Raw genomic sequence first — 42,156 nt, forward strand, 5'->3', positions numbered from 1 at the left:
TTCGCCCGACAGATCCGGGTCGATCAGTTCGACGTCTTCTACCGTTGCGATCAGCGACTGGCCTTCGACCCAGGCGTCGTCTTCGGCCACCGTGTGCGCCGCCACTCCTTCCGGCGCGTCGCCGGGGTCCAGGTCGGGCTGCCGCGCGCGCTCGGGCGCCTTGGGCAGGAATTGCAGCAGCAGGCCGCCGGCACGCCAGCGATGCCGTGGTCCTTCTCCGCCGCGCCATTCCTCGCCGACCGCGAGCCGCACCCTGGTCGGAATCTGCTCGGAGCGCAGAAAATATTCGTGGGCGGCGTCTTCGAGGCTGCCGCCTTCGAGCGCCACCAGCCCCTGATAGCGGCTCATATCCGCACCTTGATCGATGGTCATGGCGAGATGGCCATGTCCCAGCAGCGCGCCGGAATTCAGACCCGGCGCAAGCCGCGCGGCATCGAAACGCGCATAGGCGCGCAACCGGTCCGGAGCCTGGAAATCCACGATCAAAAACGACACCGGACCATCGGTCTGGGTCTGCAGGATGAAGCGGCCGTCGAACTTCAGCGACGAGCCGAGCAAGGTGGTGAGCACGATCGCCTCGCCGAGCAGTTTGCCAACCGGCGCCGGATAATCGTGCTTGTTGAGAATGTCGTCGAGCGCCGGGCCAAGCCGCGTCAACCGTCCGCGCAGGTCGAGCGAGGCGACCTCGAACGGCAGCACGGCGTCGTCGACCGGAACCGGGGATGGGGCGCGGATCGGGGGTTCGGCGACGGGTTTCTGATCGGGAGATGATGGGGTCATGGCGCTTTATTTGGGGTCGATGGACGTGAATCGAAACCCCCTGGAGTGGCGTGAAATATCCTGATGTCATCGCCGCGAAGGCAGGTGGGACCCATAATCACCGACGGCGATGTGGGGCGGCAGTGTCAACGCTTGAGGACAGCAATGCTCGAACCGATGGTTGGAGGCTATGGGTCCCCGCCTTCGCGAGACGACGGCGTAGTCCTACCCCACCTTGTCGAAGCACCACGCCAAGATGCCCTTCTGCGCGTGCAGGCGATTTTCCGCTTCGTCGAACACGACCGATTGCGGACCGTCGATCACCTCATCGGTAACCTCTTCGCCGCGATGAACCGGCAGGCAGTGCATGAACAGCGCGTCGGGTTTTGCCAACGCCATCAGCTTGGCGTTGACCTGATACGGCTTCAGCAAATTGTGCCGGTGCTCGCCATCCTTGTCGCCCATCGACACCCATGTGTCGGTGACGACGCAATCGGCGCCGCGCACCGCGGTTTCCGGATCGTTGCCGAGCACGATCGGCGCGTTGGTGGCCTTGATCCAGTCCTTCATCGCCTTATTCGGCGCAAGCTGCGGCGGCGTCGCCACGTTTAATTGAAAGTGAAACCGCTCCGCCGCATGCGCCCACGACGCCAGCACGTTATTGTCGTCACCGGTCCACGCCACGGTACGGCCCTCGACCGGCCCGCGATGTTCCTCGAACGTCATCAGATCCGCCATTACCTGGCAGGGATGCGAGCGCCGTGTCAGCCCATTGATCACCGGCACGGTGGCATGAGCCGCCAGTTCCAGCAGCGAGTCGTGATTGAGAATACGGATCATGATGGCGTCGACATAGCGCGACAGCACCCGCGCCGTGTCGGCGATGGTTTCACCGCGGCCGAGCTGCATCTCCGCTCCGGTCAGCACGATCGATTCGCCACCGAGCTGGCGCATGCCGACGTCGAATGAAACGCGGGTGCGGGTCGACGGCTTCTCGAAAATCATGGCCAGCGTCTTGCCGTCGAGCGGCTTGTCGCGCTTGTGCTGCGCCTTCATCGCGGCTCCGGCGTCGAGCATGGTGCGCAATTCTTTCGCCGGCAACGCGCTGAGATCGAGGAAATGCCGCGGCGGCGTGCTCATTGCCCCGCCGCCCGTTTCAGCTGCGGATCGGACAGCGCCACGCAGGCGCGCTCGAGCCGGGCGACGGACTCGTCGATCTCGGATTCGGTGACGATCAGCGGCGGCAGGAACCGCACCACGTTTTCGCCGGCGCCGACGCTGAGCAGCTTTTGATCGCGCAAGCCATTGACGAGATCGCCCGACGGCACCACGGCCTTCAAGCCGATCAGCAGCCCCTCGCCGCGCACCTCGGCCAGCACCTGGGGATAGCGGTCCACCACCGAGGCCAGCTTCTGCTTCAGCAGCAGCGACATTTTCTGCGCGTGCTCGAAGAAGCCGGGCTTCAGCATCACGTCCAGCACCGCATTGGCCGCCGCCACCGCCAGCGGATTGCCGCCGAAGGTGGAGCCGTGCGAGCCCGGCGCCATGCCGGCCGCGGCTTCCGCCGTGGCAAGGCAGGCGCCGATCGGAAAACCGCCGCCGAGCGCCTTCGCCAGCGACATCACGTCGGGCGCGACGCCGAGCCGCTTGTAGGCGAACAATTCGCCGGTGCGGCCCATGCCGGTCTGCACCTCGTCGAATATCAGCAGCAGACCGTTGGCGTCGCAGAGTTCGCGCAAGGCCCGGAAGAACGCATGCGGCGGGGCGCGGACGCCGCCCTCGCCCTGCAGAGGCTCGATCAGGATGCCGGCGGTGTTGGGGCCGATAGCCCTCTTGACGGCGTCGAGATCGCCAAGCGGCACCTGGTCAAAGCCTTCCAGCGGCGGGCCATAGCCTTCAAGATATTTGGCAGCTCCGGTGGCAGCCAGGGTGCCCAAGGTCCGGCCGTGGAACGCGCCTTCAAAGGTGATGATGCGGGTGCGCTCCGGGCTGCCTTTGGAAAAATGGTAGTGGCGCGTCATCTTGAGCGCGCATTCCATCGCCTCGGCGCCGGAATTACAGAAGAACACGAAGTCGGCAAAGCTTTGTTCGCACAGCCGTGCCGCCAGCCGCTCGCCATCCGGACTCTTGAACAGGTTCGACATGTGCCAGAGTCTGGTTGCCTGCTCCTGCAGCGCCGCGACCAGATGCGGATGCGCATGGCCCAGCGCGTTCACCGCCACGCCGCTGGTGAAATCGAGATAACGCTCGCCGTCGGTCCCGATCAGCCACACCCCTTCGCCGCGCTCGAAAGCAAGGTCCGCCCTGGCGAAGACGGGAAGCAGGTGTGATGGCGCGCTCTTGGTCATGGCGTCACTGACGGTTTGAGCAGGGCGGTTCCGACAGCACCATGGCGCGATCGGCTCGGCACCGGCGAAGCGAAAACAAAACGTGCCGCCTTTTCGGGGCGGCACGCGGTCATCATTCTATGCGCGCGCCGACAACTGTCAACCGCCCTTGGAACCGACGGACCCGGAGCGCACCGCGGAAAATGACTCGCAAGTTATAAGGTGGCGGAAGGTGTGGACGAGTGACGCGGACTCTTGCGCGTGAGTCACTGCCTATTGTAGCCTCCGGGCTGTCGGGTACGACATCTCGTGCGGCGTTCTGCTCTCAACGGTTCTCATGTTCGGCGTAAACGCCCGGGCGCGCAAAACAGCGCCCGGCGAGGGCTAAGGGATTCTGCCTGCAGAGATTTTGGGAACTGGACTCGTAGCGTTGCCGCCGCAAATGGCCGGCGCAACCGAAGGGATAGAGTGCGATGACGGTATTGACCTGGACCGACGATCGCGTCGAACAACTGAAGAAACTCTGGGAAGCCGGCCTGTCGGCGAGTCAGATCGCCGCGGAACTCGGAAATGTCACCCGCAACGCGGTGATCGGCAAAGTGCACCGGCTGGGGTTGTCCGGCCGCGCCAAAAGCCCGTCGTCGGCGGCGCCGCGCCAGCGCAAGGCACGCCCGGCCCAGCACATGATGCGGGTGTCGCGTCCGCAGTCGCGCGGCAACACCGCGCTGGCCCACGCCTTCGAAGTCGAGATGGAGCCGGATCCGGTCGCCTATGACAATGTAGTGCCGATGAGCCAGCGGCTGTCGCTGCAGGAACTCAGTGAGGCCACCTGCCACTGGCCGATCGGCGATCCCAGTAGCCCGGAATTCTTCTTCTGCGGCGGCAAGGCGCTGCCGAGCCTACCTTACTGCGCACAACATTCCCGCATCGCCTACCAGCCGGCGGGCGACCGCCGCCGGCAGCAGACCAAGCCGACAAGGTAGAATTTGTCGTCCCCGCGAAGGCGGGTAGACAACTCACTCGGCCTTTACGAACCGGTCGTCCAGCGCATATCCGGCGCCGCGCACGGTTCGGATCGGGTCCTGCTCGCCATCTGGATTGAGCAGTTTGCGCAGGCGGCCGATATGCACGTCCACGGTGCGCTCGTCGATATAGATGTCACGGCCCCAGACGCTGTCGAGCAACTGCTCGCGGCTGAACACGCGCCCGGGATGCTCCAGGAAAAACTCCAGCAGGCGGTACTCGGTAGGCCCGAGATCAATCGGACGGCCGGAGCGCGTGACGCGGCGTTTGTCTCGGTCGAGATTGATGTCGCCATAGGTGAGTACGGTAGCCAGGCGTTCCGGGTTCGCGCGTCGCAGCAGGCCCTTCACCCGCGCCAAAAGTTCCGGCACCGAAAACGGTTTGACGATGTAGTCGTCGGCACCGGTGGCAAGGCCCCTGACCCGCTCGCTTTCCTCACCGCGCGCGGTCAGCATGATGATCGGCAGCGCCCTGGTTTCCGGCCGCGCCCGCAGACGGCGGCACAGTTCGATTCCGGAAAGGCCCGGCAGCATCCAATCCAGCACGATGAGATCGGGAAGGTGCTCCTTCAGCCTGGTGTCGGCGTCGTCGCCGCGCCCGACCGTTTCGACGTCATAGCCCTCGGCGTCGAGGTTATAACGCAACAGCGTGGTCAGCGCTTCCTCGTCTTCCACCACCAGTATGCGCGCGCTCATGTGCTGTTCCCTTATCGATCTGGTCTCCCGTCATTGCTGGGCTTGCCCCCGGCAATCCATCCGCATCGAAGAATTCGTGCAAAGATGGACGGATGCGCGGGTCAAGCCCGCGGATGACGTGCGGTGGTGCGTAACACCTCAACTTCCGGGTATCGCATTGGCAAAGGTCGTCATATCGCCCTTCGGGCGCTTGTCGAGGATCTGCTGGCCCTCGATCATGTAGAAAACGGTTTCGGCGATGTTGGTGGCGTGGTCGCCGATCCGCTCGATATTCTTGGCGCAGAACATCAGATGAATGCAGAAAGAGATGTTGCGCGGGTCTTCCATCATATAGGTCAGCAACTCGCGGAACAGCGACGTGCAGATGGCGTCGACTTCCTCGTCGCCTTTCCAGACCGCCATCGCCGACGGCAGGTCGTGCGCGGCGTAGGCGTCCAGCACCGCCTTGACCTGGCTCTGCACGAGGTCGGTCATGTGCTCGAGGCCGCGGATCAATTTCAGCGGATGGAAGTCACTGTCGAGCGCGGTGACGCGCTTGCCCATGTTCTTGGCCAGATCGCCGATCCGCTCCAGATCGGTTGCAACCCGCATGGCGCTGACGATTTCGCGCAAATCTACCGCCATCGGCTGGCGCCGCGCGATGGTCAGCACCGCACGCTCCTCGATCACGCGCTGCAGTCCGTCGACCTCGGCGTCGGCGGCGACGACGCGTTTGCCGAGCGCCGCGTCGCGGCGCACCAGCGCGTCGACGGATTCAACGATCATGCGCTCGACCAAGCCGCCCATTTCGGCGACCAGCCGGGTCAGTTCCTGCAGATCGCTGTCGAACGCCTTGGCGGTATGTTCTGAGGCCATCTCGAATTCTCCCTAGCCGAACCGGCCGGTGATGTAATCCTGGGTACGGCGATCGGCCGGCGACGTGAAAATCCTGTTGGTCTCGTCGAACTCGATCAGTTCGCCGAGATACATGAACGCCGTCTTGTCGGAAACGCGCGCGGCCTGCTGCATATTATGGGTGACGATGGCGATGGTATAATCCTCCGCCAGTTCCTGGATCAGTTCCTCGATCTTGGCGGTCGAAATCGGATCCAGCGCCGAGCACGGCTCGTCGAACAGGATCACCTCGGGCCGAACCGCGACCGTGCGGGCGATGCATAATCGCTGCTGTTGTCCGCCGGACAGGCTGAGGCCGGAGGCGTTGAGCTTGTCCTTGACCTCGTTCCATAGCGCGCCGCCGCGCAGCGCTTTTTCGACGCGGCCGTCCATCTCGGACTTCGGGATTTTTTCATAAAGCCGGACCCCGAACGCGATGTTTTCGTAGATCGTCATCGGAAACGGCGTCGGTTTCTGGAACACCATGCCGACCCGCGCACGCAGCAGATTGAGATCGAGCCGAGGGTCGAGCACGTCGGTGGAATCCAGCATGACCTGGCCGCTGGCGCGCTGACCGGGATAAAGATCGTACATCCGGTTGAAGACGCGCAGCAGCGTCGACTTGCCGCAGCCGGACGGGCCGATGAAGGCGGTGACGCGGTTGGCGCCGAGCGAGAGATTGATGTTCTTCAGCGCGTGGTGTGCGCCGTAGTAAAAATTCAGGTCGCGCACGGTGATCTTGTTGCGTGCTTCGACCTGGCGGGCCGCCGCCGGATGCGACGCATTGGCAACGCTGACGGGTACGGAGAGATTGTTCATTTCATCGTCCTCTCGGCGCCGAGAATGCGCGCGCCGATGTTCAGGGCAAGCACGGCAACGGTGATGATCAGGGCCCCGCTCCAGGCCAGCTGCTTCCAGTAGGCATAAGGGCTTTGCACGAAGTTGTTGATGGTTACCGGCAGGTTGGCCATGGTCTTGGTCAGATCCAGGCCGAAGAACTGATTGGAGAGCGCGGTGAACAGCAGCGGCGCGGTCTCGCCGGCCACGCGCGCCGTCGCCAGCAGCACACCGGTGATGAGGCCTGCGCGGGCGGCACGATAGGCGATGCGCCTGATCACAAGCGAGCGCGGCAGGCCGAGCGCGGAGGCCGCCTCGCGCAGCGGATGGGGCACCAGCAGCAGCATGTCCTCGGTGGTTCGCACCACGACGGGGATCACGATCACGGCGAGCGCCAGCGAACCGGCTAAGGCCGAGAAGCCGCCCATCGGCACCACCACGGCGCCGTAGACGAACAGACCGATGATGATCGAGGGCGCGCTCAGCAGAATGTCGTTGATGAAGCGGATCACCGAGGTAAGCCGGTCGTTCCTGCCGTATTCGGCCAGATAGGTGCCGGCGAACAGCCCAAGCGGCGCGCCGATGCCGACCCCGATCGCGGTCATGATGATCGAACCCGTGATGGCGTTGAGCAGCCCGCCTTCGGTGGAGCCCGGCGGCGGGGTGTTCTGGGTGAAAAGTTGCAGGCTGATGCCGGCCAGGCCGTTGTAGAACAGCGTGAACAGGATCAGCGCCAGCCAGCTGACGCCGAACAATGCGGCGGCTACGCACAGCAGTCTTACGATGACGTCGAACCGCCTGCGGGATGCGTAAATCGAATTCATGCTGTTACCTGGACCGGCATGATGTTTCCGGAAAGCCGGTGTCCGCTGCTCCGGATCATGCTAATTCCCAGCCTTCTTTTCCAGCCGCATCAGCATCAGCCGGGCGGCGGCGAGAACGAAGAAGGTCAGCACGAACAGCAACAGTCCGAGCAGGATCAGGCCGGACTGATGCAGCCCGTCGCTTTCGGCGAACTCGGATGCGATCGCCGCCGAGATCGTGGTGCCCGGCGCGAAGATCGACGATGAGATGCGGAACGAATTGCCGATAATGAATGTCACCGCCATGGTTTCGCCGAGCGCGCGCCCGAGCGCCAGCATGATGCCGCCGATGACGCCGACGCGGGTGTAGGGAATGACCACGTTGCGGACCACTTCCCAGGTGGTGCAGCCGATGCCGTAAGCGGCCTCCTTCAACACCGGCGGCACCGTCTTGAACACGTCGACCGAAATCGCGGTAATGAAGGGCAGCACCATGATTGCGAGGATCAATGCCGCGTTGAACAGGCTGAGATAGGACGGAGGCCCAGCGAAGATCGTGCCCAATACCGGCACGCCGTCGAACAGCCGGATCATGAACGGCTGAAACGTATTGGCGAGATAAGGCCCGAGCACGAAGAAGCCCCACATGCCGTAGATGATAGACGGGATTCCGGCGAGCAACTCCACCGCGAGGCCGATCGGGCGGCGTAGCCATATCGGGCAGATTTCGGTGAGGAAGACCGCGATGCCGAGCCCGACCGGAATCGCGATCATCATGGCGATGACCGAGGTCACCAGCGTGCCGTACAGCGGACCGAGCGCGCCCAGCATCGGCGGATCGGCCGACGGCGCCCAGCGCTGCGTCCACAGGAACGCGATGCCGTATTCCTTCATCGCCGGCCAAGCGCCCACCACCAGCGAGAGAATGATGCCGCTGAGAATCAGCAGGACGGACACCGCGCAGGCGCGGGTGGTCCAATAGAACGCCGTGTCGCCGAATTTGAACGCGCTCAGCGCCTTGGCGCGATCATAGGGCCCGGCAGCTTCGATTGAAGAACCCTGAACCGCCATATCCGCCACGCTGGTGCCCCCTTTATCACATTCACACGCGAACCGCGCCTCGGACGCAGCGCAGCGCGCAGCCCTAGCGAAGCGGTGGCGCTGCGGAGCCCGGGCCGTAGCGGGCGCCGGCGTCCAGTATGGTCCCGGCTCTGCGGAGCGGCATGGAAGAATGCCGCACCGCGTCCGGGACACGCGGGGTCAGCTCCTGATATCGGCCGACCAGGTTTTTTCGATCAGCTTGACGACCGAATCCGGCATTGGGATGTAGTCGAGCTCCTCCGCCATCTTGTCGCCCTTCTCGAACGCCCATTTGAAGAACTTGACGGCTTCCTGGGATGCGGCTTTGTCGGCGGCGTCCTTGTGCATCAGGATGAAAGTCGCCGCCGTGATCGGCCAGGACGCTTCGCCGGGCTGGTCGGTCAGGATCACGTAGTAGCCGGGAGCGTTCGACCAGTCGGCGTTGGAAGCCGCGGCCTGGAAAGCCGCCACGGTCGGCTGCACGGTCTTGCCGGCCTTGTTGATCATCGCAGCAAAGGTCAGCCGGTTCTGCTTGGCATAGGCGTATTCGACGTAGCCGATCGCGTTTTTGGTCTGGCCGATATTGCCGGCGACGCCTTCATTGCCCTTGGCGCCGACGCCCGCCGGCCATTCCACCGCGGTGCCGGAGCCGACCTTGGCTTTCCATTCGGCGTTCGACTTCGACAGGTAATCGGTGAAATTGAACGTGGTGCCCGAACCGTCGGAGCGCCGCACCACCGTGATGGCGTCGGCCGGCAGCATCAGGTTTGGATTGAGTTTTGCGATCGCGGCGTCGTTCCATTTGGCGATCTTGCCGAGATAGATGTCGCCGAGCACTTGGCCCGACAGCACGAGTTCGCCGGGCTTGATGCCTTCGAGGTTCACCACCGGCACGATCGCGCCCATCACCATCGGCCACTGTACCAGGCCGTCCTTTTCGAGCACTTCGGCTTTCAGTGGCGCGTCGGTGGCACCGAACGTCACCGTCTTGGCCAGGATCTGCTTGATGCCGGCTCCGGAGCCGATCGACTGATAGTTCAGGCTGTTGCCGGTCTCTTTCTTGTAGGCGTCGGCCCATTTCGAATAGACCGGGAATGGGAAGGTCGCGCCTGCGCCGGTGATATCGGCGGCCAATGCCGAAGCCGAGGCGGCGACCAGGCCGGCAGCGGCGATGATGTTGAGGAAATTCATGGATGCGTCTCCATCTCGTGAGCGAAGCGCCGGATGCGCCCGATTGCGCTCACGCCGCCCCGTGTAGGGACGGTCGATGCCGCTTTTACGAAGCTTTGATGACAGTTGGATGACGGCAGCAAGCCTATGGCAATGCTTGGTTTTATCCGCTGCGCGCCGGGATCCGGGGAAAGCAGGCGGTGAAGGTGGCGCCGTTTTTCGGGACGCTTTCGATCAAAAGACGGCCGCGATGACGGTTAACGATATGTTTGACCAGCGATAAACCGAGGCCCGTGCCGCCTTGCGCGCGGCTGTCGCCGACATCGACCCGATAGAAGCGTTCGGTCAGCCGCGGCAGGTGTTCGGGCGCTATTCCGGGGCCGAAATCGCGTACCGCGACTCGAATTTCGCCGGCGCCGTCCGGTGCATTCGCCGCTGCCGCCGACACCACGACCTTGCCGCCGGAAGCGCCGTATTTCAGCGCGTTCTCGATCAGGTTCTCGAACAGCCGCAGCAGTTCCTCGCGATCGCCGGCGATCAGTACTGGCGTTGCCGGCAAATCGATCTCGATTCCGACCTGGCGTTCACTTGCCAATGGCTCCAGCCCGTCGGCGACCTGGCGGATGATGGGCACGATATCGACCAATGTATCGGGGCGGACATGCGCGGAGAGTTCGACTCGCGACAGCGACAGCAGGTCGTCGATCAGCCGCGCCATCCGCGTCGCCTGCGCATGCATGATGCCGAGAAAGCGCTCGCGCGCCTTGGCGTCGTCCTTGGCCGGGCCCTGCAGCGTATCGATGAAACCGGACAATGCCGCCAGCGGCGTGCGCAGTTCATGGCTGGCATTGGCGACGAAATCGGCCCGCATTTCCTCGGCCCGGCGCAGCGGCGTCTGGTCGTGGAACGTCATCAGCATGCAATAGTCCGAACCGCCGAACGTGGTCGGCACCAACACCGGCGTGATGATCAGTTCGATCCAGCGATCGACCGGGACGTGATCGAGATAGCTGGCGCGCCGCGGCTCCGCGGCGGCGATGGCTTCGCGGAGTGCCGTAATGATGTCGGGTGAGCGCAACGCGAACTGCGCCAGTTCATTCTTGCGCAGCGCCGGCGCCAGTTGCGACGCCGCCGCATTGAAGTGGATGACGCGGCCGGCGCGGTCGAGCAGCACCGCGGGATCCGGCATGCCGGCGACGATGGCCTGGACCGCCGCGGCTTCAACCGGATTGCCGCCGAGCGTGTCCTCGCGCGACGTCACCGCATCGTGCAATCGCCATGGCACCAGGGCTGCGCCGACAACGCAAATGAACACGGCGATGGCGCGGGCCGGCGAAACCTCGCCGAAGGTCACCAGGGCCGCCAGCGCGAGAGCCGCCGTCAGCAGGACGATGGCCGAATGCCGCAACCGGTCCGGCCAGAGCGAGAAGATCGAAGAGGAAGCGTCGATCGCCATCGGCTCGGTTGTCTCCTCCTCCGGATTCGGTCAGGCGCCGGAGTCGCCGTGCTCGCGCAGATACGGGCCGTCGCGCTTGGGCTGGACGTCAAGAGCCGGCGTCAGCTTGCGAAGGCGTTTCAGCCGCGCTCCCAGGATAATTTCCCGAAGCGTCAGCAAGATTACGGAAACCAGGAATGGCGCGTAATAATAGAGTAGCCGGAATAGCAGCATGCCGGCGAGCAGATCTTCCTTGTCCATCTGCCACAGCCCGACCAGCATGGCGGCGTCGAACACACCGAGGCCGCCGGGCGAATGGCTGGCGAAGCCGAGCAGCGTCGCGGAGACGAATATCACCGCGACAACGACAAAGCCGAGATTGGGCTCGTCCGGCACCAGCATGTACATCGCCAGCGCGCAAAAGCCGAGATCGACAATGCCGATCACAATCTGCAGCAAGGTCAGCGGCCCCCCCGGCAGTACCACCGTCCAGGGCCCCCGACCGACATGTCTCGGCTTCATCCAGACCCAGGCCACGTAGCCTACGAGGCCGACAATGATGCCGATCGCGACGATACGGTTGAGCCAGGGCGGCAGTCGATCGATATTGGCCGCCGCCTCGGGGTGATAGCAGATGCCGAGCCCCAGCACCGCGGCGTTGCCGAGCCAGAACGTCAGGCCGGCCAGAAAGCAGATCTTGGCCACGTCGATCGCATTCAATCCCCAGGCCGAATAGATCCGATAGCGCACCGCGCCGCCGGTGAAGACGCTGGCGCCGACATTGTGGCCGATCGAATAGCTGGTAAAGGCGGCGAGCGCGTTGACCCGATAGGGGATATCCGGCCGGCCGATGGCGCGGACCGCAAACAGATCGTAAAACGTCAGGGTGAAATAGCCGGCGGTGACGAACAGCGCCGCCAGCGCGATCGAGCGGTATTCGGTCTGCTTGATGGCTTCGACGACATCGTCGATCTCGATGCCGCGCAGCATATGATACAGAACATAGCAGGCGATCGCGATGACCGTGACGCTGACCGCTACACCCAGCTTATGCAGGATTTGCTTTTGGCGCAGAAACGAGATCGCCCTGCGTAGTGCTTCCAGCATCTAGACCTCGAACTGCGACCCGTCGGCGAAAGCGGTCGAACGAGCGCCCCCGGCCCAGCCGTCCTAGCGCGTTTTGAGGCGGAGTGGAATTCGGTTCGTGTGAATAAAACGCGTTCCTTCAATATATTAAGGGAGATGCGACACGCCGCTGCACAGTTTTGCTGCAATTTATGACGGCAGCAGGCGACCCTTCTCCAAGGACGGGCCCAGCCGCATCAAGAGTCCCGGGCGTGGCGCGAAATGACGCGGTCGCGCAGCCGCGACCCGACCGCGCAACCAATCAGGTAGACCGCGAACAGGACAAGCCCGAGATCGAGCCAGTAGCCGGGGCGGCCGGGCACCACGCGCGCCAGCGCCGCGGCAACGAGGATAACGGCCAGTCCCGCAAGCCAACGGGCCATGGTTTTTGAGACGCCCTGGCCACGATGAACCACGGCGATCCAGCCCATGCCGAGGCCGAGCAGCAGCGCCGTGATGATCCAGCCCCAGTGAAACGTCGCAATATACGTCATTGCGTTCACCTGACCAGGAATTCGATGCGGCGGTTTTGCGCCTTGCCCTCGTCGGTATCGTTGCTGGCCACCGGCTGCACGCTGCCATAGCCCACCGCCTTAAAGCGCTCGGCGGGCAACCCTGCTCTGACCAGATATTCAGCAACCGCTTGCGCACGTTTTTCCGACAGCGCCTGGTTGAACCCTTCATCGCCGTCGGTATCGGTATGGCCTGCGATTTCGATATTGGCCGTCGGGCAGCGCAGCGCGGTCTCGATCAGCCGATCCAGCAGGCCGGCCGAATCCGGATCGATCGCGGCGCGCCCGGATTCAAACCGGATTTTTCCCCTGGCCAACAGATCGGAAAACAATTGCTGACACACCGTGGCATCGACAGGCGCCGCGGCGGGTTTTACCGACATTTCCGGCGTTGCCTGCCAACCTTTCGGGACGTCTTTCGCAAGACCGGCACGGATCTGGCCCGCGGCCGCTTCGTAGAGCGCATCGCCCGATAACTTTACCTCCCGGTCGGACACCACGAGCGTGCCGGTCGACAGCCGCGACAACGCGCCGAGCGCCGGGATTACGGCGCTGGCGAAGCCGGACGGGGCGCCGACGCTGGCCTTGAGATTGTCGACCACCTTTTCGCTGAAGAACTTGCGCTCGGCAGCGGCGGCGAGCGCGGCGTGGACGGCGTTGTCGGGCACGTAGCCGGTCAGCGTCAGCGTCACCGCGACGGGATCCTTGTAGGCCTGAAAGATATAAGGCGGCGCCCTGATCTCGTTCGCGGCGACCGAAAATCCCTCGGGAAGATTTTTCAGCGCCGCCGCGACGGCTTCCCGGCCGCCAAGGTCGCGCGCCATGCCGGAAAGGCTGACCTGTGTATCGGAGAGCGTGATCTTGCCCTCTTTCAGTTTGCCGATCTGGTCGATCAGCAGCAGCGCCGCGGCGTCGAAACGGGCAGGCGCCCCGCGTGACAGGCCCATATGATCGACTACCTCGACGCCATTCAACGTGCCGCGGGCGGTGTCCAGCAGCCTGGCTTTGCTGGCCGGCAGCGGAGTGCTGCCGCCGAGCGTCACCCGCACGACATCGCGTTCGGCAGACCAGACGAACGGCTTGGCTTCAGGAACGAGGCGGGTGTTGTCGTTAACCAGCCGCACGCCGGGAACAGCATCCACCGATGCGACCGCGCTGCGCCGTCCGTCTTCGGAAAAGGCGTCGGCCGAGAACGTAACGTCGCGGCCGGCCACCGCGATTTTCGTTTTGTCGAGGACGGTATCCTGCAGCGCGGCGGCGCTGCGCTGAGCCAAATCGGACTCAAGCGGCGCGGTGCCGGTCCAGGCGGCGAATGCCCAAAGGATGACGAGAGGAATCGCACCCGGCCACCATTTGCTGCTCCACCTGAAAAGTCCGTGCATTCGCCATCCTGCGGGGGTTCGCAATCAGAGAAAACAAACCCTTGCGGGGCTGTCAAACTGGAAATACCACGGAACGGGCCGCTCGCCGTCGGCCGTCCGACTAACTGTTTCTTCAGCGGTTTTCAGCTAGCTTGACCCCAGTCCAAACCGGCCGGCGATAATAATGAAGCAGTTCCGCAACAACGTCATCCGCGCCGGGCTGGAAGCGCTGTATCTGACCGGCGCGCATCACCTGCTGCGACCGGTTTTTGCAGGCGTCGGCGGCATTTTCATGCTGCACCACGTTCGCCCGCGCCGCGACCACCGGTTCCAGCCCAATCATCATCTGGAAATCACGCCGGACTTTCTGCGCGCGATGCTGGCTCACCTTCGCGTCCATGACATCGACATTGTCACCGTCGACGAAATGCATCGACGGCTGATGCAGCGCGACTTCGCGCGCCGTTTTGCCTGCTTCACGTTCGACGACGGCTACCGCGACAACCGCGATTTCGCGCTGCCGGTGATGCGTGAGTTTGACGCACCCCTCACCGTCTACGTCGCCAGCGATTTCGCACAAGGAACCGGCCGGTTGTGGTGGGTCGCGCTGGAAATGGTGGTGGCCCGGGCGCAGGCGATCGAGGTCGAACTCGGCGGCGTCTCGATTCGCCTCGATGCCAGCACGATGGACGCCAAGCACGCCGCGTTCGACCGGCTGCACAACCGGATGCGCGCATTGCCGAACGAACACGACATCCGCCGCGAGGTCAGTGCGCTATGCGCGCGCCACGGCGTCGATGAGAACGCCATCTGCCGCGACCTCTGCATGTCATGGGATGAATTGAAGCCGTTCGCGGACGATCCCCTGGTCACTATCGGCGCCCATACCATCACCCATTGCAACCTCGCCAAGCAGGCCGAGGCCGTCGCCACCCATGAGATGGCGGTCAGCCGCGCGCGGATCGAAGCCGAACTGCAGCGTCCCGTCGTGCACCTCGCTTATCCCTACGGCGACAAGATCGCGGCGGGCGCGCGCGAATTCGCGCTGGCGCAGGCAGCCGGTTTCAAAACCGCGGTGACGACCCGCCCCGGGATGATCTTTCCCGGAAGCGCCGGCCATCTCACCGCCCTTCCGCGGGTCTCGTTGAACGGCAATTATCAGGACCGGCGCATCCTGCCGGTGCTGACCTCGGGTGCTGCGACCGCGATGTGGAACGGATTCCGCCGCATCGACGCGGCGTGATGTCGTCCCGCGAAGGCGGGGACCCACGTCGTGTCGTATCAGTTTAAGCGATGGCGTTGTAACGCTTGCGTACAATCACAAATGCCAGGGGTTACGGGTCCCCCGCCTTCGCGGGGACGACGCAGAGCTTGCCTTGACTCATCCATCTCCCGCGCCCAAAACTTCGGCCAAAGATAACGGGAGGGGCAGCATGTTCAAGGATCTGTTTTCGTTGAAGGGCCGCATCGCGCTGGTGACCGGCGGCTCGCGCGGCATCGGCAAGATGATCGCGGCCGGGTTTCTCGCGCAGGGAGCGGCGAAGGTTTATATCACCGCGCGCAAGGCCGGACCGTGCGAGGCCACCGCCCAGGAATTGACGGCGGAATATGACGGCCAGTGCATCGCGCTGCCGATCGACATCTCGACGGTCGCGGGCTGCGACAAGCTTGCCGCCGAGATCGTCAGGCTGGAGCCGAAACTCGACATCCTCGTCAACAATGCCGGAGCCGCATGGGGTGCGGAATTCGATGAATTCCCGGAAAGCGGCTGGGACAAGGTGATGGATCTCAACGTCAAGTCGATGTTCTTCCTGACCAAGGCGCTGGCCAAGCCGCTGCGCGCCGCGGCGTCCACCGAGAAGCCCGCCAAGGTCATCAACATCGCCTCGATCGACGGCATCTTCATCAATCCGATGGAGACCTATTCCTACGGAGCCAGCAAGGCGGCCGTCATTCATCTGACGCGGCGCCTGGCGACCAAGCTGATCAAGGAAAACATCGTGGTTACGGCGATCGCACCGGGCGCGTTCGCATCCGACATGAACAAGGCCGCGCGCGATCACGCGGATGAAGTCGCCAAGCGCATTCCGTCGCGGCGGATCGGCAGTGAGGAGGACATGGCGGGGCTGGCGATTTTTCTGGCCTCCCGCGCCGGCGATTACGTCGTGGGCAACGCGATCGCGATCGACGGCGGCGTGGTGTATGCGAGCGCGGGGCTGGAAATCGCGGGGTGAGGATCTCTCATGCGTCATGGCCGGGCTTGTCCCGGCCATGACGACTTAACGCATGTGGCTCCTAATACGTCTCGACGTGATATCGGCCGTCTTCGCGCATCGCGGTCTTCAGCGCGGCCCAGTCGATCGCAGCACCCCGGCAGACGTCGGCAAAAGCTTCATCGACGCCGCTTTCCATGCCCTTGAGGCCGCAGATATAGACATGGGTATGGGCGTCGTTGAGCAATCCCGCCACGACTGAAGCTTCAGTGCGGATGCGGTCCTGCACATAGACCCGCGGCTGCCCCGGTACCCGCGAATAACAGAAATGTTTTGCCAGCAATTTCTCAGGCACCTTCTGCAGCGGCCCGAAATACGGCAGCTCCTCGGGCCGGCGCGCGCCGAAGAACAGCATCAGGCGGCCCGGCGCATCCACCATGGCGCGGCGGCGGCGCTCGGTGAAAGCGCGGAACGGCGCGGAGCCCGTGCCGGTGCAGATCATGATGATGTTAGACGCAGGGTCGTTCGGATGCAGAAAAGTGGCGCCGAACGGACCGGTGACGTCGAGTTTGGCGCCGCGCGGCAGGTCGCACAGATAGTTCGAGCAGACGCCGTCGGGCTCGCGCTTTACCGTCAGCGACAGATTGTTCGCGTTCGGCTTTTCGCCGTCGCGGGCGCTGGCGACGGAATACAGCCGCACCAGATGCGGCTTGCCGTCGGCGGTCAAGCCCGGCGTGACGATGCCGATACTCTGGCCTTCCAGCACCGGAAATGGCTGGTCACCAAAGTCCAGGATGATGTGGCGGACATCGGAATCCGCATCGGCATGGGTGAGCCGGAAATTGCCGGTGACCGTCGCTTTCGCAGGCTTGCCTCGGTTATAGAGATTGACCGTGGGCTTGGAGGCAGAATGCGGCGCCACCGCCTTGCCGCCTAGCCCTTTGCGCGCCTCCTCGAGCAGCGCGCCGATTTCATCTTCCAGCGCCTCGACCGCCTCGCTGGACTCCCCGCTGTCGACGTCGGCTTGCGCCGGCAGGTCGCTCCAGGAAAACTGCTCCCGCAGCGAATAGGGCGAAGCGACGATGCGCCAGTTGTCGATGGCGCCGGTCGGACACGGCGCGATGCAATCCATGCAGTAATTGCAGATCTCGGCGTCGACCACATAGTTGTTGTCGTCATGCGTCACCGCGTCGATCGGGCAGGTCTCCTCGCAGGTGTTGCACCTGATGCAGATTTCCGGATCGATCAGGTGCTGTTTTTTCAAAGGTGCGTTCATCGAACGAAACCCGGCAATAAAACGATCGTCATGGCCGGGCTTGTCCCGGCCATCCACGTCTTAGACCATTCCGCGTTGCCAAGACGTGGATGCGCGGGACAAAGCCCGGGCATGACGACTTGGGTGCGCTTCGCGACATCACGCCGCGATCTTCACATATTCGAATTCGCCGGGCTTGTTGTCGATGCCGACTTTGGGCGGCGAGATCCAGTTGGCGAATTTGCCTGGTTCGCTTTCCGGCATCATCAGCGAGGAGACAAAATCGCCATCGTCGGCCGACGGCAGATAGTCGCCCTTCACCCTGGTCCACTCGGCGTCGGAGAGGATGATCCCTTTCGGCGTGGCGTTGACATCCCTGAACTCGCCGATCTGGCGGTGAAACGCGGTGTGCGGCAGCTCGAAGCGGAAATTGACGCCGGCCTTTTCGATGATCCTGTTCCAGCGTTCGACGCCCTTGACGCAATCCTGCGTGTAATCATCGCGCAGCCGCATGTTGAGCGCGGTCAGCGCCGGCTCGTCGACCAGTTTTATTTCGCCATCGACCAGCTTCAGCACCTGATAGATGTCACCGGTCAGGCGGTGATCGTCGTCGATCTTGGTTTCCTGGAAGCGGCCCTTGAGACCGGAATTGTAGAAATTCGCGGCATTGGTGGAAACCTCGGAGCCGAACAGATCGAGCGACAGCGAGTAATGCAGGTTCATCTTCTTCTGCATGGTAGGCAGATCGATGACGCCCAGCGCCCTGACCTTCTCCACCGCATTGGGATCATCGATCCCCGCCGCCTTCATCGCCTCGCACGTGCGCTGCAGGATGCGACCGACCCCGGTTTCGCCGACGAACATGTGGTGCGCCTCTTCCGTCAGCATGAAGCGGCAGGTCCGCGACAACGGATCGAAGCCGGATTGCGCCAGGCTTTCGAGCTGCATCTTGCCGTCACGGTCGGTGAAGAAGGTGAACATGAAGAACGACAGCCAGTCCGGCGTCGCCTCGTTGAAGGCGCCGAGCATGCGTGGGCTATCGGCGTCGCCGGAGCGGCGGCGCAACAGATCATCGGCTTCCTCGCGGCCGTCGCGGCCGAAATATTTCTGCAGCAGGTAGACCATGGCCCAGAGGTGGCGGCCTTCCTCGACATTGACCTGGAACAGATTGCGCAGGTCGTAGAGCGACGGCGCGGTTTTGCCGAGATGGCGCTGCTGCTCCACCGAAGCGGGCTCGGTGTCGCCTTGAATCACGACCAGTCGGCGCAGCATGGCGCGATATTCGCCGGGAATTTCCTGCCAGGCCGGCTCACCCATGTGCTGGCCGAAATTTACCTTGCGCCCGGTGTCCTGCGGGGCCAGCAAAATGCCCCAGCGATATTCCGGCATGCGGACGTAATCGAATTTCGCCCAGCCCTTTGGATCGACGCTGACGGCGGTGCGCAGATAGACCAGCGAATCCTGAAAACCGTCCGGCCCCATGTCGTTCCACCAGTCCAGATAGCCGGGATGCCAGCCCTCCAGCGCTTTCAGCACCTGCCGATCCTCGGTGAGATTCACGTTGTTGGGGATCTTGGTGGTGTAATCGACGTTCATGAGGTTCATGGCCCAACTCCTGCTCGGAATTTCGAGGTTCGTCATGCCCGGGCTTGTCCCGGGCATGACGCAGCAAATATCTACACCCGCGTCATATCGAATTGCGCCTTTACCCCGGTGCCGTAGCGCCGCAGCGCGCCGTCCTCGCCGACCGCGTTGGGGCGCTGGAAGATCCAGTTCTGCCACGCCGTCAGGCGCGAAAAGATTTTCGACTCCATGGTCTCCGGGCCGACGAAGCGCAGATTGGCTTCCATGCCGGTGAGGCTGTCGGGCGAGAAGCTGGCACGTTCCTCGAAGAACACGCGCACTTCGTCGTCCCAGTCGATGTCGTCGAGCGCGAACGTCACCAAGCCCAGCTTTTCGGCTTCTTCCGCATCCAGCGGCTCACCGGTTCTGGCCTGCGCGCGTTCGACGTCCTTGGGATCGGCCTGAAAGCGCGACTGCAGCCGGGTCAATCCGTGGCTCATCGGATACGGTCCGAAATTCATCGCACTCAGCACGATCGCCGGAGGCGCACGGTTATCGCCCTGCCGCGAACCCGCCAGCATGTAGGATCGGTCCGCCGCGAATACCAGTTCGGCCAGCGTGCCGACGAAGCACGAGCCCGGCTCGACCAGGGTTACCAGCGTGCGCGAGGTGACATCGACGCGCTTCAACACCCGCTTCCAATATTGCCTGACCTCGTTGGCCAGCCAGTGCGCCTTGTTGGCTTCGAGAAACGCGTCATGCGCCAGCACCTGCGCGCCCTCGCCGTGCGACTTGAACACCAGGATCGCGGTCTCGAGTTCGTTGATGCGCAGATGCAGGATGGCATCGTCGAGCTCGCGCGCGACCTGCAGCGGCCAGAAGGTAGCGCCCAAAGCGATCATGCCGGCAATGTCGGCGGGCGGCGTCGCATCCGGGGCCTTGATCGAGATGGTGGCGATACGGGCGGCGCGATCGACGTCGACATTGACAAAACCATAGCGGATGCCGCCATCGTCGATGACGCGTTGAAGCGGCGCCAGGGTAATGCCCTTGCCGTCGCCATTGCGCTTCGATGCGGCGGCAAATTCCCTGGTGCGTTCCGCAACCCTGGCTTCGAGCTTGCTGTTGGGCGCGATCTCGTCGACGAGGCGCCACTGCACCGCGCGCCTGCCCTTGATGCCTTCCTCGATGGTGCAGAAATAATCGGCATGATCGCGGCGCACCTTGCGTTTGTCGACAACGCGGGTGAGTCCCCCGGTGCCCGGCAGCACCGCCAGCAGCGGCACTTCCGGCAGCGCCACCGCGGCGGAGCCGTCATCGGCCAGGATGATGTGATCGGTGGCGAGCGCCAGTTCGTAGCCGCCGCCGGCGGCGGTGCCGTTGACGACGGTGATGAACTTCTGGCCTGAATTCTCGCTGGAGTCCTCGAAACCATTGCGGGTCTCGTTGGTGAACTTGCAGAAATTGACCTTATGGGCATGGGTCGATCCCGCCAGCATGCGGATGTTGGCGCCGGCGCAGAACACGCGGTTTTTCCCGGAGCGCAGCAGCACCACTTTTACTTGCGGGTGTTCGAAACGCAGCCGCTGCACCGCATCCGCAAGCTCGATATCGACGCCGAGATCGTAGGAATTGAGCTTGAGCTGGTAGCCCTCGAACAGGCCGCCGTTCTCGTCGACATCCATGGTAAGCGTCGCGACATCGCCCGCGACATCCAGTCTCCAGTGCCGGTAGCGCGACGGATCGGTCTGGAAATCAATGTGCTTGGCACCGTTCGCGAGGACGCGATCTTCACCGGCCATGGACACCACCCCGTCAGGTTTCTACAGCCGGCTACCCGGCTTGATATGCACAATAATGCATGTTTTGGATTGCGTCTAGTCGGAAGACGCATAAATCTGCATTTTGCTTCAGGTTTTGTGGATCGTTCCGATGCCGATCCAGTCGGATTTCAGTAATGAAGGCTGCGCCAATCTGCTCCGCAGCCGCGCCGCAAGCGCCGCGGTTGGAAAACCGTCGGCAAAACCATCGCCTCGGCCGGTGGCCTTGCGCACGCCGAGTTCGTTCAGCTCGGCCAGCGCCTCTCCGAACAGCCGCGCGGCGGCGTGAGGTTTTCCCATTCGCAGTTTCAGATTGGCGTTGGCGATCTGGATGCAGGCCCGCAGCAGGATCCGCTCGCGTCCGCCTTGCGGTGCCGCGGCCCAGACCGCCTCCAATATCTCATGGCTCTCCCAGAAAAATCCGCAATCGTTCAGCCCAAGTCCATAACGCAGCGCCGGATGCCGCGCCGGCACAAAACCGTTGAAGCGCGCCGGCACCAGCGCCTTGGCCATCGCCAGCGTATCGTGATCGGCCTCGGTTTCCACGCCGGGGACGTAAGCCCAACGCGGCAGCGTGAGGTTGGCGGCGGCTGAAGGCGGAATACTCATTCGGGCAGCGCCGCGCCGACATCCTCAGAGTGCGCGCCGCTGCCCGCCTTCGTGGATGTGAAAAATGGACCTGGCAAATTCCGCGATCGCATTCAGCGTCGCCTCCGCCGCCTCGCGGTGCGGCGAATGCCCGGCACCGGGGATGATCGAGACGTCGACCGGACAATAGCATTCTTCCTGCGCGATTTCGATCTGGCGAATCGTTCCATAATGATCGTCGGCGCCCTGCACGATCGCCACGGGCACGCGGATATAAGCGAGGTATTCCGAAATATCCCAGTCGCGAAACTTCGGGTCGAGCCAGGCATCGTTCCATCCGTAGAACGTGTTGTCGACATTGGTGTGCCAGCGCTTCAGTTTTGCCCGGAGATCGGTGGTCTGATAGGCGGTCTTGATCTCGGCGATCGATTGCACCGAAAGTTCCTCGACAATGAAATGCGGCGCGATCAGCGCCAGCCCGCGGATGCGGTGATCCTGCACGCCGCCGGCAAAGATCGCCGCGATTGATGCGCCGTCGGAATGCCCGACCAGAAGGCCGCGGCGAAAGCCGATTGCATCGAGAATTTTGGGCAGCACGTCGAGCGCCTCGACGTGCATGTAGTCGATCGGGCGGGGCAATGTCGCGGGAGTGGATGCACCATAGCCGACGCGCGAATAGGCGAATACGCCGGCGCCGGTTGCGGCTGCGAGTTTTTCGGGAAAATCGCCCCACAGTCCGGCGGAGCCGAGCCCTTCATGCAGCATCACGATGGTCGGCGCGTCGCCGGGTCCGGGGCCGGCCATGCGGTATTCGAGCGCGGAGGAGCCGACGTGCAGCGTACCGGCGGGATCGAGCGCGGTCATGCGGTGCCCCACACTCCATCGTCGTCTCGGCGAAGGCGGGGACCCATAACCACCGACACCCGCAGTTCGTTCGCCGCCGTCGCCCCAATGACGCAGCGGCGTCTATGGGTCTCCGCCTTCGCGGGGACGGCAGTTGAGCTTGCTGCAATATCAAGCTTCACGATTTCGCCGCCTCACCTTCGCGCAGCTTGAACCGCTGGATCTTCCCCGTCGCCGTTTTCGGCAATGCATCGACCACATCGATCCAGCGCGGATATTTCCATGGCCCGATCTTCTGCTTGACGTGCTCCTTCAGCGCGTCGTGCAGGCCGTCAGGGCTCGCATCCGCGCGCAGCACCACGAACGCTTTAGGTTTCAAAAGCCCTTCCGGATCGGCTTCGGGCACGACGGCGGCTTCCAGCACCGCCGGATGGGTGATCAGCGCGCTCTCGACCTCGAACGGCGACACCCAGATGCCCGACACCTTGAACATGTCGTCGCTGCGGCCGCAGAACGTATAGCGACCCTCGGCGTCACGGATGTATTTGTCGCCGGTACGGGTCCAATGACCCTCGAAGGTCTGGCGGCTCTTGCTGCGCTGATTCCAGTAGCCTTCGCCGGCGGACGGCGCATCCACCAGCAACTCGCCGACTTCCCCATCGGCGACATCGCTGCCTGCTTCATTGACCAGCCGCACGCGATAGCCCGGCACCGGTTTGCCGGAGGAGCCGTATTTGATATCGCCGGGCGCGTTGGACAGAAAGATATGCAGCAGCTCGGTCGAGCCGACGCCGTCGAGAATGTCGACGCCAAAGCGCGCTTTCCAGCTATTGCCGACCGACTCCGGCAGCGCTTCGCCCGCCGAGGTGCAGATGCGCAAGCGCGAGCCGCCGCGTTCGTGCTTCAGCGTTCCGTCATTGAGCATCGCCGAAAACAGCGTCGGTACGCCATAAAAGATCGACGGATGGTACCTGTTCATCAATTCAAACATTTTCACCGGCGTCGGCCGCTCGAAATTGAGCACGGTGGTGGCGCCGACCGACATCGGAAAGGTCAGCGCGTTGCCGAGGCCATAGGCGAAAAACAGCTTTGCTGCCGACAGCCCGACGTCGTCCTCGCGAATGCCGAGCACCTGTTTGGCGTAGGTGTCCGCGGTGGCGGCGAGATTGGAGTGCAGATGCCGCACCCCCTTGGGCATGCCGGTCGAACCCGAGGAATACAGCCAGAATGCCGGCTCGTCGGCGTGGGTGGCGGCGGTCGGGAATGCATCGCTTTCCTTGGCGATCCCGTCCGACAATTTCGTGTAGCCGTGCGCGTCATTGCCGGCGACGATGACGTGCTCGAGATCCGGCATCCGTCCGACAATATCCTTGACCACCGCCAGCAGCGCCTCGGAGACGAACAGCACCCGCGCGCGGCAATCCGCCAGCACATAGGCGTATTGCTCCGGCGTCAGCAGCGTGTTGAGCGGCACTGGCACGATGCCGGCGCGGATTGCGCCCAGAAACACGATGGGAAAATCCACCGTGTCGAGCATGATCATCGCCACGCGCTCTTCGCGGCGGACGCCGAGCCGGCGCAAGAGATTGGCGAGGCGGCGGCTCTTCGTTTGCAGATCGCCATAGGTCAGCTCGGCGACGGTGTCGGTGAAGGCGAGCTTGCCGCCGCGGCCTTCATCGACATTGCGGTCGAGCAGCCAGGTCACCGCATTGTAGGAACTCACGCGTCTTCTCCCCAGCTTTCTGAATTATAATTCATAGAAAGCCATCACCAGCGCTTGCTGTCAATGCTTAGCGGCATTATGTTTCCGAGCGAGCGCTATGCAGACCGAATGCGGGACTATGACCGAGCCACTCGATCCCGAAACCAGCTTTCTCGAACAGCTCGGCCAGCGCGTCCGCACCATGCGGGCGCTGCGCGGCATGTCGCGAAAGGTCCTGGCTAAGGTATCGGGCATATCCGAGCGCTACATCGCCCAGCTCGAAAGCGGCAAGGGCAACGTGTCGATCGTGCTGCTGCGCCGGGTGTCGAACGCCATGGGTGCGCATCTGGAAGATCTGATTCCGGCGAGCGAGCCGGCGCCCGACTGGCCGGTCATTCGCGACCTGATCCGCAAGGCGACGCCAAGCCAGATCGCGCATGCCAGGGACGTTCTATCGGGACAAGGCAACGGCGCGGCACAGCGCCAGATGGCCTTTGCCGGCATTGCATTGATCGGCTTGCGCGGCGCCGGCAAATCCACGCTCGGCAAATTGCTCGCCAAGAACATCGGCTGGAGTTTTGTCGAGCTTAACAAGGAGATCGAGCAGCAGAACGGGTTATCGGTCGCCGAGATCATCGCGCTCTACGGTCAGGAAGGGTTCCGCCGCATGGAGCAGGCCGCGCTCGGGCAATTGCTGGCGCGAAAAGAGCTGATGGTGCTGGCGACCGGCGGCGGCATCGTCTCCGAACCGCTGACCTTCGACCTGATCCTGTCGTCGTTCTACACGATCTGGCTGAAGGCCGAGCCGGAAGAGCACATGGCGCGGGTGCGCCGCCAGGGCGACCTGCGCCCGATGGCGGACGACCGCTCGGCGATGGCTGAATTGCGTACCATTTTGCTCAGCCGCGAGCCGCTGTATGCGCGCGCCTCCGCGGTGGTCGATACCGCGGGGCTCAGCATCGACGACGCCGCTACCCGCCTAATCGACGCGGTCGCGCCAGTAGTGGCGCCAGACGCGCGGATGTTCGCGCGGGGGTAACGGATCGTGTCCCGGAGGCAATGCGGCATTCTTCATGCCGCAGAGCGGGGACACGAAGGGGTGCGGGTACGAGGCTGGCCGAGAAGACCGGCTTTGGCTAGACTGGCCGCAAAAGGACGCACTGCCATGATGAGCCAGGAACAGAACGACCTGATAACCCGGACCGGGCCGAAGGACGGCTGCGGGAGATTGATGCGGATGTACTGGCAGCCCGCGGCGCTGGTCGATGAGTTGCAGGGGCCGCGCCCGGTCAAGGCCGTCAAGCTGCTGGGTGAGAATCTGGTGCTGTTTCGTGACCAGCAGGGGCGCACCGGCCTGATCGACCGTCATTGCGCGCATCGCGGCGCCGACCTCGCCTTCGGACGGCTTGAGAACGGCGGCCTGCGCTGCGCATTCCATGGCTGGCTGTTCGACGTATCCGGCCGCTGCCTGGAAACGCCCGCCGAACCGGAAGGCTCGACGCTGTGCCAGGGCATCAGGCAGCGCGCTTATCCCGTGGTCGAAAAGAGCGGAATTCTATGGGCTTATCTCGGCGAAGGCGAGCCGCCGGCGTTTCCGGAGATCGACTGCTTCGTCGCGCCCGATGCCTACACGTTCGCGTTCAAGGGCCACATCAACTGCAATTGGCTGCAGGCGCTCGAGGTCGGTATCGATCCGGCGCATGCGTCGTTCCTGCATCGCTTTTTCGAAGACGAGGACACTTCGGCTTCCTATGGCAAGCAGTTCCGCGGCGCTTCCGCCGGCTCGGACATGCCGATGACCAGGATCCTGCGCGAATACGACCGGCCGATCATCAATGTCGAACACACCGAATACGGGCTGCGCCTGATCGCGCTGCGCGAGATCGACAGTGAGCGTACCCACGTCCGCGTCACCAACCAGCTTTTCCCGCATGGTTTTGTGATCCCGATGAGCACCGAGATGACCATCTCGCAGTGGCACGTGCCGGTGGATGACGAGAACTGCTACTGGTATGCGATCTTCACCAGCTATTCGACGCCGGTCGACAAGGCCAGGATGCGCGATCAACGTCTCGAACTGTATCAGTTGCCGGACTATCGCTCGCGCAAGAACCGGTCCAACGATTACGGGTTCGATCCGCACGAGCAGGCGACCGCGACCTACACCGGCATGGGCGCCGACATCAACGTGCACGACCAGTGGGCGGTCGAATCGATGGGCGCGATCCAGGACCGCACCAACGAACATCTCGGCACCTCCGACAAGGCCATCGTGCAATATCGCCGGCTGCTGCGGCAGGAGATCGAGACGGTCGCCGCGGGCGGCAAGCCGTTCATGGTTCTCGACGAGGCGCACGCGCGGAGTATCCAGGGGCCGGCCACCATGGACGGCATCGGTCCGACCCGGGGATGGGAAACCTTCTGGATGGAAGTGGACGTCAAGCGGCGTCGCGGCGCGCCGTGGGCGGCTCCCGTGCCCGCCGAGATCGCCGAAAAAGTTCGCCATCTGTCGGCGGCCGAGTGACAGTCCTTCGTCATCGCGAACGAGGCGAACCAATCCGTCCTGCTGTGCAGAGAAAGTATGGATTGCTTCATCGCTTCGCTCCTCGCGATGACAAGCAGTCGGTTCGGGCCGTACTCAAGGGAGCGACGCGTTGAGTTTTGTCGAGCGTCACGGTCTCTGGTCGTCCGAGCAGAAACAGGCCGTGGAACGGCTGCGCAGAATCGTTGAAGAGCAGAAGCTCGAAGTCATCAGGCTGTCGTTTCCGGATCAGCACGGAATCCTGCGCGGCAAGACCCTGGTGGCCGGCGAAGCACTGGCCTCGCTCGAAAACGGATGCAGCATCACCACCACGATGCTCGCCAAGGATACCTCGCATCGCACCGTGTTTCCGGTCTTCACTGCCGGCGGCGGTTTCGGCATGCGCGAAATGCAAGGCGCCGCCGACGTGCTGATGGTGGCGGACCCCTTGAGCTTTCGCGTGCTGCCGTGGGTGGCGGGCACCGGCTGGCTGTTATGCGATATTTATTTTGCGGACGGGCGTCCGGTACCGTTCGCGACCCGGCATCTCCATCGGTCGGTTCTCGATCGGCTCGCCAAGCGCGGCTACGATTTTGTCGCCGGGCTCGAAGTCGAATTCCATCTTTTCAAGGTGGAAGATCCGAAAATGTCGCCGGAGGATGCGGGCCAGCCCGGTCAGCCGCCCTCGGTCAGCCTGCTCTCGCACGGCTATCAATATTTGACCGAGCAGCGCTACGACCAGATGGAGCCGGTGCTGGAGATCATCCGGCGCGATGTGCTGGCACTCGGACTGCCGCTGCGATCGATCGAGGTGGAGTTCGGCCCGAGCCAGTGTGAATTCACGTTCGCCCCGGCCAAGGGTCTGGTGCCCGCCGACACCATGGTGCTGTTTCGCAGCGCCGTGAAGCAGATAGCCCGCCGCCACGGCTATCATGCGACCTTCATGTGCCGCCCGAAACTGCCGAATGTGTTCGCATCCGGATGGCATCTGCATCAATCGATCGTGTCGCGCGCCAGCGGCGAGAACGCGTTCATGGCGAAAGAGGACGGCGAGCTGTTGAGCGGGTTCGGCCGCGGGTACCTGGCCGGGCTGCTGGACCATGCGCGCGCCTCCGCGGTGTTCACGACGCCGACCATCAACGGCTACAAGCGGTATCGTTCCTATTCACTGGCGCCGGACCGCGCGATCTGGGGGCGCGACAACCGCGGCGTCATGATCCGCGTGCTCGGGGCGGCCGGCGATGCTGCGACCCGGCTCGAAAACCGCATCGGCGAGCCCGCGGCCAACCCCTATCTTTATATGGCTTCGCAGGTTCTCTCAGGCCTCGACGGTGTCGACCGCGGACTCGATCCCGGGCCGTCGGCGGACACGCCCTATGAAACAAAGGCCGCGCTGCTGCCGAAGACGTTGCGTGAGGCGGTCTTGGCCCTGGAGGACGATCCGTTTTTCCGCGACGCGCTCGGCGCTGAGTTTGTCGACTATTACGTCCACATCAAGAACGCCGAGATCGAGCGCTTCCAGGCCGAGGTATCGGACTGGGAGCAGCGCGAATATTTCGAGATGTTTTGAGGCGTACCACCGCGCTCTCGATTCGTCATGCCCCGGGCTTGACGGAGTGCGGTCCGGTCATGACGGAGTCGGTCCGGGCCATGACGGAGTGCGGTTTTTCCGGCGGCGCTGGTCGCGGAGTTCGTCGATTGCTGCGGCCGTATCCGGAACGCGGAGCGCGGTTGAATCCGCGCTCAGACCCCCAGATACCGGTGCTGCAGATCCGGCTCCGCGATCAGTTGTTCCGAGGTACCGCTCCACACCGCACGGCCGCGTTCGATGATGGTGTGGCGGTCGGCGATACGGGTGAGATTCTCGACGTTCTTGTCGATCACCAGAACCGATTGCCCGCGCGCTTTCAGCATCGACAGGCAGCTCCAGATTTCCTCGCGGATCAAAGGTGCCAGCCCCTCGGTCGCTTCATCCAGGATCAACAGGCGCGGGTTGGTCATCAGCGCGCGTCCGATCGCCAGCATCTGCTGCTCGCCGCCCGAGAGCGTGCCGCCCATGTTGGGGCCGCGCTCGGCGAGCCGCGGAAACAGCGCGTGGATCTTGTCGATCGTCCATGGATCGGGACTGCCCAGACGATTGCCGGCTGCAGCTACGAGATTTTCGCGCACGGTCAGATTGGGAAATATCTGCCGCCCTTCAGGGACAAGCCCGATTCCCAACTGGGCAATCCTGAACGGCGGAAGGTTGCGAATATCCTGGCCGCCGAATCGGATCGTGCCGGCACGCGCCGGCGTCAATCCCATGATGGAGCGGACGGTCGTGGTTTTTCCCATGCCGTTGCGCCCCATCAGGGCCACCATTTCCCCTGAACGAACCGACAGCGACAACTTGAACAGAACCTGGCTCAGGCCATAGCAGGTTTCGATATTCTCGACTTCAAGCAGAGGGGCCGCATCAGGCATGATCGGTCACCGCATGCTGATCACCGAGATAGGCGCGCCGGACCTCTTCGTTTTGACGGATCGCCGACGGCGCCCCTGACGCAATGACGCGCCCATACACCAGAACCGTGATGCGGTCGGCGAGCGCGAACACCGCGTCCATGTCGTGCTCGACCAGTACGATGGTGACTTCCTGCCGCAGTTCCTGCAATAACTTCACCATACGCGCCGATTCGGTGATGCCGAGGCCGGCCATCGGTTCGTCGAGCAGCAGCAATTGCGGTTTTGTGGCGAGCGCGACCGCCAGTTCAAGTTCGCGCTGCTCGCCATGGCTTAGCTCCGATACGACGACGTCGGCGCGATGCCCGAGCCCTACCCTGGCAAGCGCGGAGCGCGCCGCCTCGCGCAGGTGCTTTTCGTTGCGGGCGCTGCCCCAGAAGTAGAACGAATGGCCGTCATGCGCCTGGACCGCCAGTGCGACATTGTCGAGCGCGGTGAAGTCTGTAAGCAGCGAGGTGATCTGGAACGAGCGGGCGAGGCCAAGCGCGCTGCGCTTGTAGCTCGGCATCGTGGTGATCTCCCGGCCGGCAAATCGAATGGCGCCGGAATTCGGCAGCAATTGCCCGGTGAGCTGGCTGATCAGCGTGGTCTTGCCGGCGCCGTTGGGGCCGATGATGGCATGCAATTCGCCTCGCGCGACGTCGAGCGAGAGGTTGTCGGTAGCAGTAATGCCGCCGAACCGCCGCACCAGGTTTTCAACGCGAAGCAAGGGTTCGCGCGAGAAGTGAGCCGGGGAATCAACCACGGCCCAGCCTCCCCAACACGCCCATGATGCCGCCGCGTCCGAACAGCACGATCAGCAGCAGCAGCGGGCCCATGACCAGCGCCCAGTATTCCGTAATTTGCGACAAGAATTCTTCCAGCAGCAGATAAACGATCGCGCCGATCACCGGGCCGAACAGCGAGCCCATGCCGCCAAGGATGACCATGAACATCAGATCGCCGGAACGGGTCCAGTACATCACCGCCGGACTGATGAAGTCGGTATTGTTCGCGAGCAGGGCTCCGGCCAGACCGCATATGGTGCCGGCGATGACGAAACAGACCAGCAGGTAACGATGGGCGGGAAAGCCGATGGCCTGCATGCGCTGTTCATTGGAGCGCACGCCCTGAACCACCATGCCGAAACGCGAATTGACGACGCGCCGGATCAGATAGATTCCGCCGAACAGGCAGGCAAGGCAGAGATAATAGAACTGGACGCGGCTCGACAGGTTGATCAGGCCGCCGAAATCGCTGCGCTTGTAGACCGTGAGACCGTCGTCGCCGCCATAGCGCGACAGCCCCGACGCGACGTAATAGGCCATCTGCGCGAAAGCGAGCGTGATCATGATGAAATAGACGCCGCGCGTGCGCAGCGAGAGCGCGCCGATGACCAGCGCAAACAGCGCGGATGCCGCCAGTGCCACCGGCCACTGAACGAATCCCGAGCCGATACCCTCATGGGCCAATATGCCGACCGCGTAGCCACCGATGCCGAGATAGGCGGCATGGCCAAAACTCATCATTCCGCCATAGCCCATCATGAGGTTGAGGCTTGCCGCCGCCAGCGCGAAGATGACGATGCGGGTGAACAGTGTCAGAACGAAGATGTTGCCGCTGAGCTGCGAATAGAGCGGAAGCAGCAGCAGGCCGGCGATCACCAGCGCCGTCACCGCGGTGCGGGCGTTGATCGAAGCGCTCATCGCTTGCTGGCCGGAAACAGCCCCTCCGGCCGCACCACCAGCACAATGGCCATCAGCAGATAGATCAGCATCGAGGAGAGCGCGGGTGCCGCGGTGGAAGCTGCGGTCGAACTCAGGACCTGCCGCAGCAGGTCGGGTAGAAAGGCGCGACCCAGCGTGTCGATCATTCCGACGAAGATCGCGGCCAGGAATGCGCCGCGGATCGAGCCGATGCCCCCGATCACGATGATGACGAAGGCGAGAATCAGAATGTTCTCGCCCATGCCGATCTGGACCGTCAGGATCGGCGCCTGCATCAGCCCGGCAAGACCCGCCAATGCCGCGCCGAGCCCGAATACCAGGGTGAAGAGCAGCTTGATGTTGATGCCGAGCGCGCCGATCATTTCCCGGTTCGACGCGCCGGCCCGGATCAGCATGCCGATGCGGGTTCGCATCACCACGATGTAGAGCATCGCCGCGACGGCGAGCGCCATTACGATGATCGACAGCCGGTAGGCCGGATAGAATACGCCGGGCATGATCTGGATCGGCACCGTCAGCCATGCCGGCAGCGGCAGCGCGAGGCCTGCCGGCCCCCAGATCAGCCGCACCGCGTCGTTGAAGAACAGGATCAATCCGAAGGTGCCGAGCACCTGATCGAGATGATCCCTGCCGTAAAGATGCCGAAGCGCGACGAATTCCAGCGCGATCCCCAGCAGCAGCGTGGCTGCGAGGGCGAGGACGACGCCGGCGACGAAACTCCCGGTCCAGGCCACCAAGGTCGCCGCGAAATAGGCGCCCATCATGTAGAGCGAGCCGTGCGCCAGGTTGACGAAGTCCATGATGCCGAACACCAGCGTCAATCCCGCCGCCAGCAGGAACAGCAGCAGGCCGAACTGCAGTCCGTTGAGGAATTGTTCGACGATCAGCAGCATGAGCCCCACTACAGCGCTGCAAGAAAACAGCGGCAGCGCCCAGGCGCCGCCGCTGATCTAACCGGTTTTCGAGATCACTTCATCTGGCATTTGTCGTGGAAGCGATCCTGGTCGTCCTTGACGATTGTGGCGACGGTTTTCAGCGAGAGCTGGCCTTCGGCGTCCTTCACCACGTCCTGCAAATAGAAATTCTGGATCGGGATGTGGTTGTTGCCGTATTTGAACGGGCCGCGCAACGATTTGAAATTCACCTTTTCCATCTCGGCCTTCATCGCGTCCTTCTTGCCGGTATCGCCGTTTACCGCCACCACCGCGCTGTTGATCAACTGCGCGGCGTCATACGCTTGCGCGCCGTAATAGGTCGGGCGCAGGCCGGGGTACTTCTTGCGGTAGTCGGCGACGAAGCGTTTGTTCTCCTCGTTCGGCAAGTCGTTCACCCACTCCTGCGCGCCGGGAACGCCGAGCGCGTTCTCTTTCTGCAACGGCAGCGACAGTTCGTCGATGGTGAAGGCGGTGTAGAGCGGAATCTGCTGCTTGATGCCGGCTTGGGCATATTGATTGAGGAACTGGACGCCGGCCGCGCCCGGATAGAACACGAAGATCGATTCGGCGCCCGACGCGCGCGCCTTGGAAAGCTCGGCCGAGAAATCGAGCTGGCTCGGCCACACCGTGTATTCCTCGCCCTTGATCTCGCCCTTGAACGTGCTCTTCAGGCCCGCCAGCATGTCCTTGCCGGCGGCATAATTCGGACCGATCAGGAACACCGACTTGACGCCCTTCTGATTCATGTAAAGGCCCATGGCCTGCGGGGTCTGGTCGTTCTGCCAGGACGTCGAAAACACATAGGGCGAGCACAGCTCGCCGGCGAGTTGCGACGGTCCGGCATTGGCGCTGATCAGGAAGGTCTGGGTATCGACCGCAGTCTTGAGCGAGGCCAGCAGCACGTTCGACCAGATGTAGCCGGCGATGAAGTCCACCTTATCGGACTGGACCAGCTTCTCGGTCTTCTGCTTGCCGACATCCGGCTTCTGCCCGTCATCCTCGTAGATCACCTCGACCGGCTTGCCGCCCATCTTGCGGCCCAGGTGATCGAGCGCGAGTTCGAACGAATTGCGCATGTCATTGCCGATCACGGCGGTGGGGCCACTGAAGGTAGAGACAAACCCGATCTTGATGGAATCCGCCGCAATAGCGGGTTGCGCCAGCGCGAAAGCCGCGGCGCCCGCCAGCCAGAATGCCGTTCTCATAATCTCCCTCTCTTATTGTTTTGGTGATGTGTTTTTTGCGAACTCGAAGGCCGACGGCAAGCACGACCTTCGGCTTCCCTCAGATGGCCCGTAAAGAACTATGCATCATAATTCGGACAAACAGCGATTTGCAAGAATTATAATTCAGGTTTCGGAGTTACTGCGACTTTATGTCAGGCTACCCAACCCGAGCGCGCTGATCGCGCCGGGACACATGCGCCGCTAGCCATAGGTCGGCTTCTGCGGCCAGCCCGGCGGCGAGTCTTCAAATTCCTGCTGCCGGCCATAAGGCGTCATATCGAGCAGCGCGCGGGCGTCGGTGAGCGCTTCGGTGCCGCGCGCATAGGTCGAATAGGTGTGGAAGACGTCATCGCCGATGCTGAAGAACACGCTGAGGCCATGCTCCTCGCCGGTGATCGCATTGGGGACCTTGGCTGCCTCGAGCTCGGCCTTGTTGCGATAATTGTATTCGATCGGCGCCACCTGCTCGTCATTGGTGACGTGAAAATCGTAATTGAAATCGCTGCCGAACGACGACACCCAGGTGAAGGGCCATCCCTGCCGCTCCTTGGTGGCCTCGAGCTTGACCAAGGGCGCGCGCGAGACCATCACGAAGGTGGTGTCGCACGTGTCCAGCCTCGACAGATCGCCGATGGCGTTCGCATAACTGGTGCAGCCCAGGCAGCCTTTCTCCCACGCCGGATCGAACATGAAGTGATAGACGATAAGCTGCCGGCGGCCTTCGAACAGATCCTTGAGACTCTGTTCGCCGCCCGGCGTCTCGAACAGATAATTCTTCTCGATCTTCACCATCGGCAGCCGCCGCCGCACGGCATTGACACGATCGTATTGTTCGGTGAGCTCCTTCTCCTGCGCCAGAAGCTTTTTACGTTCGGCGAGCCACTGCTGGCGCGAAACGATCGGCGGATGCGGGACTTCACTTGCGGTCATGTCCGACTCCTTCTGATGCAGCCGCATGGTATTAACTGCGCCGCGCAAATTCGGTTGCACGGGTCGCTTTGCCAGACGTCCGGAAGCCCGGCAAGGTTCGGTTGTGGAAAATAACTGCCGACCGGTGCTGCATTTCGACGCCCTTGGAGCGCCACTCGCAAAGCGCTACATACAAATCGAACATCGGAGGGCCTGCCAGATGACCACCGAGAGCGCGCCGGCGTCCCATCGCATCGTGATCGTCGGCGCCGGTTTTGGCGGGCTTGAGACCGTGTACCGGCTCGCCGGCGCACCGGTCTCGATCACCCTGGTCGACCGCCGCAACCATCATCTGTTCCAGCCGTTGCTTTATCAGGTCGCCACCGCGGCGCTTGCAACCTCGGAGATCGCCTGGCCGATCCGCTATCTGCTGCGCGGACGCCCCGACGTCACGACCCTGCTCGCGACCGTGACCGGCGTGGATACCACCGCTCGCCGCGTGCTGATCGACGGCGGCGACACCCTGCCCTATGACACGCTGGTGGTCGCCACCGGCGCCCGCCACGCCTATTTCGGCCATGACGAATGGGAGCCGTTCGCTCCGGGCCTCAAGACTCTGGAAGACGCCACCACGCTGCGGCGCCGCATCCTGATCGCATTCGAGGACGCCGAGCGCGAAAGCGACCTGGCGCGGCGCGCCGCTTTGCTCACTTTCGTCATCATCGGCGCCGGTCCGACCGGCGTGGAGCTCGCCGGTACCATTGCCGAGCTCGCACACGACACGCTGCCGCCGGACTTCCGCAACATCGATACCCGCAAGGCGCGCGTCGTTCTGATCGAAGCCGGCCCTCGCGTGCTGGCCGGCTTCGCCGACGAGCTGTCGACCTATGCCCTGCGCTCGCTGGAAGACCTCGGCGTCGAAGTCGCGTTCGGACAGCCCGTCACCGAATGCACCGCCGATGGCGTCGTCTTTGGCGGCAGGAAGCTCGAAGCCAAGACCATCATCTGGGCTGCCGGCGTTCGCGCATCCCCCGCGGCGGAGTGGCTGGGTGCACCGGCCGACCGCGCGGGGCGCGTCTCGGTACTTCCCGACCTTACCGTTCCCGGTCATCCTGATGTCTTCGCCATCGGCGACACCGTCACAATCGCCGGCCCCGGCGGCAGCCCAGTTCCCGGCATCGCACCGGCGGCCAAGCAGCAAGGACGCTATGTTGCCCAAACCATCAGGGCACGGCTGCGCGGCGAAAAAAATGTGCCCTTCGTGTACCGGCACGCCGGCAATCTGGCGCAGATCGGCAAGCGGTCGGCGGTGATCGATTTTGGCCGGATCAAACTGCGCGGTGCGCTGGCGTGGTGGATCTGGGGTGTCGCCCATATCTACTTCCTGATCGGCCTGCGCAACCGGCTGGCCGTCGCCATCAGCTGGCTGTGGATCTACACCCGCCAGCAGCGCGGCGCGCGCCTGATCACGCAGGGCCGCGCCAAGGTGAGCAACTATTGGCCGTAGAGATTGTCATGGCGGGCTTGACCTTGCCGTATGCGCACATCACTGCCGGGCTTGACCCTACTGGATGCACACATCTCGCCGTCATTGCTGGGCTTTGTGCCGGGCATCCACGTCTTCCTTTGGGGCACAGACGTGGATGGCCGGGACGAGCCCTGCCATATGCACCCATCTCGGCCGCCCCCACACTTCTCATCTCGTCTCTCTCTTGATCGTTTTGTATTTGATTTTGATTTCTGTCTCACGCGGGACAGCCGATCCATTCCGCGCACGCATCATCCTCCAGCATCGCCACCGCCGCCGCGCGGCGGGTCAATACCGCTCGCTGGTTGATATAACCCTTGTCGGTGATCTCGCCGCCGTCCACGGAAGCGGGTTCGGACAACAACAGCGCCCGCGTCGCGTGGGTGGACGACCCGGCGCCCCGCGCTTTCAGCCGCGCCAATCCCTGCGCGATCGCGGTGCGGACCTGTTCGCTGCCAATCACCTCGTTGACGCCGGCATCATCCGCCAGCCCCGCATGGGCGCGGCATGCCGCAACGTCAGGAAATACCAGGAAGCGCACATGGTCGCCGCCATGGCCGGTGACGACAATGTCCTGCGCCAACGGCGCCAGCGCGGCAATTCCCGCAACGCGCAGCGTGCCGACGCTGACCCAGGTGCCCGAATTGAGTTTGAAATCCTCGGTGACCCGGCCGTCGAAAAACAGTCCGCGCTCGGGGCGATCGGGATCGGCGAAGGTCACGGCGTCGCCGATCAGATAGAAGCCGTCGGCATCGAACGCCGTAGCCGTGAGGCCGGGCGCCTTCCAGTAGCCCGGCGTGACATTGGGTCCGCGCACGCGCACTTCGAGCTTGTCGCCTGACCGCACCAGCTTCAGCTCGGTACCGGGGATCGGCACGCCGATATTGCCGGATCGCTCGGCCTGAAAGTGGCAGTCCGTCGCCAGCGGCGAGGTTTCGGTCGAACCCCATGCCGACACCATCGGCATGGCGCGGCCTACGGTCCCGATCGACAGATCCGCCAGTGCATCCCACAGATTCTGCGGCAGCGCCGCGCCGGCGTAGAACGCGAATTTCACCTCAGTGAAAAAACGGCGGCGCAGATCCTCGTCGTCGCGCAGCGCCGCGATCAGCATGTCGAAGCCGCGCGGCACGTTGAAATACACCGTCGGCATCACACTGCGCATATTGGCAAGCGACGTCGCGAACAGCCCAGGCACCGGCTTGCCGCCGTCGATATACAGCGTGCCGCCGTTGCGCAGCACCAGGTTGAAATTGTGATTGGCGCCGAACGTATGGCTCCACGGCAGCCAGTCGAGAATCACCAGGTCGCCCTGCGCGTGCTCCAGAAAAGACCAGGTCTGCGCCTTGGCCTGCTGGCTCGATGTCAGCATGCGCTGAGTATTGATCACCGCTTTCGGCGTCCCGGTCGAACCCGAGGTGAACAGGAATTTTGCAATGGTGTCAGGCGTAAGGGCCGCGAACGACCTTGCGACGGCGTCGGTTTCAGGTGCCGTCCCGATTGCACCGAACGAAATCGCGTGTTTGCCGTCCGCGTCCCGGCTGACGATTGCCGCAGCATGCAGCGGCTCGATCGCCGCCAGCGCCGGCGCGAACGTCTTGAGGCTGGACACATAGATCGCGCCGGGATCGAGCAGCGCGATCATGCTTTTCAGCTTGTCGAAATCCTTCGACATCAGCGAATAGGCGGGAGAGATGGCGGCCACCGGGACGCCGACATGCATCGCCCCAAGCGCCAACAGCGCGTGCTCGATGCTGTTGTCGGAGAGTACCGCCAGCGGACGATCGGCGCTCATGCGCTGCGAGAGGATCCACGCGCCGGTGCTGCGCACCTGCCGCAGCGCCTCGCCGTAAGTGACGGTGGTCCACGGCGCATCGACACCCGAACGCTCGCCGAGAAAAATGCGGTCGGGAGTCTGCCGCGCCCAATGCTCCAGCCAGTCGCCGACGCAGCGCGCGGCGGGCTGCAGCGGTGTCGTCGATTTCAACCGGATGCTGCCGTCGGGGTACCGCTCAGCCACAACGGCAGGCGCCGCAAACAGCGTTTCCGGATCATCGCGGCGACCGGCGGCTCCATACATATCGGCATTCCCCCCAGCCCTCTTGCGCAGGCACGCGTCTGATCTACGCCGGAAAAACATGCGCCGGCAACGCGCTGCAAATCCGTGCGCAATCATACGCATGATTGCTGCGCGCTTAGCTAATAAGCAAATGCCCTCTGCAAAAGCTGCGAATAAAGAATAAGCAGCCGGCAGCGAACTCGACAACCGTTTGAGAACGATAGCGGATTCCTGAAGGACGTGGCATCCGTCACTGTTGTACACAATGGCATAGGAGTTGCTTAGTTCGCCCCCGAGGATTCTCTGGCGGCGAGGGTTGAAGATGGCGAGCGAAAAATATCCCGCCAGCAGCGGCACGGTGGCCGCGGAGCCCGGGCCTATCGACTTGGACTGGTCGACCACGGCGCTTTTGATCATCGATATGCAGCGCGACTTCATGGAGCCCGGCGGCTTCGGCGAAACCCTGGGCAACGATGTCTCGCAGCTTGCGCGCGCAGTGAAGCCGATTGCGGCCGTGCTGAATGCGGCGCGCGACAGCGGAATGCTGATCGTGCACACCCGCGAAGGCCATCTGCCGGACCTGTCCGACGCGCCGCCAGCCAAGGTGGAACGCGGTGCGCCTTCCCTGCGCATCGGCGATCCCGGCCCGATGGGGCGGATCCTGATCCGCGGCGAAGCCGGCCACGACATCATTCCAGCGCTTTATCCGCGGGACGGCGAGATCGTCATCGACAAGCCGGGCAAGGGCGCGTTCTACGCGACCGATCTCGGTGACGTTCTTCGGCAATACGGCATCGAGAATTTGCTGGTGTGCGGCGTCACCACCGAGGTCTGCGTCAACACCACCGTGCGCGAGGCGAACGATCGCGGCTACCGCTGCGTGGTGCTGGCCGATGGCTGCGCATCCTATTTCCCCGAATTCCACGAGATGGGCCTGCAGATGATCAAGGCCCAGGGCGGTATTTTCGGCTGGGTCAGCGACTCCGCCGCGGTTCTTGAGGCGATGAGACCGAAAGTTTCCAGCATTTCAGCAGCGGGAGGGGCGCGATGAGCACGAGCATGACCGATACTGCCCGAACAATCGATTTCAAACCGGTGCTATGGACGCCGGGCGACTGGAACGCTTTCTTCGGCTTCGGTACCAACATCCTTGTCAACATGCTGGTGCTGACCGGGCTGCTGCGGTTCGTGCTGAAAATGCCGGACAGCCTCGTGTTCGGCCGCATCCTCCCAGCTCTCGGCCTGATGATGTGCCTCTCCACCTTCTACTATGCCTGGCTCGCCTATCGCCTCGCGCAGAAGACCGGCCGCACCGACGTCTGCGCGCTGCCGTCGGGCGTCAGCGTGCCGCATATGTTCATCGTCACCTTCGTAATCATGCTGCCGATCACGATTCGGACCGGCGATCCAATGAAGGGCTGGTCCGCTGGTCTGGTCTGGGTGTTCTTCCAGAGTTTTATCCTGATGATCGGCGGCTTCATCGCGCCGTACATCCGGCAAATCACCCCGCGCGCGGCCTTGCTTGGAACCCTGGCCGGCGTCTCCGTGACCTTCATCTCGATGCGCCCGGCGCTGGAAATGTACATGACGCCGCAGATCGGGCTCGTCTGCTTCGCCATCATCCTGGCGAGCTGGTTTGGCGGCGTGAAATATCCCAGGAACATTCCCGCCGGCCTTGTCGCCATCGCGGTCGGCATGATCATCGCCTGGGGATCGAACCTGTTCGGCCTTGGGCTCGGGGGATTGAGCCTCAAGGGCGTCGGCGACGCCTTCGCCAGCTTCGGCTTCTCGGTGCCGATTCCGGCCATCGGCCAGGTGTTCTCCGGCTTCGAATTCCTCGGAATCATCCTGGTGACGGCGATACCGTTCGGCATTTACGATCTGGTCGAGGCGATGGACAACGTCGAAAGCGCCGAGGCTGCGGGGGACGAATATCCGACCACGCGCGTGCTGACTGCCGACGGTGTCGTCAGCCTGATCGGCTGCCTGATGGGCAATCCCTTCATCAACGCCGTCTATATCGGCCATCCCGGATGGAAAGCGATGGGCGGCCGGATCGGCTATTCGGCCGCAACCGGCGTCATGGTGGTCGTGCTGTCCTGGTTCGGCATTATCTCTGTCCTGCTGGCGCTGGTGCCGGTGGTGGCGATTTCGCCGATCCTTTTGTACATCGGCATGCTGATCGGCGCACAGGCGTTCCAGACCACGCCGATCAAGCACGCCCCGGCCATCGTGCTGGCCTTGACTCCGCACCTTGCGGCGTGGGCCAAGCTCCAGATCGACACCATGCTCGGAGCGGCCCTCAGCGCAGCCCAGGCGGTTGGCGCGCTGGCTCCCGACAAGGTCGGCGCGGTCAAGACCGCGGCGATCGCCTCGCTGCCGCAGCAGGGCGTGCTCTATCACGGGCTGGAAGTAATGGGCGGCGGTTCGATCCTGGCCGGCCTTATACTCGGCGCGATCGGCGTCTTCGTCATCGAGCGCGACTTCCTGAAGGCTTCCGCCTTCGCATTGGCCGGCGCGGTCATGACCTATTTCGGCTTCATGCATGGCGAGGCGGTCGGCATCGGCGGCGGATTGGGCGTGACGCCCGGTGTGGCGCTGGCTTATGCTGTTGTGGCAGCCGGATTTCTCGCAGTCGAAAAGTTCGGCGCCGGCAGCCTTTCCGTCGCGCACCCGGAGCCTCCCCTTGCAGTACCCGCCGAATAAGGTCCGGACACCAAGCCAGCCGCAGGCGCGCGCGAATCGGGACCGGGCGGCGTGGTGACGGAAACCATCGCCGCGATGGTCGCAGCGCACCGCGCAGGCACGGTATCGCCGGTACGGACCGTGGCGCGCAGCTACCAGCGCATTCGCGATCACAACGACCCTGCGATCTTCATCAGTCTGCGCGATGAGGCCGACGCGCTGGCCGAAGCCGAGGCGCTGACGCGAAAGGATGCGGCACAGCTTCCGCTGTACGGCGTGCCGTTCGCGGTAAAGGACAACATCGACGTCCTTGGCCTGCCCACCACCGCCGCCTGTCCGGTCTTTGCCTATTCACCGGCCCGCGACGCGACGTCGGTCGCGCGGCTGCGCGCGGCCGGCGCCATCGTCATTGGCAAGACCAATCTCGACCAGTTCGCCACCGGCCTTGTCGGCGTGCGCTCGCCCTACGGCATTCCGAACAATCCGATGCGCGGCGATCTCATTCCCGGCGGATCGAGCTCCGGATCGGCGGTAGCCGTGTCCGCCGGCCTCGTGCCGCTGGCGCTCGGCACCGACACCGCCGGCTCCGGCCGCATACCGGCGATGTTCAACAACATCGTCGGACTGAAACCGAGCCTCGGACTGATCTCGACCGCGGGCGTGGTGCCGGCCTGCCGCACGCTGGATTGCGTGTCGATCTTCTCGCTCACCGTCGACGATGCGATGACGGCTTTGGCGGCAACGGCCGGACCGGACGGCGCCGATCCGTTCTCGCGCGACCGGCCGCTGGCGGCCATGCCCGCATTCCCGGGCCAGCTCAGGCTCGGCGTGCCACGCAACGGGCAATTGATTTTCTTCGGCGACCGGGCCGCGGAGACGGCCTATGGCGACGCGATGGCGCGATGGACTGCGCTGGGCGCAACGCTGGTCGAATGCGATCTCGAACCGTTCTACGAAACAGCCCGGCTGCTCTACGAAGGCCCGTGGGTCGCCGAACGTTATCTCGTGATCCGCGATCTGTTGGCCTCGTCGCCCGATTCCATTCATCCGGTCACGCGCGAGATCACGGCGGCCGGTTCGCGCCTGACGGCCGCGGATACCTTCGCAGCGCTGTACCGGCTGCAGGCGCTGCGCCGCATTGCCGGGCGTGCCCTGGCCAATATCGACGCCCTGGTGCTGCCGACCGCCCCCACCGCTTACTCGAGCGCACAGGTGCTGGCCAATCCGATCGAACTCAACAGCCGGCTCGGCACCTATACCAATTTCGTCAACCTGCTCGATCTCTGCGCCCTGGCACTGCCCGCGTCGATTCGGTCAGATGACATCCCGTTCGGCATTACGTTGTTGGCGCCGGCCGGACATGACGCGCAGCTTGCAAGTATCGGCCGCGTATTCCATGCCGATACCCGCCTCACGATGGGCGGACGAAATCTGCAACAGCCGCCGCTGGCGGCATTGCCGGCGGGACCGAGCGGAGACGAGATTGCCCTCGCTGTGGTCGGCGCGCACCTGTCCGGCATGGCGCTCAATGGCGAGTTGAAGGCGCTGGGTGGACGCTTGCTGGAAGCCACCACCACCACGCCGGATTACAAGCTCTATGCGCTGAAGGGCACCACCCCGCCGAAACCCGGCCTGCTTCGCGTCAAAGCCGGCACCGGATCGTCGATCCAGCTTGAGGTGTGGACGCTGTCCGCGGCATCGTTCGGCAAATTTGTCGCCGCAATTCCAGCACCGCTGTCAATCGGAACGATCCGACTGGCCGATGGGTCGGGCGTTAAGGGTTTTCTGGTGGAGCCCGCGGCCATCGATGGCGCACGCGACATTTCCCATTTCGGCGGCTGGCGCGCGTTCATGGCGGACGCAAAGGCGGCGGTATGAACTTGTGTCCCGGATGCGAGCGGCATTCTTCATGGCGCTTCGCAGAGTAGGGACCACGAAATTATACGCCCGCATGCGCATGCCTGACCCGAGACGCTGATCCGCCCTGCGAAGCTCAAAGCGGCGTTCACGCACTTGTGAATGTATACCTATCCCCACCTCTCCAAGCTCGCTTATGCTGATCGTGTCCTGCCCCACTACAGGGGCGCTCGCGAACGTCACG

Annotated in this window: 36 protein-coding genes (1 of these 36 running past the window's edge); 10 read left to right on the forward strand and 26 right to left on the reverse strand. The window is 63.5% G+C overall.

Annotated elements, in window-relative coordinates:
* The 3 genes from ACFE72_RS04420 to ACFE72_RS04430 form a co-directional block, all read right to left on the reverse strand.
* On the reverse strand, positions 1 to 780 hold the 5' portion of the coding sequence (locus ACFE72_RS04420) for an Hsp33 family molecular chaperone (RefSeq protein WP_375411833.1). The gene continues 222 nt to the left of window position 1, outside the view; only the first 780 of its 1,002 coding nucleotides appear in the window; its start codon is at positions 778 to 780; its stop codon lies off the left edge, out of view.
* Positions 781 to 984: 204 nt separating this feature from the next.
* Positions 985 to 1,899 (reverse strand): ornithine carbamoyltransferase, encoded by a 915-nt coding sequence (gene argF / locus ACFE72_RS04425; RefSeq protein WP_375411834.1) that lies wholly within the window; start codon positions 1,897 to 1,899, stop codon positions 985 to 987.
* Positions 1,896 to 3,107: an aspartate aminotransferase family protein gene (locus ACFE72_RS04430; protein WP_375411835.1), complete on the reverse strand. Its 1,212-nt coding sequence runs from the start codon at positions 3,105 to 3,107 to the stop codon at positions 1,896 to 1,898. The genes argF and ACFE72_RS04430 overlap by 4 nt, the downstream gene beginning before the upstream one ends.
* Before the next feature lie 452 nt (positions 3,108 to 3,559).
* Here ACFE72_RS04430 and ACFE72_RS04435 point away from each other — a divergent pair, with 452 nt between their 5' ends.
* On the forward strand, positions 3,560 to 4,069 hold the full coding sequence (locus tag ACFE72_RS04435; RefSeq protein WP_375411836.1) for a GcrA family cell cycle regulator: 510 nt from the start codon (positions 3,560 to 3,562) through the stop codon (positions 4,067 to 4,069).
* A 33-nt stretch (positions 4,070 to 4,102) separates the two neighbouring features.
* Here ACFE72_RS04435 and phoB read toward each other — a convergent pair whose 3' ends face one another.
* From phoB to ACFE72_RS04485, 10 genes are all read right to left on the reverse strand, one after another.
* The gene (gene phoB, locus ACFE72_RS04440; protein ID WP_375411837.1) at positions 4,103 to 4,804 is read right to left on the reverse strand and encodes a phosphate regulon transcriptional regulator PhoB; all 702 of its coding nucleotides are present in this window, start codon (positions 4,802 to 4,804) and stop codon (positions 4,103 to 4,105) included.
* A gap of 138 nt (positions 4,805 to 4,942) precedes the next feature.
* Positions 4,943 to 5,659, reverse strand: a complete 717-nt coding sequence (phoU, locus tag ACFE72_RS04445) for a phosphate signaling complex protein PhoU (RefSeq protein WP_375411838.1) — start codon at positions 5,657 to 5,659, stop codon at positions 4,943 to 4,945.
* A gap of 12 nt (positions 5,660 to 5,671) precedes the next feature.
* Positions 5,672 to 6,496 carry a phosphate ABC transporter ATP-binding protein PstB gene (pstB, locus tag ACFE72_RS04450; RefSeq protein ID WP_375411839.1) on the reverse strand — a complete coding sequence of 275 codons (825 nt, stop codon included), beginning with the start codon at positions 6,494 to 6,496 and terminating at the stop codon, positions 5,672 to 5,674.
* Complete coding sequence (pstA, locus tag ACFE72_RS04455; protein ID WP_375411840.1) at positions 6,493 to 7,338, reverse strand: phosphate ABC transporter permease PstA; 846 nt, start codon at positions 7,336 to 7,338, stop codon at positions 6,493 to 6,495. The genes pstB and pstA overlap by 4 nt, the downstream gene beginning before the upstream one ends.
* A 60-nt stretch (positions 7,339 to 7,398) precedes the next feature.
* Positions 7,399 to 8,397, reverse strand: coding sequence for a phosphate ABC transporter permease subunit PstC (gene pstC / locus ACFE72_RS04460; protein ID WP_375411841.1), 999 nt, complete (start codon positions 8,395 to 8,397; stop codon positions 7,399 to 7,401).
* Positions 8,398 to 8,577: 180 nt separating this feature from the next.
* Positions 8,578 to 9,588, reverse strand: a complete 1,011-nt coding sequence (gene pstS, locus ACFE72_RS04465; RefSeq protein ID WP_375411842.1) for a phosphate ABC transporter substrate-binding protein PstS — start codon at positions 9,586 to 9,588, stop codon at positions 8,578 to 8,580.
* A 142-nt stretch (positions 9,589 to 9,730) separates the two neighbouring features.
* A complete protein-coding gene (locus ACFE72_RS04470; protein WP_375411843.1) occupies positions 9,731 to 11,023 on the reverse strand; it encodes an ATP-binding protein in 1,293 nt (430 codons plus the stop codon).
* 30 nt (positions 11,024 to 11,053) lie between these two features.
* Positions 11,054 to 12,109 carry a lysylphosphatidylglycerol synthase domain-containing protein gene (locus ACFE72_RS04475; RefSeq protein WP_375411844.1) on the reverse strand — a complete coding sequence of 352 codons (1,056 nt, stop codon included), beginning with the start codon at positions 12,107 to 12,109 and terminating at the stop codon, positions 11,054 to 11,056.
* Positions 12,110 to 12,324: 215 nt separating this feature from the next.
* Positions 12,325 to 12,621, reverse strand: a complete 297-nt coding sequence (locus ACFE72_RS04480; protein WP_375411845.1) for a hypothetical protein — start codon at positions 12,619 to 12,621, stop codon at positions 12,325 to 12,327.
* A gap of 5 nt (positions 12,622 to 12,626) precedes the next feature.
* Entirely contained in the window at positions 12,627 to 14,021 is a 1,395-nt protein-coding gene (locus tag ACFE72_RS04485) for an OmpA family protein (RefSeq protein ID WP_375411846.1), read from the reverse strand.
* A 163-nt stretch (positions 14,022 to 14,184) separates the two neighbouring features.
* Between ACFE72_RS04485 and ACFE72_RS04490 the strand changes: the two genes are divergently transcribed.
* On the forward strand, positions 14,185 to 15,243 hold the full coding sequence (locus ACFE72_RS04490) for a polysaccharide deacetylase family protein (RefSeq protein ID WP_375411847.1): 1,059 nt from the start codon (positions 14,185 to 14,187) through the stop codon (positions 15,241 to 15,243).
* A 190-nt stretch (positions 15,244 to 15,433) separates the two neighbouring features.
* Positions 15,434 to 16,234 carry an SDR family NAD(P)-dependent oxidoreductase gene (locus ACFE72_RS04495; protein WP_375411848.1) on the forward strand — a complete coding sequence of 267 codons (801 nt, stop codon included), beginning with the start codon at positions 15,434 to 15,436 and terminating at the stop codon, positions 16,232 to 16,234.
* A 61-nt stretch (positions 16,235 to 16,295) separates the two neighbouring features.
* On the opposite strand, the gene boxA is transcribed toward ACFE72_RS04495, so the two are convergent.
* From boxA to ACFE72_RS04525, 6 genes are all read right to left on the reverse strand, one after another.
* Positions 16,296 to 17,489 carry a benzoyl-CoA 2,3-epoxidase subunit BoxA gene (gene boxA / locus ACFE72_RS04500; protein ID WP_375411849.1) on the reverse strand — a complete coding sequence of 398 codons (1,194 nt, stop codon included), beginning with the start codon at positions 17,487 to 17,489 and terminating at the stop codon, positions 16,296 to 16,298.
* Between the two features lie 138 nt (positions 17,490 to 17,627).
* On the reverse strand, positions 17,628 to 19,073 hold the full coding sequence (boxB, locus tag ACFE72_RS04505; RefSeq protein WP_375411850.1) for a benzoyl-CoA 2,3-epoxidase subunit BoxB: 1,446 nt from the start codon (positions 19,071 to 19,073) through the stop codon (positions 17,628 to 17,630).
* Between the two features lie 71 nt (positions 19,074 to 19,144).
* Positions 19,145 to 20,833 carry a 2,3-epoxybenzoyl-CoA dihydrolase gene (boxC, locus tag ACFE72_RS04510; RefSeq protein ID WP_375411851.1) on the reverse strand — a complete coding sequence of 563 codons (1,689 nt, stop codon included), beginning with the start codon at positions 20,831 to 20,833 and terminating at the stop codon, positions 19,145 to 19,147.
* Between the two features lie 108 nt (positions 20,834 to 20,941).
* The gene (locus ACFE72_RS04515) at positions 20,942 to 21,460 is read right to left on the reverse strand and encodes a DUF309 domain-containing protein (RefSeq protein ID WP_375411852.1); all 519 of its coding nucleotides are present in this window, start codon (positions 21,458 to 21,460) and stop codon (positions 20,942 to 20,944) included.
* A gap of 24 nt (positions 21,461 to 21,484) precedes the next feature.
* Entirely contained in the window at positions 21,485 to 22,303 is an 819-nt protein-coding gene (locus tag ACFE72_RS04520) for an alpha/beta fold hydrolase (protein ID WP_375411853.1), read from the reverse strand.
* A gap of 157 nt (positions 22,304 to 22,460) precedes the next feature.
* The gene (locus tag ACFE72_RS04525; RefSeq protein WP_375411854.1) at positions 22,461 to 24,005 is read right to left on the reverse strand and encodes a benzoate-CoA ligase family protein; all 1,545 of its coding nucleotides are present in this window, start codon (positions 24,003 to 24,005) and stop codon (positions 22,461 to 22,463) included.
* A 118-nt stretch (positions 24,006 to 24,123) separates the two neighbouring features.
* Here ACFE72_RS04525 and ACFE72_RS04530 point away from each other — a divergent pair, with 118 nt between their 5' ends.
* The 3 genes from ACFE72_RS04530 to ACFE72_RS04540 all read left to right on the forward strand — a co-directional run bounded on the left by ACFE72_RS04530 (position 24,124) and on the right by ACFE72_RS04540 (position 28,075).
* Entirely contained in the window at positions 24,124 to 25,023 is a 900-nt protein-coding gene (locus tag ACFE72_RS04530; protein WP_375411855.1) for a helix-turn-helix transcriptional regulator, read from the forward strand.
* A gap of 126 nt (positions 25,024 to 25,149) precedes the next feature.
* On the forward strand, positions 25,150 to 26,508 hold the full coding sequence (locus tag ACFE72_RS04535; protein ID WP_375411856.1) for a Rieske 2Fe-2S domain-containing protein: 1,359 nt from the start codon (positions 25,150 to 25,152) through the stop codon (positions 26,506 to 26,508).
* 130 nt (positions 26,509 to 26,638) lie between these two features.
* On the forward strand, positions 26,639 to 28,075 hold the full coding sequence (locus ACFE72_RS04540) for a glutamine synthetase family protein (RefSeq protein ID WP_375411857.1): 1,437 nt from the start codon (positions 26,639 to 26,641) through the stop codon (positions 28,073 to 28,075).
* 173 nt (positions 28,076 to 28,248) lie between these two features.
* On the opposite strand, the gene ACFE72_RS04545 is transcribed toward ACFE72_RS04540, so the two are convergent.
* The 6 genes from ACFE72_RS04545 to ACFE72_RS04570 form a co-directional block, all read right to left on the reverse strand.
* A complete protein-coding gene (locus tag ACFE72_RS04545) occupies positions 28,249 to 28,968 on the reverse strand; it encodes an ABC transporter ATP-binding protein (protein WP_375411858.1) in 720 nt (239 codons plus the stop codon).
* Positions 28,961 to 29,716, reverse strand: coding sequence for an ABC transporter ATP-binding protein (locus ACFE72_RS04550; RefSeq protein ID WP_375411880.1), 756 nt, complete (start codon positions 29,714 to 29,716; stop codon positions 28,961 to 28,963). Before ACFE72_RS04550 ends, ACFE72_RS04545 begins: the two co-directional genes overlap by 8 nt.
* Before the next feature lie 28 nt (positions 29,717 to 29,744).
* Positions 29,745 to 30,692: a branched-chain amino acid ABC transporter permease gene (locus ACFE72_RS04555; RefSeq protein ID WP_375411859.1), complete on the reverse strand. Its 948-nt coding sequence runs from the start codon at positions 30,690 to 30,692 to the stop codon at positions 29,745 to 29,747.
* Positions 30,689 to 31,606, reverse strand: coding sequence for a branched-chain amino acid ABC transporter permease (locus tag ACFE72_RS04560; protein ID WP_375411860.1), 918 nt, complete (start codon positions 31,604 to 31,606; stop codon positions 30,689 to 30,691). Before ACFE72_RS04560 ends, ACFE72_RS04555 begins: the two co-directional genes overlap by 4 nt.
* Before the next feature lie 74 nt (positions 31,607 to 31,680).
* Complete coding sequence (locus ACFE72_RS04565; protein WP_375411861.1) at positions 31,681 to 32,853, reverse strand: ABC transporter substrate-binding protein; 1,173 nt, start codon at positions 32,851 to 32,853, stop codon at positions 31,681 to 31,683.
* Between the two features lie 222 nt (positions 32,854 to 33,075).
* A complete protein-coding gene (locus ACFE72_RS04570; RefSeq protein WP_375411862.1) occupies positions 33,076 to 33,804 on the reverse strand; it encodes a DUF899 domain-containing protein in 729 nt (242 codons plus the stop codon).
* 199 nt (positions 33,805 to 34,003) lie between these two features.
* Here ACFE72_RS04570 and ACFE72_RS04575 point away from each other — a divergent pair, with 199 nt between their 5' ends.
* Positions 34,004 to 35,290 (forward strand): NAD(P)/FAD-dependent oxidoreductase, encoded by a 1,287-nt coding sequence (locus ACFE72_RS04575; RefSeq protein WP_375411863.1) that lies wholly within the window; start codon positions 34,004 to 34,006, stop codon positions 35,288 to 35,290.
* Between the two features lie 238 nt (positions 35,291 to 35,528).
* Here ACFE72_RS04575 and ACFE72_RS04580 read toward each other — a convergent pair whose 3' ends face one another.
* A complete protein-coding gene (locus ACFE72_RS04580) occupies positions 35,529 to 37,391 on the reverse strand; it encodes a feruloyl-CoA synthase (protein WP_375411864.1) in 1,863 nt (620 codons plus the stop codon).
* A 301-nt stretch (positions 37,392 to 37,692) separates the two neighbouring features.
* Here ACFE72_RS04580 and ACFE72_RS04585 point away from each other — a divergent pair, with 301 nt between their 5' ends.
* The 3 genes from ACFE72_RS04585 to atzF are packed head-to-tail and all read left to right on the forward strand — an operon-like array spanning position 37,693 to position 41,933.
* Entirely contained in the window at positions 37,693 to 38,421 is a 729-nt protein-coding gene (locus ACFE72_RS04585) for a cysteine hydrolase family protein (protein ID WP_375411865.1), read from the forward strand.
* A complete protein-coding gene (locus ACFE72_RS04590; protein WP_375411866.1) occupies positions 38,418 to 40,076 on the forward strand; it encodes a regulator in 1,659 nt (552 codons plus the stop codon). The genes ACFE72_RS04585 and ACFE72_RS04590 overlap by 4 nt, the downstream gene beginning before the upstream one ends.
* Before the next feature lie 54 nt (positions 40,077 to 40,130).
* Complete coding sequence (gene atzF, locus ACFE72_RS04595) at positions 40,131 to 41,933, forward strand: allophanate hydrolase (RefSeq protein ID WP_375411881.1); 1,803 nt, start codon at positions 40,131 to 40,133, stop codon at positions 41,931 to 41,933.
* Positions 41,934 to 42,156 lie beyond the last annotated feature (223 nt).

Origin of the sequence: uncultured Bradyrhizobium sp. (genome assembly GCF_964252615.1) — a bacterium.
Lineage (GTDB): Bacteria > Pseudomonadota > Alphaproteobacteria > Rhizobiales > Xanthobacteraceae > Bradyrhizobium.

Bases quoted from the DNA above. Each gene is read 5' to 3' on its own strand.
- ACFE72_RS04435 (WP_375411836.1), top strand. From the start codon at position 3,560: ATGACGGTATTGACCTGGACCGACGATCGCGTCGAACAACTGAAGAAA.
- pstA (WP_375411840.1), bottom strand. From the start codon at position 7,338: ATGAATTCGATTTACGCATCCCGCAGGCGGTTCGACGTCATCGTAAGA.
- pstB (WP_375411839.1), bottom strand. From the start codon at position 6,496: ATGAACAATCTCTCCGTACCCGTCAGCGTTGCCAATGCGTCGCATCCG.
- ACFE72_RS04590 (WP_375411866.1), top strand. From the start codon at position 38,418: ATGAGCACGAGCATGACCGATACTGCCCGAACAATCGATTTCAAACCG.
- ACFE72_RS04585 (WP_375411865.1), top strand. From the start codon at position 37,693: ATGGCGAGCGAAAAATATCCCGCCAGCAGCGGCACGGTGGCCGCGGAG.
- ACFE72_RS04560 (WP_375411860.1), bottom strand. From the start codon at position 31,606: ATGCTGCTGATCGTCGAACAATTCCTCAACGGACTGCAGTTCGGCCTG.
- ACFE72_RS04545 (WP_375411858.1), bottom strand. From the start codon at position 28,968: ATGCCTGATGCGGCCCCTCTGCTTGAAGTCGAGAATATCGAAACCTGC.
- ACFE72_RS04515 (WP_375411852.1), bottom strand. From the start codon at position 21,460: ATGAGTATTCCGCCTTCAGCCGCCGCCAACCTCACGCTGCCGCGTTGG.
- ACFE72_RS04520 (WP_375411853.1), bottom strand. From the start codon at position 22,303: ATGACCGCGCTCGATCCCGCCGGTACGCTGCACGTCGGCTCCTCCGCG.
- ACFE72_RS04530 (WP_375411855.1), top strand. From the start codon at position 24,124: ATGACCGAGCCACTCGATCCCGAAACCAGCTTTCTCGAACAGCTCGGC.
- phoB (WP_375411837.1), bottom strand. From the start codon at position 4,804: ATGAGCGCGCGCATACTGGTGGTGGAAGACGAGGAAGCGCTGACCACG.
- phoU (WP_375411838.1), bottom strand. From the start codon at position 5,659: ATGGCCTCAGAACATACCGCCAAGGCGTTCGACAGCGATCTGCAGGAA.
- ACFE72_RS04535 (WP_375411856.1), top strand. From the start codon at position 25,150: ATGATGAGCCAGGAACAGAACGACCTGATAACCCGGACCGGGCCGAAG.
- ACFE72_RS04570 (WP_375411862.1), bottom strand. From the start codon at position 33,804: ATGACCGCAAGTGAAGTCCCGCATCCGCCGATCGTTTCGCGCCAGCAG.
- ACFE72_RS04490 (WP_375411847.1), top strand. From the start codon at position 14,185: ATGAAGCAGTTCCGCAACAACGTCATCCGCGCCGGGCTGGAAGCGCTG.
- pstS (WP_375411842.1), bottom strand. From the start codon at position 9,588: ATGAATTTCCTCAACATCATCGCCGCTGCCGGCCTGGTCGCCGCCTCG.
- ACFE72_RS04580 (WP_375411864.1), bottom strand. From the start codon at position 37,391: ATGTATGGAGCCGCCGGTCGCCGCGATGATCCGGAAACGCTGTTTGCG.
- ACFE72_RS04480 (WP_375411845.1), bottom strand. From the start codon at position 12,621: ATGACGTATATTGCGACGTTTCACTGGGGCTGGATCATCACGGCGCTG.
- ACFE72_RS04485 (WP_375411846.1), bottom strand. From the start codon at position 14,021: ATGCACGGACTTTTCAGGTGGAGCAGCAAATGGTGGCCGGGTGCGATT.
- boxC (WP_375411851.1), bottom strand. From the start codon at position 20,833: ATGGCCGGTGAAGATCGCGTCCTCGCGAACGGTGCCAAGCACATTGAT.
- boxB (WP_375411850.1), bottom strand. From the start codon at position 19,073: ATGAACCTCATGAACGTCGATTACACCACCAAGATCCCCAACAACGTG.
- boxA (WP_375411849.1), bottom strand. From the start codon at position 17,489: ATGAACGCACCTTTGAAAAAACAGCACCTGATCGATCCGGAAATCTGC.
- argF (WP_375411834.1), bottom strand. From the start codon at position 1,899: ATGAGCACGCCGCCGCGGCATTTCCTCGATCTCAGCGCGTTGCCGGCG.
- ACFE72_RS04475 (WP_375411844.1), bottom strand. From the start codon at position 12,109: ATGCTGGAAGCACTACGCAGGGCGATCTCGTTTCTGCGCCAAAAGCAA.
- ACFE72_RS04430 (WP_375411835.1), bottom strand. From the start codon at position 3,107: ATGACCAAGAGCGCGCCATCACACCTGCTTCCCGTCTTCGCCAGGGCG.
- ACFE72_RS04470 (WP_375411843.1), bottom strand. From the start codon at position 11,023: ATGGCGATCGACGCTTCCTCTTCGATCTTCTCGCTCTGGCCGGACCGG.
- ACFE72_RS04565 (WP_375411861.1), bottom strand. From the start codon at position 32,853: ATGAGAACGGCATTCTGGCTGGCGGGCGCCGCGGCTTTCGCGCTGGCG.
- ACFE72_RS04495 (WP_375411848.1), top strand. From the start codon at position 15,434: ATGTTCAAGGATCTGTTTTCGTTGAAGGGCCGCATCGCGCTGGTGACC.
- ACFE72_RS04575 (WP_375411863.1), top strand. From the start codon at position 34,004: ATGACCACCGAGAGCGCGCCGGCGTCCCATCGCATCGTGATCGTCGGC.
- ACFE72_RS04555 (WP_375411859.1), bottom strand. From the start codon at position 30,692: ATGAGCGCTTCGATCAACGCCCGCACCGCGGTGACGGCGCTGGTGATC.